Here is a 53,357-nt window from a genome sequence, read left to right as displayed (position 1 = left end):
TTCGTGCCGGGTAGGACGGTCAGACGTTGTCGGCGCCCGCGGGTAGATTCGAAACGGAGTGCGGGCCTGTCGCCCGCCTTCGCCCTGTCCGTCCATAGCCTTTCTCCGGGCGGGGCCCGTCCGACTGGGAGCAGTGATTCGTTTGCTGGACCGCGTCACCCTGCGGGGTCTGCGTGCCCGGGGCCACCACGGCGTCTTCGAGCGTGAGCGCGTCGAGGGCCAGACCTTCGTGGTCGACCTCGTGCTGTACCTGGACACCCGCCCCGCCGCGTCCGGCGACGACCTCACCCGCACGGCGCACTACGGGATCGTGGCCGAGGAGGTCACCGCGATCATCGCCGGGGAACCGGTCGACCTGATCGAGACCCTGGCCCAGCGCATCGCCGACCAGTGCCTGAAGCACGACGCGGTCGAGGAGGTCGAGGTCACCGTGCACAAGCCGGACGCCCCGATCACCGTGCCGTTCGACGACGTGACCGTGACCATCCACCGGGGGCGCGCATGACCGCTGGCGCGTACCCGGTTTCCGATGTAGAGGACTTGCGATGAGCACCAGCGACCCGACCGCCTCGCCGACCACGTTCGACCTGGAGAGCCGGGTGGACTCCGCCGACACCACACTGCACTCCCAGCGCTGCGCGGTGATCGCTCTCGGCAGCAACCTGGGCAACCGCCTGGACACCCTGCAGGGTGCCGTGGACGCCCTCGCCGACACCCCGGGGCTGAGGATCAAGGCCGTCTCCGCGGTCTACGAGACCGAGGCCGTCGGCGGGCCGGACGAGCAGCCGAACTACTACAACGCGGTCGTGGTGCTGCGCACCTCGCTGCCTCCGCGCGACCTGCTGGAGCGCGGAAACGCGATCGAGGACGCCTTCGGCCGGGTCAGGACCGTGCACTGGGGCCCGCGCACCCTGGACGTCGACATCCTGGCGTACGAGGGCGTCCTCAGCGACGACCCGCAGCTGCTGCTGCCGCACCCGCGCTCGCACGAGCGGGCCTTCGTGCTCGCGCCGTGGCTGGACGCCCAGCCGGAGGCCGAGGTGCCGGGCCACGGGCAGGTCGCGGACCTGCTGGAGAAGCTCGGCGGCCCGGACGCGCAGGGCGTCCGGCGGCGGGACGACATCCGGCTGACGCTGCCGGAGTAGGCGGCTCCGGGCCGCCGGCCGGCCCGTGGCCGGGGAACTCGGGTGGGGGCCCGGCCGTACGAGTAGGTGTCCGCCGTCCGCGCGCCGTCCGCCCGGCCGGGCCCGGTACGGTGGCCTGGCGCCGCCGCACCCGGCCCCGGGCGGGCGGCCGTCTCTGGTACCCCGGGAAGGACCTCGTCCGAGTGAAGCTGCTTCGCCTCCGCCTGCTGGTCGGCATCACCGCCGCTACGACGGCGCTGTCGTGGGCCGGCGCCAAGCTGTGGGCCTCCCTGGACACGCTGCCGGCGGTGCCGGGTGCGGCGCCGGTGGTGCTGGCCGCGGTGGCGGTGATCCTGCTGGCGACCACGATCTCGCTGCGGGCCCGGCTGAAGGCGGTGCGCGAGCGGCAGCCCGGTGCGAAGGGGGTCGACCCGCTGCTCGCGGCCCGGGCGGTCGTGCTGGGGCAGGCGAGCGCGCTGGTCTCGGCGGTGGTCACCGGCATCTACGCGGGGGCGGGGATCTACCTGCTCGGCGAACTCGACGTGTCGGCCCGCAAGGACCAGGCGGTGACGGCCGGCCTCGCCGTGCTGGCGGGGGCCGCGGTGATCGCGGCGGCGCTCTGGCTCCAGCACGTGTGCAAGCTGCCGGAGAATCACGACGATCCGGGCGGCCCGGCGGCATCACACCGCTGAACAGCGGAATCGGCCGTGATCCCGGGTGAAGTGCGGGGCGCGTGCCGAAGTACGCGCGCACTGTCAAGGGCCAAAGCGCACCCTGGGCTGACACGGCCCCAATTCGCACGCTAGTTTCTTGGCATGTCTCGCGGACGCCACCGTCATTCCTCCGTCCTCGGCCGGGTCGTTCCCCCCACCGCCGCCGGCGTGCTGCTCGTCGCCGCTCTGGCCGCTCTGCTTTTCAGTCAGGACACCATCCTGGTCCGTTCGGTGGGCGTCGCGGCGGTGTTCGCGACGCTCGGCTTCGCGGTCCTGCTGAAGCAGCGCGACAAGGCGGCCCGGGCGGCGGCCGAGATGTTCGCCGCGCAGCGGATGCGGGCCGATGAGCGCTTCGAGGAGCAGCTCGCCGAGGCCGAGTACGCGGCGGAGGTCGCCGAGGAGCGGGCCACCCGGTTCGGGCGGCGGCTGACGGCCGAGAAGTCGCGCCTGGCGAAGGCCGAGACGGAGATCGCCCGGCTGCTGCGCGAGCGCGCCGTGATGGTCGCCGAGCAGGCGCTCAAGGAGGCCGAGGCGGCCCAGCGGGCGCTGGCCGCGAGCCGTCCCAAGTACCCGGCCAGCCCGGCCGCGTTCGTCCGGGCCGGGGCCGTGCTGCGGCTGCTGGCGCGGCGGGCGGCGGAGCAGGAGGCGCAGCGCGAGCGGACGGCGGGCGCGGAGGTCGCGCTGCGGGCGCGGACGGTGCCGGTCGCGCAGGCTCCGGTGGCGCCCTCGGTGCCGGCTCCGGTGGCCCCGGCGGTGCCCACCCCGGCGCAGGCCCCGGCGGTCCAGGCTCCCGCGCAGGCCCCGGCTCCGACTCCGGTGAAGGCCGCGCCGGTACGGCCGATGCTGACCGCCACGGTCGGGCAGCTGGGCGGCGCGTCGTCCGTGCCCGCGGTGCCGGCCGAGCGGCAGCGCCCGCGCCCGGCACAGTCCGGGCAGGCGCGTGGGCAGGGCTTCAGTTTCTTCGGCCGAAGCCCGGGTGCCGCGGTGCGGGCGGCGGCCCCGGCGCCGGCCGTCGGCAGCGTGGCCGAGCTGAACGAGCGGACGGACCTGGCGGACGTCGTGGGCGACGAGGCGGTGGCCGCGAAGGCGCTGGCCGACGCGCAGGCGGCCGAGGCGAGCGCGAAGGAGCCGAGGCCGGCCGTCGAGCCGGAGCAGGGCGAACCGACCGTGGTGGACCTGACGCCTGAGGACGAGACCGAGCAGATCCAGCTGCCGCGGCTGCGCGCCTCGCGCTGACGACCCGACAACACCGCGGCGCAGGACGTCGGACCGACCGACCTCCTGCGCCGCGGTGTCGTTCCCGGGCGGGCCCGGGAGGGCGTCAGAGCTGGACGCCGAAGTCCTGGGCGATGCCGGCCAGGCCGGAGGCGTAGCCCTGGCCGACGGCGCGGAACTTCCAGTCGGCGCCGTTGCGGTAGAGCTCACCGAAGATCATCGCCGTCTCGGTGGCGGCGTCCTCGGAGAGGTCGTAGCGGGCGATCTCGGCGCCGCCGGCGGCGTTCACCACGCGGATGTAGGCGTTGCGGACCTGGCCGAAGTTCTGCCCGCGGGCGACGCCGTCGTAGATGGTGACCGGGAAGACGATCTTGGCGGCCTCGGCGGGCAGGCCGGCCAGCTTGACGTTGATCGACTCGTCGTCGCCCGCGCCCTCGCCGGTGCGGTTGTCGCCGGTGTGCACGACGGTGCTGTCCGGCGTGCTGGTGTTGTTGAAGAACACGAAGTGCGCGTTGGACAGCACCTTGCCGTCCGCGTTCAGCACGATGGCGCTGGCGTCCAGGTCGAATTCGGCGCCGGTCGTGGTGCGGACGTCCCAGCCCAGGCCGACGGTGACCGCGGACAGGCCCGGGGCCTCCTTGGTCAGCGAGACGTTGCCACCCTTGGAGAGGCTCACTGGCATGGTGATTGCTGTCCCTTCGTTCGCTTTCCCGGGAGAACGCAGCGGTGCGGCGGGTTGGTTCCACCGGTGGCCGACCATTCTCCGCGGGCGCCAATTCCGGGCAAAGTCAGGGCAATGCCGGGGTCAGATCCGGCGGAACCGGCCCTGGAGCGACCAGATGTTCGGATTGTCGGCCAGGCCGGGGTGCATGTCGAAGAGATCGGCGAGGGTGTCCTGGAGGAAGTCCCGTGCCTCGCGCCGCAGTTCGCTGTGGCGGACGACGGCCGGCGGCTCGTCGGGCAGCCAGGTCGCGGTGATCTCGACCCAGTTGAAGCGGCGGGCGAACCGGAGCAGCTCGGTGTTCTGGGTGAAGTCGAGGTCGGCGGTCTGCACCCGAGCGGCGCGGCTGCCGTCCGGGTCGCGGTCCAGCTGCTCGGCGATGTCGCACAGCGCCCAGGCGAAGTCGAGCACCGGGACCCAGCCCCAGACGGTGGACAGCTCCGCGCCCTCGGCGTCGAGGTAGACGTCGCCGCAGAAGAGGTCGTACCGCAGGGCGTGCACCGAGGCGGTGCGGTAGTCGGTCTGCGGGGGGTCGGGGAAGCGGTTGGAGAGGGAGTAGCCGAGCTCGATCACACAGGCCATTGTCGGGGCTCCGGGCCCGGGCGGATAACCGGGTGACCCTACGGGCCCGGCGCGGCATGATGGGCGTATGCCCGAGCCCATCCGCGTACGGGGGTCGGTGGTCGTCCCCGACGCCGAGCTCGTCTGGCGCTTCTCGCGTTCCTCCGGCCCCGGCGGCCAGCACGTCAACACGTCCGACAGCAAGGTCGAGCTGCGCTACGACCTGGCGGCCTCGAAGGCGCTGCCCGAGGTCTGGCGCGAGCGTGCCGTGGAGCGGCTGGCCGGCCGGCTGGTGGACGGCCGCGTGCTGGTGATCCAGGCCTCGGAGTTCCGCTCGCAGTGGCGCAACCGGGAGGCGGCCGCGGCCCGGCTGTCCGCGGTGCTGACCGAGGCCTGCGCGCCCCCGCCGAAGGCGCGGCGGGCGACCCGGCCGAGCCGGGGCATGGTCGAGCGGCGGCTGTTCAACAAGCGGCACCGCTCCGAGCTGAAGCAGGGGCGGCGCGTGCCGCGTGGCGGGGAGTGACGCCCGCCGGTCAGCCGAGGGTGCGGTAGCCGCCACGGAAGTAGAGCAGCGGCCGGCCTCCGGGGTTCGGGACGACGGCCTCCAGGACGCGGCCAAGCAGCAGGGTGTGGTCGCCCGCGGGTATCCGCTGTTCGGTGCGGCACTCGACGGTCGCGAGCGCGCCCTCGATCAGCGGGGCGCCGGTGACCGGGCCGCGGTGGTGTGCGGTGTCGGCGAACAGCAGCCGGTCGCTGAGCCGGCCCTTCATGGCGAAGCGGGAGCCGAGCGCCTTCTGCCCCTCGGCGAGCAGCGAGACCGCCCACGTGTCGACCCGGGAGAGCACCTCGTCCATCCGGGAGTCCTCGCGGACCGAGATCAGCACCAGCGGCGGCTCCAGCGACACGGAGAGGAAGGACGTGGCGGTCATGCCGATGTCCTCGCCGTCCTCCGGGTCGTGGACGGTCACCAGGCTCACGCCGGCGGCGAGCTGGGAGAGTGCGGCCCGGAACTCGTCGGGCGTGGCGTGGGAGGCAGCTTCGGGCTGCGGGGACGGGTACACGTACCGCACGGTAGTCGGCGGTCGCGGGTTGCGACATCGGGCCGAGGTCGTAGGACCAGCGGTGCAGCGGCGAGAGCACGGCCCGCGCCGGACTCACTCCCAGGAGTGAAGCAAAGGGCCTGCCGGGCGGCAGTCGGCTTCAGTGCGCGGCCAATGCGGTCGACCACGAGAAATGTTCCGATAACGCCTTATGTCCCGCTCTGGAACGGATGAGCTGATTAAGGGCGCATTAGTGTCGTGTGATTTAAGTCACAAGTGGCGGCCTATTGCTGACCGAGCGTGCCGAACGCTGTGCTCCCTGTGATTCAGTTCTTCTGGCAATCGGACGATACCAATCAAGAACTATCCGAAGCAGCCGGGGAGCCCCCGCATGGAAGCCGAGTCGGAGCCGTACGTCCGTCTCGCGACCCTCCGCACCTTGCACCGGGTCGTGGCGGACCTCAACGCTGCCCGCAGCCTGGCGGGCACGCTCCAGGCTGTCGTCGAGGGCGCGGTGCACGGGCTCGGCTTCGACGCCGCCGCGGTCAGCCTCGTCCGGCCGGACGGCGACCTCGTGGTGGCGGCCGTCTGGGAGCTGGAGGAGAGCGCCATGGGCGGCCCGTCCGTCCTGCTCGGCCAGGTCGGCTCCCGGGAGTCCTGGGACCGGCTGCTCGGCGTCAGCGACCACTGGGGCACCCTGCGCTTCCTCCCGTACGACCGCGGCTGGGCCGTCGCCAGCGACATACCGCGCTGGATCGGGGACGGCCCGATGCCCGTCTACGCCAACGACTGGCACCCAGCCGACGGCCTGCTCGCCCCGATGTACAGCGCCGGCGGGGACCTGCTCGGCGTCCTGTCGGTGGACCGGCCGCGCAGCGGCAAACGGCCCGGGGCCTGGACCCGCGAGGCGCTGGAGATGTTCTCGCTCCAGGCCTCCATCGCGATCGGCAACGCCCGGCTGCGGGCCGAGATGCAGCGCGCGCTGGCCCGCCTGGAGAAGGAGCAGCAGGCGCTGCGGGCCAGCGAGGAGAGCTTCCGGCAGGCCTTCGAGTACGCGCCCAGCGGCATGGCCATCACCGAACTGCACGGCGCCGGGCGCGGCCAGCTGACCAGAGTCAACGACGCGCTCTGCCGCCTGCTCGGCCGCCCCCGCGCGGTGCTCCGCCAGCAGAGCTTCGCCGACCTCGTCCACCCCGAGGACCGGGCCCTGCTGGAGCGCACCAGCGCCGAGAGCGGCCGGGCCGAACTGCGGCTGTCCCGGCGGGACGGCGGCTACCAGTGGGTCTGCCTGCGCAACTCGATCGTGGCGGACGCCGCCGAGGGCCCGAGCTTCCTGCTCACCCACGTCGAGGACATCGAGGACCGCAAGCGCCACGAACTCCAGCTCGCCCACCGGGCCAGCCACGACGCGCTCACCGGCCTGCCCAACAGCGCCGAGCTGAAGGCCCGGCTGGCCCGCCGGCTCTGTTCCGAGCCGCAGACCGTCGGCACGGTCGCCGGGCCCGGCGAGGCGGGCTACCCGCAGCCGTACGGCGGCTACCCGGCCGACTCCTACAGCGCGCACACCGCGTACGACGGCCTGGAGGGGGCGGACCCGTACGCCGGGACGGTGCACGGCTACGGCCTGCCGGAGGGCGACCCGCCGCCCGGCATCGGCCAGGTCTACGGCGAGCACGTGCACGCCGTGGTGCCGCCGGACCACGACGCGGGCGACGACGTGTGGTCCGGCCCGTTCCGCTCGGGCGCCGCGGTGCCGGTGGACAAGGGCCTCGCGGTGCTCTTCTGCGACCTGGACGGCTTCAAGTCGATCAACGACCGGTTCGGCCACAATGCGGGCGACGCGGTGCTCGTCGAGGTCGCACGGCGGCTGAGCCAGGCCGTCCGGGACGGCGACACGGTGGCCCGGCTCGGCGGGGACGAGTTCGTGGTGCTGGCCGACGGCATCGGCCGCGAGGAGGCCAAGGACCTCGCCCACCGGCTGCGCAACGCGATCATCCCGCCGATGCGGATCGACGGCCGCGCGATGCGCGTGGGCGTGAGCCTCGGGATCGGCTGGGCGGGCTGCGGGATGAGCACGGAGGAGGTGCTGCACACCGCGGACGAGCGGATGTACGACGAGAAGCGGGCCCGGGGCGGCGCCGTGCGCGGGGCCCGGGGGGAGCGCTCGCACCGCCGGGCGGGCTGAGCGGCGGCGGCTCAGGTTACCGGCGGGTTGTCAAGGCCTCGTTCCGGGCCGTCGGGCGGTACAGGTAGGGTTCGCGGGTAACGAGAGCGTCCATGATCTGCGCCGGCGGCCGCCAGCCCGGCGGCGCGAACGCGATGGGGGAAGTGACCACCGTGACGACCGCCGGCAACAACGGAGTGCCCGAGGGCTCGGGGGGCGGTGCCCCACAGGACGACGATCCCTTCGGTTACCTCTACCGCCCGGCCGACGGCAGCTCCGCGCAGCCGGCCCAGCCGCAGCAGGGCGTGCCCCGCACGCCGTACAGCCGCCCTATGGAGGTCGGCCGCGCCCAGTACGGGCAACAGCGCGCCCAGCAGCCGTACCAGGGCCAGCCGTACCAGCAGCCGGGGCACACCCAGCCCTACCAGCAGCAACCCGAGTACGGCGCGGCGCCCACGCAGCAGACCCGCTACGCCGAGCACTCCCGCCCGCAGCCGGGGGAGAACCGCCCGAGCAGCAGCGGCCGGAGCAAGGGCGCGGTGATCGGCGCGGTGGCGGTGGTCGCGGCCGTGGCGATCGGTGCGGGGATAGCGCTCTCCACCGGCGACCCGGACGGCGAGAAGAACGCCAAGGGCGGCCAGGAGACCACTGCTCCGGCGAAGCCCTCCACAACCGCCCCCGGCAGCCCGTCCGGGACGGCCCCGCCCTCCGCGAGCGCCTCCGCCACGGCCGGCCAGGGGACCGTGGACGCGAGCCAGCTCCAGGGCCAGAACGCGCCCTCGGGGAACACCGTCAAGGGCGCCAAGTCGGCGGACGGCAGCTACCTGACGCTCCAGCCGGGCGGCACGGTGAGCTGGACCGGCCAGGTCGCCGCGGCCGGCACCTACAAGCTGACCGTGCACTTCAACAACGCCGCCGGGGACGTGAAGGGCTCGGCGTCGGTGAACGGCAAGGACTGGCCGAGCGGTCTGACGTTCAAGAACTTCGCGCCGGGCAAGGACCCGGCGTCCTCCTGGTACACCACGTGGATACTCCCGCAGCTCCAGGCCGGGCCGAACACCATCACCATGTCCGTCCCGTCCGGCGGGCCGATCCTGATCGACCAGGTCACCGTCGAGCCGAACGGCTGACCCGGGCCTGCGGACACGCAACGGCCGCCCGTCCCCGTCGTGGGGGTGGGCGGCCGTGGGCGTTCGGTCGGGCTACGGCCGGTCGGGCTTCGGTCAGTCGGGCTTCACGGTGGTGAACCGGTCGCCGCCGAGGACCCACCGGCCGCGGCGCATGACGGCGACCAGGTCGTAGCTCCCGGAGTCCAGGACGACCAGGTCGGCGTTCTTGCCGGTCTCCAGCGAGCCGATCGAGTCGGCGAGGCCGAGCAGACGGGCGGGCGTGGCGGACAGCGACTCGACGGCCTGGCCGAGGGTGAGGCCGTTGACGGTGACCGAGCGCTTGAACGCGACGTCCAGGGTGAGCGTGGAGCCGGCGATCGCGCCGCCCTCGACGAGCCGGGCCACGCCGTCGCTGACCTCGACCTGGAGCGGGCCGAGCGGGTAGAAGCCGTCGCCCATGCCGGCCGCGCCCATGGCGTCGGTGATCAGGGCGACCCGGTCGGCGCCGGCGGTGCGGTAGGCAAGGTCGAGGACGGACGGGTGCAGGTGCACGCCGTCGTTGATCAGCTCGACGGTGACCCGCTCGTCCTCCAGCAGGGCCACGATCGGGCCGGGGGCGCGGTGGGCGATGCCGGGCATGGCGTTGAAGAGGTGGGTGGCGACGGTGGCACCGGCCTCGACGGCGTCCAGGGTGGTGGCGTAGTCGGAGTCGGTGTGGCCGACGGCGGCGATCACGCCGAGGTCGGCGAGCATCCGGACGGAGTCCAGGCCGCCGGGCAGTTCAGGGGCCAGGGTGACCATCCTGGCGTGGCCGCGCGCGGCGTCGACCAGCTTGCGGACCAGGGCGGGGTCCGGGTCGCGGAGCAGGTCGGGCCGGTGGGCGCCGCAGCGGTTGCGCGAGATGAACGGGCCCTCGAAGTGGATGCCGGCGAGCACGCCGTCCTCGACGAGTTCGGAGAGGACGCCGGCCTGGCGGGCGACGTTGTCGATCTCGCCGGTGACGGTGGAGGCGACCGTGGTGGTGGTGCCGTGGTCGAGGTGGGTGCGGGCCGCCCTGAACGCCTCCTCGGCGACGCCGGAGGCGTAGGAGGCGCCGCCGCCGCCGTGGACGTGCAGGTCGACGAAGCCCGGGACGACGGTGTGGCCGGCCAGGTCGAGGTCGCCCGGCTCGGTCCCGCCGCCCGCCGCACTCGTGACGGCCGCGATCCGGGAGCCCTCGGTCACGAGGCGGCCGCCGTCGACGACGCCGCCGGGCAGGACCAGCCGGGCACCGGCCAGGGCGATACGGTCACGGTCCGCGGTGGTCACGCGGTCACCTCCGAGGAGAGCAGATCCCAGGCGAGCAGGCCCGCGCCGAGGCACGCGGCGGTGTCTTTGAGCATGGCGGGCACGACTTCCGGGGGCATCTGGAAGGTCAGGCGCTCGGTGACCGCCGCCCGCAGCGGCGTGAAGAGCGTGTCGCCGGCCTCGGCCAGCCCGCCGCCGATGATCACCCTGGACGGGTCGAGCAGGCTCTGGCCGAGGACGATGCCGTCGGCCAGCGCGTCGACGGCGCGCCGCCAGATCGCGATCGCGCGGTCGTCCCCGGCCTCCACCGCGGCGGCGCAGGATGCCGCGTCGGCGTCGGGGCCGCCGCCGGCCTCGGCCCAGGCCCGGGAGACGGCGGAGGCGGAGGCCAGCCTCTCCAGGCAGCCGCGGGCGCCGCAGCCGCACAGCGGGCCGCCCGGGCGGACCACGACGTGGCCGATCTCGCCGCCGTAGCCGTGGGCGCCGGCCTCGATCCGGCCGCCGATGCCGATGGCGCCGGCGATGCCGGTGCCCAGCGCGATGAACAGGAAGCGGCCGACGCCCCGGCCGGCGCCGAGCCGGCCCTCGGCCAGGCCGCCCGAGCGCACGTCGTGGCCGAGCGCGACCGGCAACGCGGCGCCGGCGCCGGCGGCCAGGCGCTCGCCCAGCAGCCTGCGCAGCGGGAGGTCGCGCCAGCCGAGGTTGGCGGAGTAGACCGCGACGCCGCTCTGCTCGTCGATCGTGCCCGGCACGGCGACGCCGGCCGCGAGCGGGGTGGCGCCGAAGCGGCTGCGGCCCTCGTCCGCCAGGTCGGCGGCGAAGTCGAGAATGGCGGCGACGACGGCGTCCGTGCCGTGTTCCCGTCCGGTCGGTCGGCGTGCCTCGAACAGCACGGAGCCGTCCTGGGCGAGCAGCGCGGCCTTCATGCCGGTGCCGCCCACATCGAGTGCGATGACGTGCTTCACGGGGACAGTTTCCCTGGCAGGGTCGAAGAGGTCTAGTCCAGTCACCGGATTGGTCTGGTCCATGTGGGGTGAGTTGCGTCGCAGAACCCGTTGCGCATCGTGCAATGACATCGGCACTTCGATAACTGTTCGACGGGTACGGGTCAGAGGTATGGACCACTGTGCGGTCGATTTGGCAGTGTTGCACCTCTCTCTGCCGGATTCACCGGTCTGCTCGTATTTCCCCCTGAAGGCGGTATCCGCGTTGAACAGGCGCGCCCACGTTCCCACCCGTGTACTCGGCACTGCGCTGGCCGGAGCACTCGTGCTCACCACGGTCACCGCGTGCGGCGGGCAGGGCGGCGGGTCGGTCACCCTCAAGCTGGTGGCCGCGGACTACGGCGAGAGCGCGGACACCAGCTCCCAGCAGTACTGGGACGAGGTCGTGCGCGGCTTCGAGGACGCCAACCCCGGCATCAAGGTCGACGTCCAGGTGGTGAGCTGGACCGACATCGGCAAGCGGGTCGACGACCTGATCGCGGCCGGCAAGTCGCCCGACCTGCTGCAGACCGGTGGATTCGCCGACCAGGCCGCCGCGGACCGGCTGTACCCGGCCGCCGCCGTCCTCTCGATCGACACCCAGGCCAAGTTCATGGACTCCTTCGCGCACGCCGGCCAGGTGCTGGGCGCACAGTACGGAATCCCGTTCGTCTCCTCGTCGCGGGTCCTCTTCTACAACAAGGCGCTGTTCCGTCAGGCCGGCATCGCCCAGCCGCCAGCCACCTGGAACGAGCTGCGGCAGGACGCCGAGAAGATCAGGGCCAAGGTGCCGGGCGTAACCCCGTACGGGCTGCCGCTGGGCCCCGAGGAGGCACCCGCCGAGTCCATGCTGTGGACGCTGAGCGGCGGCGGCAGCATCTCCGACGACGTCGGCAACTACACCATCGACAGCACCCAGAACCAGGCCACCTTCGGCTGGCTGAAGAGCAACCTCGTCGACACCAGGCTGACCTATCCCGAGCCGGGCAAGATGAACCGCACCCCGGTGTTCCAGGACTTCGCGGCCGGGAAGGTCGCGATGCTGAACGGCCACCCGACGCTGCTGCGGATGGCCACCGCCGGGAAGATCGAGTTCGGCACGGCGCCGATCCCCAGGAAGGACGGGGTGGGCAGGACGGGGAGCCTCGGCGTCGCGGACTGGATGATGGCGCTCAAGGCCAACGGCCACAAGGAGCAGATCAAGAAGTTCCTGTCCTTCGTGTACCAGCGGGAGAACCAGCTCAAGTTCGACGAGCGGTACAACCTGCTGCCGGTCACCCAGGACGCGTTCGCGCAGATGAGCGCGGACCCGAAGCACGAGGACCTCAAGCAGTTCGCGACCGGGCTGACCAACGCCAGCTTCTACCCGTTCGGCGACCCGGCCTGGGTGAACGTCAGCAACCGGATCAAGGCGGGCATCGGGGAGGCCGTCACCGGGGACCCCAAGCAGGTGCTCACCGGGCTGCAGGACGCGGCGATGCAGGAGGCGGCCCGGATTCGGAAGTGAACCCGGGGCGGGCGCGAGAATGACATCTCGTGGTGTCGTGGTCGTCGTCGGTGGGAGGTGTTCCCGTGGGTGAGCTGAGTGAGCGGGACCGGGCGGTGCTGGAGCTCGAAGGGCGCCAGTGGCGGACGGCGGGGGCCAAGGAGCGGGCGATCCGGGAGGAGCTGGGGCTCTCCGGTACGCGGTACTACCAGCTGCTGAACGCTTTGCTGGATCGTCCGGAGGCGGTGGCGCATGCGCCGGTGCTGGTGAATCGGTTGCGGCGCGTGCGGGAGGCCCGGCGGGCGGCTCGCTGAGGGCGGGCTCTCGGGAGGGTGGATGAGGGGGCGGCTCTTGGGGTGGCCGCTCCCTCCGGCGGCGCGTCCCCCTCGCCTTGGTGGGGTGGTTGCCGCAGGGGATCTTTTTGGGGCCCGGCGGATCGGGTATGGGGACTGGCATGGGCTTTGACGAGAAGCGGATGCCGGTGACCGATGCCGGGCGGGACGGGTTGCGGCGGATTCTGGCGGCGCCCGGTGATGCGGTGGTCGCGCTGGACTTCGACGGGACGCTTGCGCCGATCGTGGCGGATCCCAGTCGGGCCCGGGCGCATCCGGGGGTTGCGGGGGCTCTGCGCGGGTTGGCGCCGTTCGTCCGGGCCGTGGTGGTGGTGACCGGGCGGCCTGCCGGGCTGGCGGTGGAGTACGGCGGGCTGGAGGGACTGCCCGGGGTCGTGGTGCTGGGGCACTACGGGGCCGAGCGGTGGGAGGACGGCGAGGTGACGGCGCCGCCGGTGCATCCGGGGGTGGCCGGGGCGCGTGCGGCGTTGCCGGGTGCGCTGGCGGCGGTCGGGGCGCCCGAGGGGACGTGGGTGGAGGACAAGGGGCGCTCGTTGGCGGTGCACACGCGGCGTACGGCGGCGCCGGAGGAGACGCTGGAGTCGTTGCGGGCGCCGGTGGACGCGCTGGCGGCGGAGCACGGGCTGGTGGTGGAGCCCGGGCGGCTGGTGTTGGAGCTCCGGCCTCCGGGGGTGGACAAGGGGGCGGCGTTGACCGGGTTCCTGCGTGAGCGCGGGGCCCGGTCGGTGCTCTACGCGGGGGACGACCTCGGGGATCTGGCGGCCTTCGCGGCGGTGGAGAAGCTGCGCGGCGAGGGCCTGGCGGGTCTGCTGGTGTGCAGCGGCGCGGTGGGGGACGCGCCGGTGCGGGAACTCGCCGACCGGGCGGACCTGGTGGTCGCGGGGCCCGCCGGCGTGGTGGAGCTGCTCGCCGAACTGGGAGAAGCCGTCAGAGCGCGTTGAGCTGGTCCAGGAACCACTGCTGCGGGGGGAGTGCGGTGGCCGCCGCCGCGAGGCGCTTGGTGCGCTCGGTGCGTTCCTCCGCGGGCATGGTGAGGCCCGCGTGCAGGGCGTCGGCGGTGGCGATGACGTCGTAGGGGTTGACGGTCAGCGCGTCGTCGGCGAGTTCGTCGTAGGCGCCGGCCTCGCGGGACAGCACCAGGGCGCAGCCGTGGTCGGAGACCACCGGGACCTCCTTGGCGACCAGGTTCATGCCGTCCCGGATGGGGTTGACCAGGGCCACGTCGGCGAGGCGGTAGGCGGCGAGGGAGCGCGGGAAGTCGTCGTCGACGTGCAGGATCAGGGGCCGCCAGGTGGGCGTGGCGAACTCGGCGTTGATGTCGTGCGCGAGCCGTTCCACCTCGGCGGTGTAGTCGCGGTACTCGGCGAGGTCGGTACGGGACGGGTAGGCGAAGGCGATGTGCACCACCCGGTCGTGCCACTCGGGGCGGGTGCGCAGCAGGTGCCGGTAGGCCTGGAGGCCGCGGACGATGTTCTTGCTCAGCTCGGTGCGGTCTACCCGGACGATGGTGCGCCGGTCGCCGACGGCCGCGCGGAGGGCGGCGAGGCGTTCGTCGACGTCGGGGCGGTGGGCGCGCTCGCGCAGGAAGTCGCCGTCGGCGCCGAGGGCGTGGACGCCCAGGTGGGTGGTGCGGCCGGCGTACCTGACGGTCAGGGCCGAGTGGTCGACGGTGGCGCCCAGGAGGTCCGTGCAGCAGGCCGCGAACGCCCTGGCCCAGCGTTCGGTGAGGAAGCCGGCCCGGTCGGCGCCCAGGATGCCGGTGAGGACGGCCTCGGCGACGTCGTCGGGCAGCAGCCGGAAGTACTCGGGCGGGGCCCAGGGGGTGTGCGAGAAGTAGCCGATCCGCAGGTCGGGGCGGGCGGCCCGGAGCAGGGCCGGGGTCAGCGAGAGGTGGTAGTCCTGGACCAGGACGGCGGCCCCGGGGGCGGCCTCGGCGGCGAGGGCGTCGGCGAAGGCGGCGTTGTAGGCGCGGTAGGCGCTCCACTCGGCGCGGAACCCGGCGTCGAAGACGGGGGCGGTGGGCGTCGCGTAGAGCAGGTGGTGGACGAACCAGAGGGTCGAGTTGGCGACGCCGTTGTAGGCGCGGGCGAAGGTCTCCGGGTCTATGTCCAGCATCCGGACGGCCTGTCCGCCGACGTCGTGGCCGGCCAGGTCGAGGCGGCCGTAGGGGGCCTGCGTGGCGGCCCGGCGGTCGGCGTCGCCGAGGGCGGCGCAGACCCAGACGGCGTTCGGGTCGTCGATCGCGGAGAGGCCGGAGACCAGGCCGCCGCCGCCACGGCGGAGGGTCAGCGTGCCGTCGTCCGAGGTGCTGAACGACACCGGTCCCCGGTTGGAGGCCACCAGGACGGGGGCGGTGCCGGTCTGATTCGAACGTTCGGTCGTGAGATCGCCCATATTTGGGATGTTGCCGGGCCTCCGGCGTGGCAAACGTTTCAGTGTCGGGTCGCATACTCCGGGATGGTGTGGATCGGGGGGCGTTCCACGGCGGTCACCGGGTGGGTGTGGGCGGTGAACACGGGGGTCCCTCCCGCCGAAGGCCGGGGCAGGGTCTCCGGGGCGCGGGTGAACTGGGTGAGCAGGGGGCGGACGAGGTCGGCGGAGGCCTTGAGCCGGTGGGTGCGGTCGAGGCGTTCGAGGGCGGTGCGGTAGATGGTGGCGGCCATCCGGCCGAGGGCCTGGCTGTCCTGGTGGTGGTGGTGCCGGACGCCGACGTCCACCTGGGCCAGGGCGTCCAGCCCGGTCGCCTCCAACGCGTCGACCAGCAGGCCGAGTTCGACGCCGTAGCCGGTCGGGAAGGGCAGCCGTTCGAGGAGCGAGCGGCGGGCCGCGTACTCGCCGCCGAGGGGCTGGACGAAACCGGCGAGTTCCGGCCAGTGCAGGTTGAGCAGCGGGCGGGCGACCAGCTCGGTGACCCGGCCGCCGCCGGCCGGGACGACCGCGCCGTTCGTTTCGAGGGGGCGGTCGTACATGGCCTTCACCAGCTGGATGTCCGGTTCCGTGAGTAGCGGGCCGACGATGCCGGAGACGAAGACGGGGTCGAACTCGCGCAGGTCGGCATCGACGAAGCAGACGATGTCGCCGTGGGTGACCAGCAGCGACCGCCAGAGGACCTCGCCCTTGCCGGGCACGGCGGGCAGCCGGGGCAGGATGGCGTCGCGGTGCTCCACCCGGGCGCCGGCCTCGGCGGCGACGGCGGCGGTGGCGTCGGACGAGCCGGAGTCGACCACGACGAGTTCGTCGACCAGCGGGAGCCGCTCCATCAGCTCGCGGCGGACGGTCCGGACGATGTCGCCGACGGTGGCCTCCTCGTCGAGGGCGGGCAGGACCACGCTGACGGTGTGGCCGGTGCGGCGCTTGGCCTCCAGCAGGGTGTGCACCGGCCGGTCCGCGGCGCTCCACGAGCGGCGGCTCAGCCAGGACGCCGCCTGCGGGAGGAGTGCGGGGATCGGTTCGGCGGGCACGGGACTCTCCTCGGCGGGGTGGGTGGGACGCGCCATCTCGCGTGGCGGACGGTCCCTTTCGGGGTTGGCGCCTTCGGATACAGTCTTCGTACAGCGGCCGGACCTTCGCACGCCGGGGTCGCCGCTGAGCAGCACCACAACTTCACAAGCTCATCCAGAGGGACTGAGGGAACGGCCCGTTGACGTCCCGGCAACCTTCTCGCGCGGCTGTCTTCAGGCCCCGGCGGGACAGGTGCCAATTCCGGCCCGTGGCGCGACCGCGCCATGGGGAAGATGAGGAGAGAGGCCTCCGCCACATGGCTATCACTGCGACATCCCCATCTGGCGTCGTACCCGCACCCGTCGACCTCGGCCCCGCCGCGGCGCTGTCCTGTCGGGAGTGCGGCGCCCGCTTCCCGCTCGGTCCGAGCTTCGCCTGTCCGGAGTGCTTCGGCCCGCTGGAGATCGCGTACGACTTCGGCAGCGAGGGCGCCGAGGAACTGCGCAAGCGGATCGAGTCCGGTCCGGCCTCGATCTGGCGCTACGCACCGCTGCTGCCCGTTCCGGCCGACGTCGCCTCCAAGCCGAACCTGAATCCCGGCTGGACTCCGCTGGTCACGGCGGACAACCTCGGCCGCGAACTCGGCTTCACCGCCCGGCTGCACGTCAAGGACGACTCGGGCAACCCGACGCACTCGTTCAAGGACCGCGTGGTGGCCTGCGCCATCGAGGCGGCGCGGGCGTTCGGCTACACGACGCTGTCCTGCTCGTCGACCGGCAACCTGGCCGGTGCGGTGGGCGCGGCGGCGGCGCGGGCCGGGTTCCGCTCGTGCGTCTTCATCCCGCACGACCTGGAGCAGGGCAAGGTCGTGATGGCCGGTGTCTACGGCGGCGAGCTGGTCGGCATCGAGGGCAACTACGACGACGTGAACCGCTTCTGCTCCGAGCTGATCGGCGACCCGGCCGGCGAGGGCTGGGGCTTCGTCAACGTCAACCTGCGCCCGTACTACGGCGAGGGCTCCAAGACGCTGGCGTACGAGATCTGCGAGCAGCTCGGCTGGCGGCTGCCGGAGCAGATCGTCATCCCGATCGCCTCGGGCTCGCAGCTGACGAAGATCGACAAGGGCCTGCAGGAGCTGATCGGGCTCGGGCTGGTCGAGGACCGGCCGTACCGGATCTTCGGTGCCCAGGCCGAGGGCTGCTCCCCGGTGTCGGCCGCGTTCAAGGCCGGCCGGGACGTGATCAAGCCGGTCAAGCCGGACACCATCGCCAAGTCGCTGGCGATCGGCAACCCGGCGGACGGCCCGTACGTGCTGGACATCGCGCGGCGCACCGGCGGCGCGGTCGAGGACGTCACCGACGCCGAGGTGGTGGCCGCGATCGGGCTGCTGGCCCGCACTGAGGGCATCTTCGCCGAGACCGCGGGCGGGGTGACCATCGGCGTGCTGAAGAAGCTGGTCGAGACCGGACAACTGGATCCGGCCAAGGAGACCGTCGCGATCAACACCGGCGACGGCCTGAAGACCCTGGACGCCGTCTCCGACGCCGGCATGACCGCCGTCATCCGCCCGACGCTGGAGTCCTTCCGCGACGCCGGCCTCGTGTCCGCCTGACCCCCCCACCCCCGCCGAGGAGAGCCACCGCCATGAGTGCCAACGTCCGCATCCCCACCATCCTCCGCACCTACACCGGCGGCGCCGCCGAGGTGGCCGCCGAGGGCGCCACCCTGGGCGACGTCATCGCCGACCTGGACCGCAACCACGCCGGCATCGCCGCCCGCATCCTGGACGACACCGGCCGGCTGCGCCGCTTCGTCAACGTGTACGTGAACGACGACGACGTGCGCTTCGCGGAGGGTCTGGCGACGGAGATCAAGGACGGCGCCAGCGTCTCGATCATTCCGGCGGTGGCCGGCGGCTGCTGAGCCGCACGCCGTCCATTCGGCCGTCCACGCATGCGGAATTCCGCATTCCGTACGCGTGGGCGGCTGCTCGTATTTCGGCGGGAATATTTCTCGGTCGAGTGGGAGTAGAGTGTCGCTCGGCCGGGAACAGGGGTCCCCCTCCCTCCCGCGGCGAACCGCCGGATCGCCTTCCGGCGCTTGGGCCAGGCCCGGTCCGGCGCCGGGAATCCTGTCAGGCGGATGTCAGAATTTCCGGGGGGATTTGGGTAATTCGTCCGCTATGCCCGGCGTGAAATGCCGAGATTCTTCCGATTCGACCCGTCCTGTCTCTTGACGTGGCCCCGGAATTCCGTGCGGCTGACCCTGTTGCAGAGGGCGTCGATCCGGATACATTCAGCCGCGGTCGACGCAGTCACCCGCTCACCGGACCCCGTCCGGTGGCCCGGCGGAGGACTGCGGCGTGCATGGCTGCGCTCAGGGGGGGTTCCCCGAGCCGGCCTTCAAACCAACCCGCTCCCGCGACCTGCGGGCGCGTGAAGGGCCAGCACAGCACTAGGGGAGTTCGGAATGGCTCAGGGCACCGTCAAGTGGTTCAACGCGGAGAAGGGCTACGGCTTCATCGCGGTCGACGGTGGTGCGGACGTCTTCGTCCACTACAGCGCGATCCAGATGGACGGCTACCGCACCCTCGAGGAGGGCCAGCGGGTCGAGTTCGAGATCTCCCAGGGACAGAAGGGCCCGCAGGCGGACATGGTCCGCGCGGTCTGACCCCCTTCGGCTTCCAGGAGCTCGGCGCGGCCCACGGCTGGTGACCACTCGCTTCTCGACGGGCCCGTACGACATGCGTCGTACGGGCTCGTCGGCGTTCACGAGGGGTGCGCGAGGGGGTCGCGCGGGGCTCGGAGTGCGGCTCGCGGGTTGGCGATTGGGCTTGCACTCGACCACCCGGAGTGCTAATCATTGGCGTTAGCACTCACAGCTTGAGAGTGATAAAGCGGACCGGGTCGGTGAGGCCCCAGGGAGCGGTAGGGGAATGGACCCCCGCACACCAGGGCCGTCCGTCGCGGGCACCCCTTGGTCCGAGCAGTCGACCGTGTCCCGGAGGACCACTTCTGATGGCCAAGATCATCGCCTTTGATGAGGAAGCTCGCCGCGGCCTTGAGCGTGGCATGAACCAGCTCGCCGACGCAGTGAAGGTCACGCTCGGCCCCAAGGGCCGCAACGTCGTGCTGGAGAAGAAGTGGGGCGCCCCCACGATCACCAACGACGGCGTCTCCATCGCCAAGGAGATCGAGCTCGAGGACCCGTACGAGAAGATCGGTGCGGAGCTCGTCAAGGAGGTCGCCAAGAAGACGGACGACGTCGCCGGTGACGGCACCACCACCGCCACCGTCCTCGCCCAGGCCCTGGTTCGCGAGGGTCTGCGCAACGTCGCCGCCGGCGCCAACCCGATGGCCCTGAAGCGCGGTATCGAGAAGGCCGTCGCCGCCGTCTCGGACCAGCTGCTGGCCCAGGCCACCGACGTGGAGACCAAGGAGCAGATCGCCTCCACCGCCTCCATCTCGGCCGCCGACACCCAGATCGGCGAGCTGATCGCCGAGGCCATGGACAAGGTCGGCAAGGAAGGCGTCATCACCGTCGAGGAGAGCAACACCTTCGGCCTGGAGCTCGAGCTCACCGAGGGCATGCGCTTCGACAAGGGTTACATCTCCGCCTACTTCGCGACCGACCTGGAGCGTATGGAGGCGACCTTCGAGGACCCGTACATCCTCATCGCCAACTCCAAGATCGGCTCGATCAAGGACCTGCTCCCGCTGCTGGAGAAGGTCATGCAGAGCGGCAAGCCGCTCGTCATCATCGCCGAGGACGTCGAGGGCGAGGCCCTGTCGACCCTGATCGTCAACAAGATCAAGGGCGTCTTCAAGTCCGTCGCCGTCAAGGCCCCGGGCTTCGGCGACCGCCGCAAGGCCATGCTCCAGGACATCGCCGTCCTCACCGGCGGCACCGTGGTGTCCGAGGAGGTCGGCCTGAAGCTGGAGAACGCCGGTCTGGACCTGCTGGGCGGCGCCCGCAAGGTGGTCATCACCAAGGACGAGACCACCATCATCGACGGTGCCGGTGACGGCGAGCTGGTCGCCGGCCGCGTGAACCAGATCCGCGCCGAGATCGAGATCAGCGACTCGGACTACGACCGCGAGAAGCTCCAGGAGCGCCTCGCCAAGCTGGCCGGCGGCGTGGCCGTCATCAAGGCCGGCGCGGCCACCGAGGTGGAGCTCAAGGAGCGCAAGCACCGCATCGAGGACGCCGTCCGCAACGCCAAGGCCGCCGTCGAGGAGGGCATCGTCGCCGGTGGTGGCGTGGCCCTGCTGCAGGCCGCCGTCGCCTTCGACAAGCTGGAGCTGGAGGGCGACGAGGCCACCGGTGCCAACATCGTCAAGGTCGCGCTGGAGGCCCCGATCAAGCAGATCGCGACCAACGCCGGCCTGGAAGGTGGCGTCGTGGTGGAGAAGGTGCGCAACCTCCCCGCCGGTCACGGCCTGAACGCCGCCACCAACGAGTACGTCGACCTGATCGCCGAGGGCATCATCGACCCGGCCAAGGTCACCCGCTCCGCGCTGCAGAACGCCGCCTCCATCGCGGCGCTGTTCCTCACCACCGAGGCCGTCATCGCCGACAAGCCGGAGAAGGCCGCCGCGCCGGCCGGCGGCATGCCGGGCGGTGACATGGACTTCTGATCCTGATCTCCGATCGGATCGGTTGATTCCCGATCGCGTGGGCGGTCCCCTTCGGGGGGCCGCCCACGCGGCGTTCTGAGAGAAGATGGACGGATGGCTGCCGACGACATCGAGACCGCCCTGCACAACGCCCGGGCGCTGATCCTGGCCGACCTCACCGCGCGGGACGTGGCGGACGCCGCCGTCGTGTCGCTGGTGGAGGAGGCCGTCACGCACCGCCGGTGGTGGCTGGAGCAGTGGCCCGACGGCACCGAGTACGTGCTCGGGCTGGTCGCCCAGGACGTCCAGGACGCCCTGCTGGAGGCGTACGGGCGCTGGCCGCTGTGCACCGCCTGCGCGGCCGACGGGGACCTGCACGCGCTCAGCGTGGAACCGGAGCTCGGGCCCGAGCCGCACTGGGTGTGCGGCAAGGAGGGCGCCGTCGTCGCGCCGGTGGGGAAGCTCTCCTAGAGCGTGTCGAGTTCGGCCGTCAGGTTGGCGCGGGCGGCTTCCGTGAAGCGCTCGCGGGCGGCGGGGGTGCGGTAGAGGGCGGGCAGCGCGAGGAGTTGGCGCAGGACGGCGGCCCGGCCCACCCGGAAGTCCGGCTCGGGGACGAAGGCGTACTCCTCGCGGACGGCGGCGGTGTAGGCCGCGTACGCCTCGGGGGTGCCGCCGAGCACGGCGAGGTCGGCGTCGCACAGCACCTCGCCGTCGCGGTCGCCCGGCGCGGGGTCGTGGGTGACGGTGAGCAGCACCAGCCGCTCGACCTCGGCCACCCGCTCGGCGGGCAGGCCGGCCGCGGTGAGCGCCCGGACGGCCAGGGCGGCGCTGCGCTGCTCGTTCTCGGAGCGGTCGGGCCGGTAGACGGCGTCGTGGAACCAGGCGGCCAGCCGGACGGCGTCCGGGTCGGCGGCATGCCCGGCGAGGGCGTCGACGTGCCGCAGGACCGCGTGCAGGTGGTCGGTGGTGTGGTAGCGGCGCTGCGGTTCGGCCCAGCGGTGCAGCAGCTCCCGCCCGTACGGCTCGGGGTCGGCGGTGGTGCCGCAGCGGTGCAGCAGGGCGGTCCAGTCGGCGAGCAGGTCCTCGGTGATCGGCATGCGGGCCATTCTCGCGGGCGCGTCACCCACTGGACCTATAAGTAGGTTAACGATATATGTAGTCGTATGACAGAACGCTCCATGCAGGAGCCCACGCTGCTGCTGCTCACCGCACTGGCCGACGCGCCCAGACACGGGTACGCGCTGATACAGGAGGTCTCCGCGATCTCCGGCGGCCGGGTCAAGATCCGCACCGGCACGCTCTACGGCGCGCTCGACCGGCTGCTGGGCCAGGGTCTGATCGAGGTCGCCTCCGAGGAGATCGTGGACGGCCGCGCCCGGCGCACCTACGCGCTGACCGACGCCGGTCGGGGCGCGCTGACCACCGAGGCCGAGCGGCTCCGGGCCGTGGCCGCCGAGGCCGAGCGCCGGCTCTCCATTTCTGTTGTCCGTCCGAGGGTCAGGGGGGCCTTCGCATGAACCAGTTGACCCTGCGCGCTGCTCTGGCGCTCTACCCGGGCCGCTACCGCCGCGAGCGCGGCGAGGAACTGGCCGCCGTCTTCGCCGACACCACGGCGGACGCGGGCCGGCTGGCCACCGCCCGGGAACTGCTCGACCTGGGCGCGTACGGGCTGCGCCTGCGGACCGGGCTGACGTCCACCTCGGCGGGTGGACGACTCGCGGCGCTGACCTCGCCGCTCGCGGCCGGGGCGGTGGCGGGGCTGGCGGCGGTGGCCATGGTCGCGGACTACAGCGCGTACCAGGCTCCGCATTCCGCGCGGGTGCTGCTGATCCTCCTGGCCTTCTGGGTGTTGAACGGGTCGGCGGTGCTCTCGGCCGGTGCCGTGCTGCTCGGGCGGTGGACGGCGGCACGGCTGCTCGCCGGGATGACGGCCCTCGCGGTGGTGGCGGACCTCCTGCTGCAGGTGACGACTCCGACCTGGCAGTTCCTCGGCGGCGGCCTCTGGGAGCTCCTCTACGACTTCCAGTGGGACGGGCCGTTCCTGCTCTGGGCCTTGGTGCTGGTGGCCGCGCCGCGCGACGCGCTGCCGACGCCGACCTGGTGGCAGCGGGGCATGGTGGTGGCGTCGGCTGCCCTGAGTCCCTTCCTGGTGCTCGAGACCTCCTTCTACCGCAGCTGGCACCACCTGGACCTGCCGTGGCGGGCCGCGATGGTCTGCATCCCGCTGCTGATGGCGCTGACCGCCCTGCGCGGGTGGTACGTGGTGGCCGTGCCGGGGCTCGCCGCGCTGGCGTGGACGCTGAGCATCAACCTCAACGCCATCTGGCAGCAGACGGGCGGGATGTGGCGGCTGCTGCCGATGGCCGCGCTGACGGTCACCGCGATGGTCGGGCTGGTCATGCTGCGCCGGCCGTCCGGTTCGGCCGGGGCGGGGGGCGGCGACGGGCGGCTGACGGCCTGAGGCGCGGCCGCGCGGGGTGGTCTCGTCGGAGGCCGGCGGATGTGGCAGGCTGTCCGACATGTCTAGACCAATCTTCGAAGTCATCGCACTGACGCCCCAGGACGCCCGGGCCGCCGAGTCCGGCGGCGCCGACCGGCTCGAACTGGTCACCGACATGGCCGCCGACGGGCTCACCCCGCCGGTCGAGGAATTCGCCGGGATCCGCGCCGCCGTGGACCTGCCGCTGCGCGTCATGCTCCGCGGCCAGGCCGGCTTCGCGCCCGGCGACCTGGACGGGCTGCGCGCCCGGGCCGCCGCGCTCCGCGCCGAGGGCGCCGAGGAGTTCGTCCTCGGCTTCCTCGACGCGGACGGCGGCGTCGACCTGGCCGCCACCGCTGCCGTCGCCGACGCGGTGGCCGGCTGCCGCTGGACCTTCCACCGGGCGATCGACCACAGCGCCGACCGGGCCGCCGTGCGGGCCGCCGTCGGCGCGCTGCCCGGGCTGGACACCTTCCTCACCTCCGGCTCGCCCGGCGGCGTGGACTCCGGGCGCGAGGTGCTGGTCGAGGAGCTGGCGAGGAAGGGCGAACCCGGCTACGGGCAGCGGATCCTGATCGGCGGCGGCCTACGGGCCGAGCACGTGCCGGGCCTGCGGGCCGCCGGGTTCGACGCCTTCCACGTCGGCGGCGCGGTGCGCGTCGACGGCTGGCGCACGCCGGTGGACGCGGCCGAGGTCGCGCGGTGGCGGGCGCTGATCGACGCCTGAGTGCTTCCGTCGAAGGGCCGGTCCCGGCGGGCCGGCCCTTCCGCGTCAGCGGAGTTGCTCGGGCAGCGGCTCCGCGTGCAGCACCGTCAGCCCGGAGACGGCCCGGGTCAGCGCCACGTACAGCCGGCGCAGGCCGGTCCGCTCGTCCGGCTCGCCGGCGATCACCGCGGCCGGCTCGTCCAGCACCACGTAGTCGTACTCCAGACCCTTGGCGAGCGACGCTGGGACGAGGGTCAGCCGGGCCTCGGCGCTGGTCTCGGTGCCGGGGGAGAGGTGCGGCAGACCGGCCGCGGTCAGCGCCTCGGCGAGCAGCGGGATGCGGGCGTCGGCGGCGATCAGGCCGGTCGAGCCCTCGTTCTCCAGGGCCCGGAGGCAGGCCTCGATCACGGCCTCGGACGCTTCCCCGTCAGTGATATGACGGATCGTCAGCGAGCCAGGGGCCTCGCGGACCGACGTCGCCGGGGCCAGGCCCGGCGCGATGGCGGGCAGCAGCCGGGAGGCGTAGGCGATGACCTCCTCCGGCACCCGGAAGCCCTTGGTCAGCTCCTCGACGTGGGCGCCCGGCTTGCCCAGGTGGTGCAGGGCGTCCGGCCAACTCGCCGTCGCCCACGGGGTGGTGCCCTGGGCGAGGTCGCCGAGGACGGTCGCCGAGCCGGTGGTGCAGCGGCGGCCGACCGCGCGGTACTGCATCGGGGAGAGGTCCTGCGCCTCGTCCAGCACCACGTGCCCGAGCGAGGGCGTGCGCTGGACCAGGTCCGCGGCCTCGTCGACCAGGACGGCGTCGGAGGCCGTCCAGCGGGCGGTCTTCACCGAGCGGCCGGGCTTGGGCCAGAGCACCGCCCGCTGCTCCTCGGCGGTGAGCACACCCTCCGCGCAGGAGGCCAGGAACTCCGGCTCGGAGAGCAGTCGCAGCATCAGCTTGGCCGGGTCGACCGGTGGCCAGCACTGCTTGACCACCGCCTTGACCGCGCTGTTGCGGGCCACCGCGTCCTGTACCCGGTCGTCGGGAGCCTCGCCGGACTGCTCCATCTTCAGCAGCACGGCGTGCGCGATGCGCTGCGGCAGGGCCTCGCCGGCGGCGCCGTAGCGGATGTCGCGGTCCTTCAACTCCTCGATGATCTCGGCGAGTTCGTACACCGGGACGCGCCATCGCCGGGAGCCGCGGACCACCACGCAGGGCTCGGTGGGCAGCGTGATGCCCGAGCGCACCGCGCGGCGCAGCACCTCGGCCATCCGGGCGTCGCCCTTCAGCCGGGCCGCCTCGGCGGTGTCCTCGCCCTTCACCTCGACGTGCCCGACCAGCTGCTGCACGGTGGCCTGGGCCACGTCCAACTCGCCGAGGGCGGGGAGGACCTGCTCGATGTAGGAGAGGAACGCGTTGTTCGGGCCGATCACCAGGGTGCCGGTCCGGGCCAGGCGCTCGCGGTGCGCGTACAGCAGGTACGCGACGCGGTGCAGGCCGACGGCGGTCTTCCCGGTGCCGGGCGCCCCCTGGACGCAGATGGTGCCCGTGACGTCGGAGCGGACGATCTCGTCCTGCTCGGGCTGGATGGTGGCCACGATGTCGCGCATGGGGCCGACGCGCGGCTTCTCGATCTCGGCCGCGAGCAGGGCGGAGGTGGTGGAGCCCCCGGCGGAGCCGGTAAACGTCTCTGTGGCCGGGTCGGTCAGGTGCTCGTCCTCGTACGCGGTGAGCTCGCCGCCGGTGTAGCCGAAGCGGCGGCGGCGCTCGACGTCCAGCGGCTCGGTGCGGCTGGCCCGGTAGAACGGTTGGGAGACCGGCGCGCGCCAGTCGATCACCATAGGGTCGCCGTCGGCGTCGTGGACGTGCCGGCGGCCGATGTAGAAGCTCTCTCCTCCGCCGCCCTCGGACATTTCCTCGCTGATCGCGTGCAGGTAGTCGAGGCGGCCGAAGAACAGCGGGGTGTCGGCGAGGTCGGCCAGGGCGGCGATCCGGGACTCGATCTGGTTCTGGAGGACGGCGGCGGACACCCAGGTGCCGGTCACGTCGCGCAGGTCCAGCGACTGGACGTCCTCGCGCATCGCTCGCAGCGCGGCCCGGGACGCGGCCAGGTGGTCGCGTTCGCGCTGGAGGGGGTCGGTGGTGGGGTTGGCGGGCACAGCGAACCTTCCCGGCTGCCCCGGTGGCGGGCGCAGCGGATCGATGGAGCTCACGGTGGGGTACAGCCGGCCGGTTGCCGTGCGGTCGGCACCTCCCCCGGCTGCCTGCGGGCTTCAGCAGGTACCACGGTTCGGGAGGGGGCAGACGGACGATCTTAGACCCGTCCGTCTCAGGGTTCCAGCCCCGCAGGGTCTCGGGGCTTGCCAGGGGTGCAGTACACCTGGAGGACGAGCGCCGGCTCGGCGGATACGGCCTTTGGAGTGATGCCGGTGGCGAGCGTGCTGCCTACCGTTGAATACATGAGCACTCACCAGTCCACCCGTACCGCCCCGGTCGGCGCCACCGCCGTGCCCGGCCGCCACCGCAACCCGCTGAGCACCGCCGTCCGCAACGTCGGCATCGCCCTGGACACCGCCGCGCGCGTGATCTTCCTCGGGCGCGACGGTGTCCGTTACTGATCCGGCCTACGGCACGTGATCGTGCTCACGGCACGTGATGCCGCTTACAGCACGTCGTCGGCGTCGATGATGCGGTAGGCGTAGCCCTGCTCGGCCAGGAAGCGCTGCCGGTGGGCGGCGAAGTCCTGGTCCACGGTGTCCCGGGCGACCACCGAGTAGAAGTGCGCCGCGTGCCCGTCCGCCTTGGGGCGCAGGACGCGGCCGAGGCGCTGGGCCTCCTCCTGGCGGGAGCCGAAGGTCCCGGAGACCTGGATGGCGACGGTGGCCTCGGGCAGGTCGATCGAGAAGTTCGCGACCTTGGACACCACCAGGACGCCGATCTCCTTGTTGCGGAACGCGTCGAAGAGCTTCTCGCGCTGCGCGTTGCTGGTCTCGCCCTTGATCACCGGCGCGTCGAGCGCCTCACCGAGTTCGTCCAGCTGGTCGATGTACTGACCGATGATCAGCGTCTGGTCCTTCTCGTGCTTCCTGACCAGCGCCTCCACCACCCGCCGCTTGGTCGCCGTCGTGGCGCAGAAGCGGTAGCGCTCCTCCGGCTCGGCGGTCGCGTAGGCCAGGCGCTCGGAGTCGGTCAGGGTGACCCGCACCTCGCAGCAGTCGGCCGGCGCGATGTAGCCCTGCGCCTCGATCTCCTTCCACGGCGCGTCGAAGCGCTTGGGACCGATGAGGCTGAACACGTCGCCCTCGCGGCCGTCCTCGCGGACCAGCGTGGCGGTCAGGCCGAGGCGGCGGCGGGCCTGGAGGTCGGCGGTGAACTTGAACACCGGCGCGGGCAGCAGGTGCACCTCGTCGTAGACGACCAGGCCCCAGTTGCGGGCGTCGAACAGCTCCAGGTGCGCGTACACGCCCTTCCGCTTGGTCGTCATCACCTGGTAGGTGGCGATGGTGACCGGGCGGATCTCCTTCTTCGTGCCGCTGTACTCGCCGATCTCGTCCTCGGTGAGCGAGGTGCGCCGGACCAGCTCGTGCTTCCACTGCCGGGCCGACACGGTGTTGGTGACCAGGATCAGCGTGGTCGACTTGGCGTGCGCCATGGCGGCGGCGCCGACCAGCGTCTTGCCGGCGCCGCACGGCAGCACGACGACGCCGGAGCCGCCGTGCCAGAAGCCCTCCACGGCCTGCGCCTGGTAGGGGCGCAGCTGCCAGCCGTTCTCCTCCAGGTCGATGGGGTGCGCCTCGCCGTCCACGTAGCCGGCGAAGTCCTCGGCGGGCCAACCGAGTTTGAGCAGCACCTGCTTGATCTGGCCGCGCTCGGACGGGTGCACCACGACGGTGTCGGGGTCGACCCGGGCGCCGACCAGCGGAACGATCTTCTTGGACCGCAGCACCTCCTCCAGAACCGGCCGGTCGGTGGTGGTGAGCACCAGGCCGTGGGTCGGGTGCTTGAAGAGCCGCAGTCGCCCGTAGCGGGCCATGGTGTCGGCCACGTCCACCAGCAGTGCGTGCGGCACCGGGTAGCGCGAGTACGTCACCAGGGCGTCGACCACCTGCTCGGCGTCGTGCCCGGCGGCCCGCGCGTTCCACAGCCCGAGCGGCGTCACCCGGTACGTGTGCACGTGCTCGGGTGCGCGCTCGAGCTCGGCGAACGGCGCGATGGCGCGGCGGCAGTCGGCGGCCTTGGGGTGGTCGATCTCCAGGAGAAGAGTTTTGTCGCTCTGGACGATGAGCGGTCCGTCGTTCACGCGGGGGTGCCCTCCACTGGCTGACAGGCTGGATTGACGCAGATCTTCCAGTGTCGCGCATTCCGCGGGGAACGTGGGCGGGCTACTTCCATTCGTAGAGCTTGCCGGTGGACTTGCCGCCGGCGTCGGTGTCGAACTCGAAGATGCCGACGGTGCCGTTGAGGCGTTCGAGCTGCGGGGAGGTGGTGGAGAAGAAGAGCGCACCGCGGAAGCTGGTGCCGCCGTTCTCGGTCATGTGGCCGACGCCGCTGCCGTGCCAGGTGACGGTCTGGCCGTCGGCGGTCATGTCGACGCCCTGGCCCTCGCCGTAGAGGGTGCCATCGGCGCGCATTTCGGCCTCATACGTGCCGAAGCCGTTGACCTGGGTGCCGTAGTAGCTGCCGGTGCCCTGGAACGAGACCTCGACCGTCACGTGGCCGTCGCCGGCGGCGAGGACGCGGCGGCCGGTGTCCTGGCTCTGTGTGTCGCCTATGAGTTCGCCGAGCATGATGCCTCCTCGTGTTGACCCCCTTCCTCCGGGTTACGCCGGGCTCGTACGGGTCGCAACCGCACGCTCGTGACCAGCGGTTGAGCCGGACGCGAACGGGCCGGAGGCGCCGGGTCCTACTCGTCCAGCTCCGCGACGCCCGTGATGCGGTGCAGGGCGAAGGTGCGGAGCTCGTCGGCGTGGTGGTCGAAGGCGGTGACGAAGCCGCCCTCCACCTTGACCGGGTCGATGATCCGCTGGCTGGCGATGCCCTCGGCGTTGAGGTAGCCGATCCACATCCGCTCGCCGAGCAGGACGGCCGTCTGGAGGGCGGCCAGGGTCTCCGCGGCGGCCGTGCGGGGCAGTTGGCGCGGGTCCGCGGTGGGCTCGCGGCGGGCCGCGGTGGCGGCGCGGTCGCCCGCCCGGATGGCCTTGATGGCGGCGGCGAGCAGGACGTCGTCCGGGGCGGGCGGGCCGTCCGGGACGGGGACGGGCGCGGTGCGCGGCGGGGTGCGGTGACTGTCCGGACGGGTGATCACCACGTCGCCCTCGGCGGACTCGGCGGCCGGGGCGTAGCCCATCGCGCGCAGGGCGGCGAGCAGCACGTCCGGGGCGGCCTGGGAGGCGAGGACGGTGGGGGCGAGCAGCCGCAGCCGCAGGTCGGCGGAGCGGCGGTCGGCGAGGACCTCGCCGAGCAGCGACGGGTCGTCGCAGCGCAGGTACGAGGAGGCGGCGCCGACCCGCAGGATGCCGTGCCGGCGGGCGACGTCGTCGATCAGGTAGCTGAGCGGCTGCGGGACGGGCGTGCGGGAGTGCTGCTCCAGGAAGGCCCGCAGGTCGGCGGCGGTGCGCCCGGCGTCGAGGGCGCGGCGGACGGACACCGGGGTGAACCGGTAGACGGTGGCGCCGCCCTTGGACTCGATGTCGGCGCAGAGCGCGAGCGCGTGGGCGAGCGGGGTGAGCAGCGGGCCGGGGGCGATCGCGGTGAGGTCGGGCTGCAGGATCACGTGGTCCAGCGGCCGCGGCAGCAGCGGGGCGAGCACCTGGGCGGGGTCGGCCTCGGCGGTGAGCAGCGCGCGGGCGGGGGCGGCGAGGGCGCCGCGGCCGGTGATGCCGAGGAGTTCGGCCTCGGTGAGGGTCCAGGCGGTGAGGTCGTCGCGCAGCTCGTGGCCGTCCGGGCCGGTCGGGCCGCCGCGCAGCGGGCGCTGCCAGCGCAGGGTGGGCAGCAGTTCGGCGGCGGTGGCCGGGGTGCCGGGCGGGAGTTCGGCGAGCAGGGCGAGGGCGGCGCGGCGCACGGACGGGGCGAGGGTGCGGTCGAGTTCGGGGCCGAGGGCGGCGCGCGGCCTGCCCTTGCCGTCGGGGGTGCCGGTGAGGGCGGGGACGCGGGTGGCGGCGAGCCAGGCGGTGGCGAGGACGGTCCAGCGGTCGGCGGTGTCCTGCTGGCGCCAGGTGTCGTAGGCGGGGGTCGGGGCCCAGCACTCGTCGACTTCGCCGTCGGGGGCCAGCAGGCCTGCGGTGTAGGCGAGTTCGAGCCAGAAGGCGGCCTGCTGCTCGGTGGTCTCCAGGGCCTGGGCGGCGCGCTTGAGGTCGCGGACGCCGAGGCCGCCGGCGCGCAGGGTGGGGGGCGGGGTGAGGCCCCAGAGGTCGAGCAGTTCCTCGACGGTCCTGACGGCGGTGTGGGCCTGGCCCGCGGCGACTCCGTCCACAGCCTGTGGATCGCGCGGGGCGGTGGCGGGCGCGGGTTCGGGCTGGTGCGGTTCGACGGTGCGGTGGGTGCGCCCACCGCGCAGGTGCAGGGCGAGTTCGCGGGGCAGCACCACGCTGCCCGGGCTGGTGGGCAGCAGCAGGCCCCGGGCCAGCAGCCATTCGACGGGGCTCTGCGCGTCCTCGGCGGTGACCGGGCGGGTGGCGTCCGGGACGGTGCCGGTGGGCGGGCCCCAGACCAGCTTCTCCAGCAGCCGCAGGGCGGGCTCGGGCGCGGTGGCGAGCAGGGCGTCGCAGCGGGCGCGGTCGGTGAGCAGCGCGGTGAGCGCGGCGACGGCGGTGACCGGGTCGGGGGTGGCGGGCTGCCCGGCGGAGGCGAGCAGTTGCTGGAGCCGGGCCGGGGACATCCCGGCGGTGGCGTCGGCAAGGGTCGGGCCGAGGCCGGTGCGGCCGGGGTTGGCGGCGGTGGGGGCCAGCGCCTCGCGGACGGCGATGACGAGGCGGAGCGCGTTGTCGGGGCCCCAGAGCAGGGCGCGGTCGCGCAGGGTGGCGATCGCCCGGGGCAGCGCGGCGGCGACGGCGGACCGCTCGGCCGGGGTGAGCGGGGTGGCGCCGGGGTGCGGCTTGACCTTGGCCGGGCCGGTCAGCAGCGTGCGGACGGCGGTGAGCGTGGTGCCGTCCGGGGCGGTGGCCAGGGCCTCGGCGACCTGGAGGGTGAAGCGGTCGAGCCGTTCGAGGGCGCGCAGCGCGGAGGCGCGCGAGGAGAGCCGGGCGGCGAGCTGGGTGAGGTCGCCGGGCACCGGGTTCAGCAGGTCGGGGCGGGAGCGGAGCAGGGCGGCGAGACCGTCGTCCGGCCGGGCGCGCAGCTCCTCGGCCAGGGTGCGGGGGCCGGCGGTGGACCTGCCGGTGCGTTGGGGGCCCTGCTGTGTGGTCATTCGACCTAGGTTAGTCGGGTGCGGGGACGGTGGGGATGGGCCGCGGTCCCGGTGTCCGGACTCGCGTGGGCGTGGGCACGGTGGGTAGCGTCACGGCCGAGAGCTGTGCGGTGGGCTGGGCCGGGTACGGGCGAGGCGGGGTGTCGGGGATGACGGACGGCGAGTGGTGGCGCAGGAGCGGGCCGTGGAGTGCGGGGTCGGGGAGCTCCGCTTCCGGAGCCGCTTCCGGAGCCGCTTCCGGTGCTGCCCCGGGTGGCGATGACGCGGACAGCGTGTACGACGCGGCGACGGCGCCCGGCGTGCCCGGTATGGCGTCCGTCCCGCTGGACCCGCCGCGCGAGCCGTCCGGCACGCCCGACCCGGACGCCGTCCCGCCGCCGCAGGTGATCCACTCGGGCGCGGGCGGCTGGGACCTGGTGATGCTCAACTTCTCGGACGCCCCGGCGGCCCCGCCGAAGCCGATCCCCGAGCAGCGCCCGGCGGAGGGTGACACGCCGCTCGCCGAGCCGCAGGCGCCGAAGGCCGCGGTGAAGGCGAAGAAGGTGAAGACGCCGAAGGGCGCCTCGGATGCGTCGCCGAAGAAGGGCGTGCTCGCCGGGCGCCGCCCGTCCCCGCTGCTCCTGCTCGCCTCCGGCCTGCTCACGGGCGGGGCCGTCACCGGCTTCTTCCCGGCGATGCTGGCCGGCTGGGGTCTCGGCTACCTCTCCCGCCAACTCTCCGACTTCACCCGCAAGTTCGTGATCCTCGGCATTCCACTGATCACGATGAGCGTGAGCACCTTCTACCGGATGCAGCAGGCCAAGCAGGGCCAGGGCGGCCTCCAGCCCGGCTCGCAGCTGGGCCAGATGACGTGGGCGTCGGCCCCGGGCGTGCTGCGCCTGTCGGCGGCGCTGACGGCGGCGGTCCTGCTGCTGCTGACGTTGCGCCGCCGGCCGCCGCAGGAGGGTTGAGGCCTTCGGGCCCGGAGGCACCGCGGGCCGGAGGTCGTGCGGGTCACGCACCGGGTCCGCGGCGCGTACGACCTGGGGGTGCTGGTGGGTCTTCCGGGCAGCTGGCGGGATCCGGACTTCGAGACCAAGGCCGCCCATCTCGCCGCCACCTGGCGCGCCGCGACGGCGGTCACGGAGTAGGGCTACCGTTCAACGGAGTCAGTCGAGCACGGCCCTTCGGTCGAGCGCGGCGTGGAGGAAGCCGTTCCGAGCGTTTCAGTGGAAAGGGGTGCTGCCATGGCCACCACGGCGCACGAACCGGCGATCATCCGCGAGGCCGACCGCCCCGGCGACCTCGGCGCGGTCGCCGCCCTGCACGGCGTCCTCTACACGCGTGAGTACGGCATGGACGCCACCATGGAGGCCTATGTCGCCGCGGGCATGGCCGAGTTGGTGCTGGCCCGCGCCCGCGAGGGCGGCACGGCACCCGGGCGCCTGTGGGTCGCCGAGCTCGGCGGCCGGGTGGTCGGCGCGACCGGCCTCGTCCGGGCCGAGGAGCGCCCGGGCTGGGGTCAGCTGCGGTGGGTGATCCTCGACCCGGTCGCCCGAGGACGGGGCCTGGGCCGGCGGCTGCTGGAGACGGCCCTGGACGAGGCCCGCGCCCGTTCGTACGAGGGCGTGCTGCTCTGGACGATCGCCGGCCTCGACGCTGCTCACCACCTGTACGCGAAGGCGGGTTTCGAGCTCACTGTCTCCCGCCCGGTTCACAAGTTCGGCCTCGACACGGTCGAGCAGCGGATGGACCTGCGGTTCTGAGATCTCCTGGGCGCCAACGCGACTCCGGTGTACGCTTGTTGCGTTGATGCGGCCACACGCTCACGCACTCGGTCACCGGCGGTCCGGGGTGGGTAAAGGGCTCTTGAGAGTCGCCCGCAGTCGTGTCTTCCCGTTTGTTCGCAGGGCATCGACCTGTCTCTCCAGCCGTAGCCGGACGGCCCTTTGGGGGGGAAGGATTCGCATGTCCTCGTCGGACAACGTGGCACGCCTGGCCAGGCGCATTCAGAAGCTGACCGGCCTTCAGCTGTGGCGGGCGCGTGAACTCGCCAAGCAAGTGCGGGTCTTCGTCAAGGATCCGATTCCTGACGCGGCCAGCCCGGCTCAGCGACGCCTTGAGGCGATGGTGGTGCACACCCTGGCCAACACGTTCGGGGACCGCCAGTGCAACGGCTCGGTGCTGGGCGTTGTGCAGGCGACCTGCAGCGGAGACGATCTGACGCTCCACCTCGATCCGGAGATGGCCGACGAAGCGGTGGGCGAGCTGCTGCCGCGCTGGGATCTGGAGGATCGCACACTGCGGGGAGTCCCCGGCGCGCGATCGCGCCTGCTGGACGGGCAGTTCATCGCGCAGAGCGTGCTCTTCCCGGCCCGGATCATCCTGGCGCGGGCCGACGGCGTCTCGCTCCGGCGGCCGAATCCGCTTCCGCAGGAGGTCGTGCTGGAGGTGGACAACCCGGCCCTGAAGGTCGAGGCGGAGAAGTCCGCCAACTGGAGTCGGCCCGGCCCCTGGGACGGCCTGCCGGAGGTGCGCGACCTGCTGCTGAGCCGCATTCTGCGCCGTCCCGGCCTGGTGAATCGAGCGGCGGCCACGCACGGAGTCGCCAACTGCTACACGCACGGCGAATCCGACCTGGTGATCGAATGGTGCTGCGGTGACGGCCTTGAGGCGTTCTTCGCCGCACTGCTCGCGCACGGCGTGGCCGACGGTCTCCCCGTGGCCGAGGCGGCCACGTTCCACCGTTCCTCGAAGACCGCCATGATCGGCGGCCGAGCCGTCGTCCTCAGGCGGCGTGGCCTCTGCGCGTACGAGGACGACTTCGACGTCAGCACGGAATTCACTCTCCTGTCCCGCGCGGAGGCCGTTCGATGAACCCCACGCTCGCCCTGGCCGGTGTCCTGCTGTGCGGAGTGGTGAGCGGAGCGATCCGCGCCTGGCGGGACGTTCTGGTGCTGCGCCGTCTGGAGCGCCTCATGACCGGCTGCAGCGCGCGGCAGCGGGCCGAGGTGGCCAGGACGATCGCGACGTCGTTCCACCGGCCTGAGCGCCCCGCCCGTCCGTCGATCGGTCTTGCGGACGCCGCTCCTGACCCGGAGTCCGGGGAAGGGTTCGGTGTCCGACCTCGCGCCTAGGCTGGAGGCCAGGTCAGTGATCAAGGAGCAGGGATTTGCGGATCGAGCGTCACCAGGTGGGCGAGTCGTCGGTTTCGGCGGTGCGCGAGGACTTCGTGAGCAGGATCGGGCGGCACATCCGGGCCGCTTCGAACGGCACCCGGATGGATTCGCGCGAGTGGCAGTTCATCGCCGACGAGTTCCTGGAGTACCTCGGTGCGCTCTCCGTCGAGTCGCCCGAGCTCGACACCCCGGAGGCCAAGGCCGTCCTCGCGGACGCCACCGAGGCCGCGGCCGGGGCCGTCGCGTACGCGGTGTACCACGGGTGGGACCGCTTCCAGATCAGCCTGAGCTATGTGAACTTCGGGATGAGCTACGGGGCCGAGGAGAGGGACGAGGAGGAGGAGCGGTCCCGGATCACGTCGTGGGAGCTGATCGACGCGCTCTGTCTCGTGATCCTCTCGGACCAGGCCGACCGGCACGGGGAGGCCATCGGCTTCGCCCGTGACGAGCTCGGCAAGGACGCGGAGGGCGACCCCGCCGTCGAACTCGTCAACGGCCTCCTGGTCCACGTCCTCAACTACGTCGACGACGAGAGCTACCCGCCGAGCGCACAGCAGAAGCTCGCCGCCGTCGAGGCCGCGCTGGACCGGATCGGGGCCGAGCGTCTGGAGCACCGGTACACCGTGGCGCTTCGGACGTTGCGCGCGCTGATGGCCGAGGACCGGGAGGCGTTCGACGCCGGACTGACGGCCCTCCTGCTCGCGCACCGCGAGGCGTCCGGGAGCCGCCCGGACAGCCTCCTCCCGCTCCTGCCGCTCGCCCTGGCCGCGCTCGCGTACCGAGGCCTCGGCTGGGCGCCGGCCGTCGACACCGGCTACCTCCCGCGGGCGCTCGTCACCGGCTTCGAGACGGCCGGCCCGCGCGTCGGCGCCTTCGGCCGCGACTGCCGCCCGGACGCGGTGGCCGCCCTGGCCGCAGCTCCGCTGGTGATCGAACGGCTTGGTCCGCCGGCCGAGTTGACCCCGGAGCTCGAAGCGAGATTCGAGGAAGCCGCCGAGGAGGCGATCGCCAAGGGGCGGTTCAGGAGCGCCCTGCACTACCAGGAGATCCTCCTCAAGAAGCGCGCCGCACACACCGCGGACGCCACGGACGCCCAGCTCGCGAACGTGCGCCTGGGCTCCGGGATCGGGGCCGCGGCGTTCCGCCTGGCCGGCGCCGAGCCCGGCACCGAGGTCGGGCTGACGATCGACGGCCGCAACCGGAGCGAGCCGGCCGGCCTCCCGATGGGCGTCGGCCTCGTCGACTGGCACACCGCCCTCGACTTCGCCCTGATCACGGGCATCCGCGAGCACCTTGCCGCAGTGGTCCTGGCCGGCCCCGGCACGATCACGAGGGACGTTCCCGCCTACAGCCAGGCCCTCCACGACTACTTCCGCGGCGACGACCCGCGGCCGGCCACCGAGCGCGCCCTGCGCGAGTACGGCGACGCACCCGGAGTGGTGCTCTTCTCCCAGCTCATCGACGGCGACGAGGAATCCTTCAACCTGGCCCTCGCCGACGCCCTCGAAGCCCACCGCGCCCACTACGCGGTCGCCGACCGCGCCGACGAATCCGACGCCGCCCTCGACCTCGGCATCCTGGCCCTCACCTGCCACGCCCGCCGCCGAGGCTGGACGATCCGCGTCGAGTCCCCCTACCTCCCGCCCCGCCTCCTCCAGGCGGCGGAGCCCTTCTAGCCTGCCCCTGCGCAGGAAGTCGGCCCGTCCGACTTCCTGCGCGCGGAGGTTCTGCCGAGACCGGGTGGTGGCGCGGGTTGAGGCGGCCTTGGCGTGTCAGCCGAGGTAAGGGTAGGTGCCGGCCAGGTAGTCGCCGATCTGCTGGCGCATGCTTGGGTGGATGTCGTACTGATCGAGGTAGGCCGGCTGGACGTAGCGGACGCCGTCGGCCTCGTCGTTGATCGTCGGCCGTCCGCTGATGGGACGGCCGATGTAGGTGTTCTCGTACTGCTGGCGGATCTCGCCGTCGGTGTAGGCGACGATGTGGTTGGGGTTGGTGTAGACACCAAGGAATCCGGTGATCTCGGCGACGATGCCGGTCTCTTCCAGGCATTCGCGTACGGCACACTCGGCGGCGGTCTCGCCGATGTCCTGAGCGCCGCCGGGTAGGGCCCACTGGCCGGTGTCGCGACGGCGCTGGAGCAGGATCGCGCCGTTGTCGTCGACGACCAGCAGGTTGCTGGCGGGGATGAGGGTGTTGGCCTTGGGGGCGTTGGGGTCGTTGTAGTACTCGGTCCTGCCCATGCGCGGAGGGTTCCCTCCCGGACTGGCGTCCAGGGCCGTGCGCGGGCCCAGACGGCTTCGAGGCTCTGAGCGTAGTTGTCGAACCAGCCGGTGCCGTGCACTGCCGAGTACTTCTAGACCGCGGCCTGTCTCTCGCTCCATGCGCAGGAAGTCGGGCCAGCCGACTTCCTGCGCAATGGGTGCCTTCGGTAGCGGTCCGCTGGTTTGGCTGGAAAGGAGCCGTACCGCGCTGCTGCGTGGCAAGTAGTGCGGAGAATCGACGCGGCGGGCGTCAGACATCCGGTATCTGGACCGCGCGACCGCCGACAGCCTGTGCTTGCCGGATCGAGACTTCTGGCTCCTCGACTCCCCCACTCTTGCCGTACTGCACTTCACCGAGGCCGGAGAGCTGTTGGGCGCCGAGATCATCACCGACTCGGCTATCGTCGTCGAGCACGCCCGTTGGCTGGGACGCTGCGTTCCACCACGCCCAGCCATACCGGGAGTTCGTCCAGGAGCATCCACCGCGCTGAGAACGGTTCCTTTCGTGCGCACGAAGTCGGCCCGTCCGACTTCCTGCGCTGTCGGGGCCTCTCGCACCACGTGCAAGTTTCCGCAAGTTGATAGGGCAAGTGGGCGCCTGGGCTAAAACTTGGGCACAGCATTCGTCGTCCGAAGCGAGAGAGGTTGCCGCTATGGCACTGCACATGCTCGGAAAGGATCCCGAGAGCCCCGAGGGTAAGTCCCCGACCGTCTACTACGACGACGCGACGGGCAACTATCTTCTGCAGGGCTGGAAGGTGCTCGACTCCGAGCGGCTGGCCCAGATGGACATCCCCGAGCACGAGACCGTGATCGAGTTCCCGCGTCGCATGATGCAGTTCTTCCCGGAGGTGACTGGTGGCAGCTGAGCCGACGCTTGAGGACCTGCTGCGTTCCTGCCGTCGATCCGCTGTCCATCTGGAGTTGAGGGACGGGTACATGCGGGACGATCCGCTGTATCTGCGCTGGCAGGCGGGCCATCGCGACGACCGGTCCGATCGCGCGTCCTGGTGGAGCCCGTGGCTTCAGCTCGTCGCCGACGCGACCGCGCGGGGCGTGGAGGTGCGCCGTGCCCGGGTTGTGTCCGAGCCTGTCAGTGAGTACGTCAGGTTCGAGCACGAGATCACGTTCAGGAACGTTGCTTCCGGGGAGGCGGTCCGATGGCTGCCGCGACGCCGCACGACGGACCTGCCGCTGCCGGGCAACGACTTCTGGCTGATCGATGACCGAGTCGCCGTGATCCATCACTTCAGCGGCGACGGGGACTTCGTGGACGACGAGACCACCGATGACCCGGAAGTCGTGAAGCTCTGCGCGTCGGCGTTCGCCGCGGTATGGGAGCGGGCTGTCCCGCACCAGGACTACGTGCTCGCCTGATCGCTCCGGTTGCGTTCGTGTCCCCGACCCCGTCGTCCTCCAGCGTTCAACAGGCCAAGCACGCCCTCGGTCAGCGTCTGCGCGAGATCCGGAAGGATGCCGGCATCACCGCACGGGCGCTGGCCGCGTTGGCGGGCTGGCACGAGTCGAAGTGTTCACGGATCGAACACGGCAGAACCCCTCCTTCCGATGCGGACATCCGTGTCTGGACCCTGCACTGTGGTGTTCCCGAGCAGGCGCCCGACCTGATTGCCACCGCTCGTGGCATCGACGGCATGTACGTCGAGTGGCGTCGTACCGAGCGCTCAGGGCTCAGGCGGGCCCAGGAGGCGGTGCGACCGCTCTTCGAGAGGACGAGGCGCTTCCGTGTCTACCAGTCCTGGGTGGTGCCCGGGCTTCTCCAGACCGAGGCTTACACCACCGCCGTGTTGAACACGATCGTGTCCCTGCGTGACGTTCCCGACGACGTGGCCGCAGCGGTGGCCGTCCGCATGGAGAGGCAGCGCTTCCTTCACACGGGAGGCCACACTTTTGCCGTCCTGGTCGAGGAATGGGTCCTGCGGACGGTGATCGGCGGCCCGGAGGTCATGGCGGGCCAGCTCGGGCACCTGATCGTGGCGGCATCCCTGCCCTCGGTGAGCCTGGGGGTGATTCCCCTCGGTGCCTCGCGTGGTGCCGGTTGGCCGGTCGAGTCGTTCACGATGTACGACGAGGCGCAGGTCAACGTAGAGTTGGTGTCCGCGCATCTGACGGTGACGCAGCCGCGGGAGATCGAGGAGTACGGCCGGGCGTTCGCCGAGTTGTCGGCCATCGCGGTCCATGGCGCTGCCGCTCGGAAGCTGATCACTTCGGCCATCGACGCACTCGGTTGAGCGAACCGGCGCAAGTTCGTAGAAGCTCCTGGAGACAGACCTCGGCCGATTCGTAGCGTCGTTCGCGCAGGCGCACCTGCCGTGACATCCACAGGAGGATTCGAACGATGCGCGACGTCAACCTGTACGAGATCGAGATGCCCGACGGACTGCGCGCCTACAAGGCGTGCGGGGGCAACCAGCAGTCGGCCACGAGACCTGCGCGACCCTGACCGAGGTGCCCGGTGTCGCGGGCGGCCTGTGGGTCATGGGCGACACGAAGCGTCCTGGCGCGGAACTCCGCTTCACGACGGCCGAGCTGGAGAGGGCCGGTATCGACCCGGCGCGGTTCGACACCGCCGTCTGATCAGCCCCTGGTAGCCCTGGCCGTCCGCCACGTGGGTGTGGTGGACGGCCAGGGCCGCCGCCGACACGCCGTTCAGGGGGAGCAGGGAGGCGCACGATGCAACGGCACATCCACGGATACGGATGGTTCGGGCGAGGGGTGGACTTGGCTGACGAGGAAGGGCGGAGGCCTGAGCCCCAGGACTTCGATCCGGCCCACCCGAGCATCGCCGACCGGAAACGGCCGGTGGTGTTGTTCAGGCGCGATGACCGGCCACCGATGATGGTCCACCACTGGCTGTTGAAGCCGGCTCGTGCTTTCAGGACGTTCGCGCACCCGACGGACGCGGTGGATTGGCTGGTGGAGGAGTGGCGTACCTCGGGCGCGCATGCGGTCGATCGTGTATCGGTGGCCACCCGGCGGGAGTCGGCCCGGGGACAGTTGGAGCAGGGGAACGACGTGGTGTGGTCCGCCTGGTTGGCGTCCGGGATGTTCGTCCACCGGGCGCTGGTGCCGTGTCCGCCTCGTGGGATTCACGGCCCTGTGGTCCCGTGCCCGACCGATGGATGAGGGATCCGGGTGTTGTGGCGCCTCCTCGCGCGGGAGAGCGAGGAGGCGCCTGGGGTGTGGCGAGTTCAACTGGGCTTCTGTGAAGCGGTGTTGAGGATGCGGTTGGTGACCAGCGTGGGCTGGTCGGCGGGGAGGGCGTGGCCGGCGTCGGGGACGATTTCCACCCGGGCAGAGGGGGCGAGGCGGCGGATGCGGTCGGCGACCTGGGCGGAGTCGTGCAGGGCACTGCGGGCGCCGAGCAGGAAGAGCGAGGGGACGTGCAGGCTGCGTAGTTCCTCGTCGGAGAAGGTGTAGGCCAGGGGGAGTGCGCGGCGGAATCCCATGGACGCGCGGACCAGGCCCATCAGTTCGGTCTCCAGGATCGCGCTGTTGCCGACCAGGCGGGCCAGGCGGGGCCGGAACGGACGCGGCGCGGCGGAGGCGAGGCCGCCGGCGATCAGCCAGGTGTAGAAGCGTCGGCCGACGTCGGCGAGGCCGGCGGGGTCGACCAGGGTGAGGGTGGCCATCCGGCCCGGGTGGTGGATCTGGTGGTTGATCGCCAGCCAGCCCCCGTACGAGCAGCCGACGACATGGGCGGCCGTCAGCTCCAGGGCGGTCAGGAGTTCGTCGAGCCAGGCGGCACCGTCGCGGCCGTCGGCGATGGGGCTGGTCTGGACGCTGGCGCCCGGTTCGCCGACGGTGTCGACGGCGATGACCGGGTGGTTCTCGGCGAGGTCGTCGATGTACCGGTGCCACATCAGCGCGTTTCCGCCGGAGCCGGGCAGCAGAACGATCGGGTCGCCGGTCTCCGGCCCGGTGCGGTAGACGCGGGTGACGCCGAAGGTGGTGGGGATGTCGAGCGTTGTCCGCGGGCCCGGCCACAGGGACGTCAGGGTCTGCTCGTAGGCGGTGCGGAACCGGTCTTCGGCCTTGGCGTTCCTGAACTCGCTGATTCGCATGATACATGTGTATCACAGGCATGATACGGGTGTATCAGGAGAGGGAGGTTCCGTCATGACAGCGAAGGTCGATCACGAGGAACGCAGGCGACAGATCGCCGAGGCGCTGTTGCGGATCGCCGACACCCAGGGCCTGCGGTCGGCCAGCATGCGGGCGGTCGCGACGGAGGCCGGTGTCTCCCTGCGGTTGGTGCAGTACTACTTCGGGACCAAGGAAGCGTTGCTTCTGGACGCGCTGGCCAGGCTCGGCACCCAGCTCCAGGCCCGCATGGAGCAGTGGATCGGTGCGGCGGGCTCCCCGCCCACACCGCGCGGGATCGTGACGGCCATCCTGTCCTGCATCCTGCCGACCGATCCGGAGAGCCGCCGGATCACGAGAACCTATGGGGCGTACTACGCGCTGGTGCTCACGGATCCGGAGATGGTGGAGAAGCCCGGGGCCCAGCCTGAACTGCTGGAGGGATTCCTCGCCAAGCAGATCCGCGCTGCGCAGGAGGCCGGCGAGATCGACGAGGGGAAGGATCCGGAGATGGCCGCCGCCGGGCTGCTGGCGATGGTCAACGGCCTCGGCTCAAGTGTGTTGGGAGGCCAGCGGACTGGCGATGCGGCGCTGGCGATCCTGGCTCACCACCTGGAGGAGTTGTTCCGGTCCTCGCGCGAATAGGCACGAGGACCGGAGGGCTGGTCAGGCGTGATGGTCGAACTCGCCAGCCTTGATGCTCTGGACGAGGGTGGCGAAGTTGGTGGAGGTGGTGCGGAGGATGATGTCGCCTTCTTCGGACTCGCGGAGTTCGATCATTCCGTCGACCGTGCGGACCTCGACGCAGGTGTCATTTGCCCCGGAGTAGCTGGACTTCCGCCAACCGGACTCAGGCATTGCAGGCCTCCACGGCTTGGGTGGTGGGGAGTTGCGGCCCCTCGCGCGGGTGAGCGCGAGGGGCCGTTGGGGGCTGCTAAACGTGGTGGTTGAATTCGCCGGCCTTGATGGCTTGGAGGAAGGCGGCGAAGGTGTTGGGGGGAGTGCGGAGAACGAGGTGGCCCTCGTCGGATTCGCGGAGTTCGACCATCCCGCTGACCGTCCGGACCTCGACACATGCATTGCTTGAGCCGGAGTAACTGGACTTCTGCCATGCGGAACTATCCATGCTTGCTGTCGATCTCCTTCTTGATGCGCCAGATGAAGTCTCGTGACTCCTCCTCCGAGAGCGCAACGGATGACATCCGCCTGAGCATCTCGCGATAACTCGCGAGCTGTGCGGGAGAGTCGAAGATCAGACTGCTGTGGCTGGTGTCTATCTGAAGCGTGTCCAGCTCGGCCACAGCTCCCTCCGCGTAGGTGAAGTTCTCGCTGGGACCCGGCAGGGACTCGATGTCGAACGGTACCGCGCGAATCGAGATCTCCCGGCGCTCGGCGTGGTTGATGAGTGCATCGAGCTGTTCGGAGAGGACCTTCGGGCCGCTGAACTGCATCCTGAGCGCAGCCTCGTGGATGAATGCGCGGATGGGTGTCGTGTTCGGGTGGACGATGCGTTGCCGCCTCATGCGGAAGTCCGTCCGCACGTCGACTTCGTGGCGGGGGAGGGGCGGAATGGCTCGTGCAAAGACCGAGGCGGCGTAGGCCTCGGTCTGCAATAGCCCATGAACGAACGTAATCGTGTAGGTGGTGAGTCCTTTCGCGGTGCCTTCGAGCTCTGCGATGTCGAGCAGGCTTGTGGAGACAGCTCCGCGATATTCCTCCCACCAGCCCTTCCCGCGTTCGGCAGCGATCTCCGCGAGGGAGTCGATCAAGGCCTGGTTGGTGCACATGCACACGGCGGCGATGGTCCGCAGCCGCTCGACGCTGATTCCGCTCTTCCCGCTCTCCATCTGTGTGACCTGGGCGGCGTGGATGCCGAGTTCGCGTGCCAGCTGGCTGCCGCCCAGTCCGGCCTGCTCCCGCATCCTCCGCAGCTCGGTCCCCACCCGCCGTTGGCGCAGGGTTGGGTTCGGTCGAAGGGCCATGGCGTCCTCTCTGCGGGTGATGAGATCAGTGTGCCGCAGGTCATGGGAGCGTCGGCAGCCACGTTAGAGGGAACGCTCAGCAAGAGTCTCAAATTGAAGACCACGGTGCGCTATGGTCGATGTCACATCGATCCGACGGATCGTCAGTAACGCTTCTCCGTCGCACCGCAGAGCAGCCATGCCCATCTGCCTGGCCTGGCTCACGGTGACGTATCCGTCAACAACCACCAACGCCACGGGAGTTCCCCATGCGTCACCTCAACACGCCCTCGCTCGCCATCGCCCGCCAGTCCCTCACCGACGCGATGACCCGCGTCGGTTGGCCGCCCTCCGCCATCTCCGACGCCGAACTCGCGCTCGTCGAGCTGATCGTCAACGCGTGGCGGCACGGCGGCACGGCTGCGCCCGTCGTCAACATCCTCGCCGTCAACCGCACCCTCCGCGTCTCCGTCGCCGACGAGAGCAGGGCCCTCCCCGAGCGGCGAGCGCTCTCCGAACTCGCCGAGTACGGCCGGGGCCTCCAGCTCGTCGAGGGCCTCACCCACCGCTGGGGCGTCGACCCCCAGAAGCGTGGCAAGTTGGTCTGGTTCGAGATGGACGCCGCCTGATGAAGAACCGCCGCCCCATGCTGCCGACCGACCCCCGGATCCGGCACTACACCGACGACCACATCCGCACGCTCCTCGCCGAAGTCCAGGAGCGAGGAAGGAAGTTCGGCCTTATCTGGCCCTCCGCCGGCACCGACGAGACCATCGACGGGCGCGTCCTCGTCCGCTTCAACACCGCCCCCGCCTCCACCCTCCTCAACCTCCTCTCCCTCCTCCTCGACGTCGAACGCGACCAGGACGGCCCGTGCGCGTCCTGATCGGCACGGCCTTGGCCGTCCTCCTCGCCCTCGCGATCGCCACCGTCGCCCTCGGCGTCGTCACCGCCCTCAGGGCGACCCCGCCCGAAGACGGCAACTGACCCGAGGCGGGCAGCCAAAACAGAAAGGGCCGTCACCGCCCCCGGCGATCACGGCCCTCCTGCCCCCCGTCAACCTCTGCTCAGCGGCTGAACCCCGCCAGCAGCTCACGCGGGTCGAACGTCACCCGGATCCGGGCGATCTTCCCGTTGTCCACGTGCATCCAGTTGGCCGTCGGCGCCGGCGGCGCGATGCTCGTGCACAGGTCGAACCAGGTGATCACGTCATCGCCCTCCGCGACCCGGACGCGCACCTCGATCTTCTCCAGCGCCTGCCCCAGGCCCTTGAGCCCGGCCAGCGCCTCGTCGATCCCCGACGCGGTGCCGAGCGCGCCCGCGAAGTCCACGTCGTCCGCCAGCAGCCCTCGCAGCGTCTCGAAGTCGCCCGCCTGCCAAGCGGCGAAGTAGGTCTCGGCAATCTCACGCGCAGTCATCGTCGTCGTCATGCCTCCATGTTCCCGGCCGTCCCGTCCATCCGTCCAACAGATAGATAAGATGCGAGCTATCATCCTCAATTATGGAGATGCATCAACTGCGCTACTTCGCCGCTGTCGTCGACGAGGGCTCCTTCACCGCCGCCGCCGCGCGCCTGCACGTGAGCCAGTCGGGTATCAGTACCCAAGTCGGCAAGCTGGAACGCGAGTTGGGCCAGCAACTTCTCGACCGCTCCGGCCGGGGCATCCGCCTCACCCCGGCCGGGGAGGCGATCCTGCCGCTCGCCAAGGACGCCCTGGCCACCTTCGAGGCCATCCAGCACGCCGCCGCCGAGTTCGCCGACGCCGTCCGCGGCCGGATCCGGCTCGGCATGATCATGGGCTGCTCGATCCCGCCCTTCCTCGACGTCGTCGCCGACCTCGGGCGCACCCACCCCGGCATCGTGCTGAGCCTGCACGAGGTGGGCGATTCCGACGTCCTCCAGGCCCAGGTCCTCTCCGGCTCCCTCGACCTGGCCCTGATCGGCTTCGCGGGCGAGACGGACCCCGGCCTGGACGCCGCGGTCTTCGTCGACGAGCCGATCGTCGCCGTCGTCCGGCCCGGGCACCCCCTCGACCGGGACGCGCTGACCATCGCCGACCTCCGCTCCTCGAAGGTCCTCTGCCTCTCCCCGGGCACCGGCATCCGCGCCGCCTACGACCGTTCCTGCCAACAGCTCGGCCTCGACCCGCGCGTGGACATCGACGCCAGCTCCCCCAGCACCCTGCTCCACCTCGCCGCACGCGGCGCTGGCGTGGCCGTCCTCACCCCCGCCGCCGTCGCCGGTGACGGCCTGCGCGTCATCCCCCTCGCCGATGCCGCCGTTCATGCCCGCCTCGGCCTCGTCGCCCGCCCCGACCAGCACTCGCCCGCCGTCCGCCTGCTCCGTGCCAAGCTCCGGGCGGCACTGCAGCGCGACCACTGAGCGGTCGGACGTGCCTCAGCGCGGATCGCGCCCCGAGGCGGCCAGCGCGCGGTCCAACGCCGGGGCGCTCTCCGGCACCGCCACCGGCTCGGCGAAGCCCTCGTACTGCCGGTACAACTCCGCGTTCTCCTCGACGATCTCCAGCACCAGCAGCGCGAGTTCCTCGTCGACCTCGATCCGCCCGCCGGTCGCCCGGGCGACGTCCCAGCCGTGCAGGACGAGCTCCGCGATCAGCATCCGGGCGATGCCCGCCGCGGGAACGGGGGATCCGCCGAGATCCACGTCCCCCTCCCAGGCGGCGGGATCGGACCAGGCCGCGACCGCGCGGTCCAGCTGCGCGGCGTAGGCGGAAGGCCAGCCGGCGTCGGCGGTGAAGTCGCGGTCGATCAGCTCCTCGGGCAGTTCGATGCGCCGCGCCCGGTGCTCCAGACCGTGCGAGGTGTAGAGCACCCAGTGGTTGACGAGCGCGCGGGTGTCGAAGTCCGTGCAGGGCGTCGGACCGTCCAGCGGCTGGCCAGCCGGGACGGCGGCGGCGACGCGCGCGGCGACCGTCGCGGCGCGGTTCAGGAAGGGGTACAGCGGGTGATCGTTCATGGGTCGATGCTGCTCCGGGCGGCGGCGCCGGGTCTTGAAGAAACGCGACAACCGGGCCCTAGCTCTGCCGCCCCTAGCCTTGGCGTATGGACTCTCCCGGCCTCGGACGCGGCGTGCTGCACCCCGCCCGCGCGGCGGAGGCGATCAGCGTGGACCGGCTCGCGCCCGACCCCGAGGTGGCGCGGTTCGTCGAGTTCTACTGGCTGGTCCGCTGGGACCGCCGCGGCCTGCCCCCGTACGAGCAGAAGGTGCTCGCCCACCCGAACGTCCATCTGGTGTTCGAGGCGCCTCGGGCCCGCGTCTACGGGGTCGACCGGTCGCTCTTCGTCCGCCGGCTGGAGGGGGCCGGGCATGTGCTGGGCGTGAAGTTCCGGCCCGGGGCCTTCCGGCCGCTCGCCGGCCGCCCGGTGGTCGCTCTCGCCGACCGGTCCGTCCCGGCGGCGGAGTTCTTCGGGCCCGAGACGGACCGGCTCAATGAGGAGATCCTCGGCGCGCCCGAGAACCCCGCCGCCCTGGCCGACGCGTTCCTCCGCCCCCGGCTGCCCGCGCCCGACCCGGTCGCGGAAGAGGTCGCCGCCGTGGTGGACCGCATCACCGGCTCGCCCGACCTGCGCCGGGTCGACGACCTGGCGCGGGAGTTCGGCGTCACCCTCCGCCGGCTCCAGCGCCTGTTCGCCGAGTACGTCGGCGCCTCCCCGAAGTGGGTGCTGCGCCGTGCCCGCCTCCACGAGGCCGCCGAACGCGCGGACGCGGGCTCCGAGGTGGACCTGGCCGCGCTCGCCGCCGATCTCGGCTACGCCGACCAGGCCCACTTCACCCGTGACTTCACGGCCGCCGTCGGCACCTCCCCGGCCCGCTACGCGGGCGGCGCGTGCAGGGCAGCGCCGGGTGTCGTGCCCCGAGGAGGCGCCTCAGCCGGTTCGGAATGACCCGAACCGCTCGGTCAGACCGCTGCGGCGGCGGTCGCGGCCTCGGCTTCGGCAGCAGCGACGGCCGCGGCCCGGCCGCGGGCGCTGGCCCGCTTGGCGTAGGCGATCGTCCAGTAGACCAGGCCGCCGATCACCGCGTACGGAAGGATGTTGTTGACCGTCACCACCGTGCCGTGCGAGAGGGTGTAGACCAGCACGATCCGCAGCACGGCCTCCAGGACGAACACCCCACCCCACACGATGGTCAGGTTGCGCTGGACCTGGCGGAAGCCCGGGTACTGCCACATCGAGTTCCACCAGGCGATCATCTCCGGCGTGCCGTCCGTGGCGAACTTGCGCCCGAAGAAGAACATGATCGGCCGCGGCGCGGCCAGGGACGCCAGGTAGAGCACGCCGAGCAGGCCCGAGACGAAGGAGTCCTTGGCCAGCAGCATCCTCGGGTCCTGCGGCCCGATCAGCGCGACGACCAGGGACAGGCCGACGAAGACCAGCGAGACCACGGCGAACTCGTCGATCCGGCGGTGCCAGGCGAGGTAGATGACGCTGTCGACCACCGGGCCGAGGCCCGACAGCAGGATGGCGGTGGACTCGTTGTAGCCGTGGTCGTGCAGCTGGTTGTAGATCAGGATCGGTGCGACGACGTTGAACGCGATGCTGATGATCCAGCCGAGAGCGGCCGCCTTCCCCTTGCGGGCAGGGGCTGGCGGGGCTATGGGAGTTGACACTGTGTTTCCCCCGGGACGATGTGTACGTTTGCGGGGCTCATTGTGGCGGAATCGCAGGTCAGCCGCCTAGCGCGCTGGCTGAATCGTGATCAGTCCTCTTGCCTCATGCGCTGAGGAGGCGCTGCAGGTCGTCCAACATGAAGTTGGCGCCGGTGTACCCGATCCCCTGGAACCACAACTGGTCGTCCACCGGGAACGCCCGGTGCGCCCGCACCGCCCCCAGGCCCTGCCAACCCGCGCTCGCCAGAACGGCGTTGGTGCCCGCCAGATCCGGATTGCCGTACGTCGCGTACAGCAGCAGGTCGCCGTCCGCCTTCCCGATCTGGTCGAGCGGGATCTCGAAGTCGGACTGGTCGACGTTCTGCGCGTCCGGCCGTCCGACCCCCGCATCGGCCAGCACCGAGCCCGGGAAACTCTGCCGTCCGAACAGCCGGACTCCCCCGCCCTCCACGAACCGCAGCAGGCTCACCCGCTGCCCCGACACCTTCGCCGCCGACAGCGCCTGCTGCACCTGCGCCACGTGCCGCTGATACGAACCGACGAACGCCGCCGCGGCCGCCTCCCGGCCCAACGCCTGGGCGTGCACCTGGAAGTCGGCCTTCCACGGCGCTCCGGTGGTCTGCGTCAGCACCGTCGGCGCGAGCTCCCGCAGCAGGCCGTAGCGGTCGCCGTCCCGCATCTGGTTGGAGAGGATCAGGTCCGGCCGCAGCGCCCGGATCGCGGCCAGGTCCGGGGCGCCCGCCGGGCCGACGTACGCGATCGCCGCGACCCGGGACGCCGGCCAGTAGTCGGGGAAGTGGCCGTCCGCGGCCGGGCGGGCGGCGCCGATCGGGGTGATGCCGAGCGTCAGCGCCGAGTCGAGGACATCCGTGTCCAGCGTGACGACGCGCACCGGCTCGCCCGGCACCACCACCGGCCCGACGGCCGTGTTCACCGTGACCGGCGGCACCGGGGTGGCGGAGACGCTCGGGCCGGCGCCGTCCGTCGTCGGCACGGCCGGCCGCGGCGCGGTACACGCCGCCAGGGCGGCACCGCCGAGCCCGGCGAGCAACGTGCGACGGGTGATCCGGTGCATCGGCGGGTCCTCGGGCGGTGAGGCGTCGGAGACGGGCTCGTCGATTATGTCCGAATTGGTGCCCGATGGCCCGGCTTGTGACTCCTCGATTTCACGGTGGACGCCGTTGGGCTTCCGCCGAGGCCTACGTGGGGAACTCGCCGCACCAGTCGCGCTCGAGGAGGGCGATGGGCAGGTACTCGGACTGGACCTCGATGGGGGTGCCGGTGTCATGGGCGAGACAGGCCATGGCGAGCGGAGCGAGAGCGACGAGGCCAGAGGCCCGGACGTCCCGGCCCTCCTGGCTCCAGTACCGCTTGTGCCATTCGAGGGCGTCGATGAGGGCCCGGTTGAAGCCGGTGTGGTCCCTCCGGATGAAACGGTGGAACAGTTCCATCTGCGGGTAGACCAGGTGACCCACCGTCTCGGGATCGGCGACGGTCTCCGGCTCGGTGGCGTCGATGGCGACCCTCAGCTTGGAGCCGAGGTCGGAGCCCTGGAGCCAGTAGGTCTGGAGCGCATCGATCCAGGCGTAGTCGTACTCGGCGAAGCGCGAACCGGACTCCCGCAGCAGGGAGATCGGCACCTGGCACAGCGCCGCGATCCTCTTCTTCTCCCGGCACACCACTGCCAGGTAGAGGGCGGTGAGCCAGGACTCCGGGTTCACGTAGGGGCGCATTCCGGTGGCTCGGAGGGTGCGGTCCTGGTCCGCGATGCGGCACTGCACGTGCTCGTCGGCCGTGGTCGCGGCGGCGAACACGGCCGAGCCGACCTGCATCGCGTTCACCCAGGACTCCCACGTGGGCAGACGCGACCCTTCCGGATCCAGCAGGCAGTGCGTCGTGGCCAGGGTGACGGTCAGGCGCAGCGCATCACCCAGATCGGTGGAGCCGTCCTCCAGCCCGTCGATCAGCCGGAGCGCATTCTTCTGGAGTGCGGCGAGGCCCTCTTCCGCCTTCCCCGTGAGGAAGGGATGACGGGAGACGGTCGTGGCCAAGGCGGTTCTCCTGAGGGGGTGTGCGGCGCGGTGCTGCCCGAAGGCCTACGTGGGGAACTCGCCGACGTCTGTTGCGGCGCGGAGCCGTCGTTCTGCGTCAGCACCTGCGCCCCCCATGTCGACCTTCACACTGTTCCCCGCCTACTCAACTAACAGTAAGTATGTCCAGCAGTCAGGTTCGGTTCCCTGGCCCTATGCCTCCGGTCAAGGAAGCCGCGCTGACCAACGGTCGGTTCCACAGTCGCCGCCGCAGCCACCGAGGGTCGCGGCAAATCGCCTCGTCCGCCGTACCGGGCGTTGGATAGCCTGCTGGCATGCCCGCGACTCCCGCCATCCCCCTCACCGTCGGCTTCGACCTCGACATGACGCTGCTGGACACCCGGCCGGGTATCCGCGCCACGTACGCCGCGCTCTCGGCCGAGACCGGCACCTACATCGACGCCGATCTGGTGGTCACCCGGCTGGGCCCGCCGCTGCTGAACGAGATCCGCAACTGGTTCCCGGCCGACGAGGTCGAGCACGCCGCCGCCCGCTACCGCGAGCTGTACCGGGAGCACGCCTTCGCCCCGACCGTCGCGCTGCCCGGCGCGCACGCCGCGGTGGAGGCGGTCCGCGCGCACGGCGGCCGGGTCGCGGTGATCACCGGCAAGTACGAGCCGAACGCCCGGCTCCACCTGGAGCACGCCGGACTGCACGCGGACACGCTGGTCGGCGACCTGTGGGCGGAGACCAAGGGCGAGGCGCTGCGCGAGCACGGCGCGACGGTGTACGTCGGCGACCACCTCGGCGACATCGTGGGCGCCAGGCACGCGGACGCCGTCGCCGTGGGCGTGGCCACCGGCCCGTACAGCGCGGACGAACTGCGGGCGGCGGGCGCGGACGTGGTGCTGGCGGACCTCACCGGGTTCCCGGCCTGGCTCGCCGGGCACCTGGCCGGCGTCTAGAACTTCACGGACTCCACGGACTAGGATCCCGCGGACTCCACCCGGCGGCGCTGGTCGCGCGCGTTCAGGAACAGCCCGGTCAGCGCGGACAGGAAGCCCGCCGGCATCAGCATGCTCAGCCAGTACGCGGCCGTCGGCAGCGGCGTGAGGTGCAGGAACAGCGGGACGAAGGTGACCAGGGTGGCGAGCGCGCCCACACCGAAGACGATGGCTCCGGCCCGGACGTAGGCGTCGCCGCGGTCGGCGCTCTGGCTGCTCACTTCTGCTCGCTCCTCGGTGGGGGTCGGGGGCCTCCAGTCTGGCAGAGGCCGCCGCGCGGCGACCGCCGCGGCCGTTTCGCAGACGAGCGGTTCGGTCACGTTGCGCAGTTTCCCGGAAGCTGGGAGTTTTGATCCCTGTTGGGCGGGGGTATGCAGGTGGTGCCGAGGGGCGCGACAGGCGCGCCCCGACTCCTCAGACCCGGGGGTGTGAGCCAGTGGACAGCGCCGAGCCGCGTCGCGGCCGCATCAGTACCGGGTCGCCCGCGACCGCGAGAACTCCGCAGGAGTCCGTGTCGGAACCGCCGGACCGTGGCACCGTCGCGGAACGCGGATGAGGCAGTGACGGACCGTTAGTCTGCTCCTGACAGTGTGCTGACCACGAGCGCCCGCGGGCGCCGAGCCCAGGTCGGCCCGCCCTTCCATCACCCAGTGATCCCCGGCCAGGCCCGGGATCCCACACACCCATTCGAGGACTGTTCGAGATGCCCACCGGCCAGGTCAAGTGGTTCAACGAGACGAAGGGCTTCGGCTTCCTGTCGCGCGACGACGGCGGCGACGTCTTCGTCCACACCAAGGCGCTGCCCGCCGGTGTCACCGCGCTGAAGCCGGGGCAGCGGGTCGAGTTCGGCGTGGTGGCGGGCCACCGCGGCGACCAGGCGATGGCGGTGCAGCTGCTGGACGCGCTGCCGTCGGTGGCCGCCGCGCAGCGCCGGAGCGCCGACGACATGGCGCCGATCGTCCAGGACCTGATCACCACGCTGGACGCGGTGCTGCCGGGCCTCCAGCACGGCCGCTACCCGGCGAAGCCGACCGGTCAGAAGCTGGCCGGCCTGCTGCGCGCGGTGGCCGACCAGTTCGACATCTGACCGGGGCCAGGACGCCTGACCGGGGACGTCTGACCAGCGTCAGAACGCGAGCGCACCCGGGTCGAGCGGGGGCACCAGCCCCTCCGCGGCGGCCCGGGTGAGCAGCGCGCGCACGGCCGCGTAGCCCTCCTCGCCGAGGTCCTCGGTGAACTCGGTCACGTACAGGCCGATGTGCTGCTTCGCGACGTCCAGGTCCATCTCCTGGGCGTGCGCGAGCACGTACTCCCGGCTGGCCGAAGGGTCGGCCCAGGCCTGCCGGACGGAGGCGCGGATCGTCTCGGTGAGGGCGCGCAGGCGCTCGGCGCCGAGCGAGCGCCGGGCGACGATCGCGCCGAGCGGGATCGGCAGGCCGGTCTCCCGCTCCCAGGCCTCGCCCATGTCGGCGAGGCTGTGCAGCCCGTACTGCCGGTAGGTGAAGCGGGCCTCGTGGATCACCAGACCGGCGTCCACCCGGCCGTCCCGGACGGCGGGCATGATCTCGTGGAACGGCAGGACGACGATCTCGCCGAAGCCGCCGGGCACGGCCTTCGCCGCCCAGAGCCGGAACAGCAGGTAGGCGGTGGACCGCTCGGAGGGCACCGCGACGGTCCTGCCGGTGAGGTCCTCCGGGGTGCCGGTGCCCGGGCGGGTCAGCACCAGCGGGCCGCAGCCACGGCCGAGCGCGCCGCCGCAGGGCAGCAGGGTGTACTCGTCCAGGACCCAGGGGAGCGCGCCGTAGCTGATCTTCAGGACGTCGAGTTCGCCGCGCTCGGCCAGCCCGTTGGTGACGTCGATGTCGGCGAAGGTCACCTCGGGGGCGTCCGCGCCGGGCACCAGACCGTGCGCCCAGGCGTGGAAGACGAAGGTGTCGTTCGGGCAGGGCGAGTACGCGATGCTCAGCCGTTCAGCCACGGCCGGCCTCCTCGATGAGTGCGGGGACGGGCAGGGCGGCGAAGGCCCGCTCCAGGGCCGCCAGGGCCTCGCCGATCCGCCAGGCGGCCCGGTCGCGGGGGCCCACGGGGTTGGAGACCGTCCGCAGTTCGAACACCGGCACGCCGTGCCGGGCGGCGGCCTCGGCCACGCCGAAGCCCTCCATCGCCTCCGCAGCGGCGCCGGGGTGGCGGGTGGCGAGGGCGGCGGCCCGCTCGGCGCTGCCGGTGACGGTGGAGACGGTCAGGACGGGGCCGGTGACGGCGCCCAGGCCGGCCAGTGCCCGCGCGGCGAGCGCGACGGCGGCCGGGGGAGGGGTGTGCCGGACGGTGCCGAAGCCCAGCTCGGTGACGTCGGCGAAGCCCTCGGGGGTCTCGGCGCCGAGGTCGGCGGCCACGATCGCGTCCGCCACCACGGTGGCGCCGACCGGGGCGCCGGGGGCGAAGCCGCCGCCGATGCCCGCCGAGACGACCAGGCCGTAGCGGTGCGCGGCCAGCGCGGCGGAGGCGGCGGCCGCGGCGGCGGCCGGGCCGACCCCGCCCGCCAGGACGTCCACGGGTGAGCCTTCCACGCGGTGCAGCTCGCCGCCGGGCAGCGGGAGCACCCGCGCCCCGCCGGGCAGGCCGCGCAGGACCGCCTCGGCCTCGACGGGCACCGCGACGACGACGAGCAGTCGGGCCCGCTCGGGGCCCGACTGCTCGTTCCGCTCGTCGGCGACGGCGCGCGCGGTCATCGCAGGACCGTCAGCTGTCCTGGGTGTTCAGCTGGAAGTACCAGACGGCGACCGGGTTCTCCAGGTTCTTGTCGCCCTCGACGACGGTGACCAGCG

At 72.0% G+C, this 53,357-nt stretch carries 63 protein-coding genes and 1 riboswitch (1 of these 64 running past the window's edge); of the genes, 37 read left to right on the top strand and 26 right to left on the bottom strand.

Annotated elements, in window-relative coordinates; genetic code table 11:
- Window positions 1-145: 145 nt before the first annotated feature.
- The 4 genes from folB (at window position 146) to F7Q99_RS11320 (ending at window position 3,073) form a co-directional block, all read left to right on the top strand.
- Complete coding sequence (gene folB / locus F7Q99_RS11335; protein ID WP_030288941.1) at window positions 146-505, top strand: dihydroneopterin aldolase; 360 nt, start codon at window positions 146-148, stop codon at window positions 503-505.
- A 40-nt stretch (window positions 506-545) separates the two neighbouring features.
- A complete protein-coding gene (gene folK, locus F7Q99_RS11330; protein WP_153461126.1) occupies window positions 546-1,145 on the top strand; it encodes a 2-amino-4-hydroxy-6-hydroxymethyldihydropteridine diphosphokinase in 600 nt (199 codons plus the stop codon).
- 182 nt (window positions 1,146-1,327) lie between these two features.
- Window positions 1,328-1,816: a DUF3180 domain-containing protein gene (locus F7Q99_RS11325; RefSeq protein ID WP_326846541.1), complete on the top strand. Its 489-nt coding sequence runs from the start codon at window positions 1,328-1,330 to the stop codon at window positions 1,814-1,816.
- A gap of 123 nt (window positions 1,817-1,939) precedes the next feature.
- The gene (locus F7Q99_RS11320; RefSeq protein WP_153461125.1) at window positions 1,940-3,073 is read left to right on the top strand and encodes a hypothetical protein; all 1,134 of its coding nucleotides are present in this window, start codon (window positions 1,940-1,942) and stop codon (window positions 3,071-3,073) included.
- Window positions 3,074-3,158: 85 nt separating this feature from the next.
- On the opposite strand, the gene F7Q99_RS11315 is transcribed toward F7Q99_RS11320, so the two are convergent.
- Window positions 3,159-3,734 (bottom strand): TerD family protein, encoded by a 576-nt coding sequence (locus F7Q99_RS11315; protein WP_153461124.1) that lies wholly within the window; start codon window positions 3,732-3,734, stop codon window positions 3,159-3,161.
- A gap of 123 nt (window positions 3,735-3,857) precedes the next feature.
- Window positions 3,858-4,355 carry a hypothetical protein gene (locus F7Q99_RS11310; protein ID WP_153461123.1) on the bottom strand — a complete coding sequence of 166 codons (498 nt, stop codon included), beginning with the start codon at window positions 4,353-4,355 and terminating at the stop codon, window positions 3,858-3,860.
- 67 nt (window positions 4,356-4,422) lie between these two features.
- On the opposite strand from F7Q99_RS11310, the gene arfB reads away from it, so the two are divergent.
- A complete protein-coding gene (gene arfB, locus F7Q99_RS11305) occupies window positions 4,423-4,857 on the top strand; it encodes an alternative ribosome rescue aminoacyl-tRNA hydrolase ArfB (protein WP_153461122.1) in 435 nt (144 codons plus the stop codon).
- A gap of 10 nt (window positions 4,858-4,867) precedes the next feature.
- On the opposite strand, the gene F7Q99_RS11300 is transcribed toward arfB, so the two are convergent.
- Complete coding sequence (locus tag F7Q99_RS11300) at window positions 4,868-5,404, bottom strand: flavin reductase family protein (protein WP_407697768.1); 537 nt, start codon at window positions 5,402-5,404, stop codon at window positions 4,868-4,870.
- Window positions 5,405-5,765: 361 nt separating this feature from the next.
- Between F7Q99_RS11300 and F7Q99_RS11295 the strand changes: the two genes are divergently transcribed.
- Both F7Q99_RS11295 and F7Q99_RS11290 read left to right on the top strand, forming a co-directional pair.
- Entirely contained in the window at window positions 5,766-7,559 is a 1,794-nt protein-coding gene (locus F7Q99_RS11295) for a GGDEF domain-containing protein (protein WP_153461121.1), read from the top strand.
- A 92-nt stretch (window positions 7,560-7,651) separates the two neighbouring features.
- A complete protein-coding gene (locus F7Q99_RS11290) occupies window positions 7,652-8,668 on the top strand; it encodes a carbohydrate-binding protein (protein ID WP_153461120.1) in 1,017 nt (338 codons plus the stop codon).
- Window positions 8,669-8,761: 93 nt separating this feature from the next.
- Here the strand turns inward: F7Q99_RS11290 and nagA are convergent, their stop codons facing one another.
- Complete coding sequence (nagA, locus tag F7Q99_RS11285) at window positions 8,762-9,955, bottom strand: N-acetylglucosamine-6-phosphate deacetylase (protein ID WP_326846538.1); 1,194 nt, start codon at window positions 9,953-9,955, stop codon at window positions 8,762-8,764.
- On the bottom strand, window positions 9,952-10,899 hold the full coding sequence (locus tag F7Q99_RS11280; protein WP_326846537.1) for an ROK family protein: 948 nt from the start codon (window positions 10,897-10,899) through the stop codon (window positions 9,952-9,954). Before F7Q99_RS11280 ends, nagA begins: the two co-directional genes overlap by 4 nt.
- Window positions 10,900-11,203: 304 nt before the next feature.
- Here F7Q99_RS11280 and F7Q99_RS11275 point away from each other — a divergent pair, with 304 nt between their 5' ends.
- The 3 genes from F7Q99_RS11275 (at window position 11,204) to otsB (ending at window position 13,697) form a co-directional block, all read left to right on the top strand.
- Window positions 11,204-12,424, top strand: a complete 1,221-nt coding sequence (locus F7Q99_RS11275; protein ID WP_326846536.1) for an extracellular solute-binding protein — start codon at window positions 11,204-11,206, stop codon at window positions 12,422-12,424.
- A gap of 65 nt (window positions 12,425-12,489) precedes the next feature.
- The gene (locus F7Q99_RS11270; protein WP_326846535.1) at window positions 12,490-12,717 is read left to right on the top strand and encodes a DUF3263 domain-containing protein; all 228 of its coding nucleotides are present in this window, start codon (window positions 12,490-12,492) and stop codon (window positions 12,715-12,717) included.
- Window positions 12,718-12,857: 140 nt separating this feature from the next.
- On the top strand, window positions 12,858-13,697 hold the full coding sequence (gene otsB / locus F7Q99_RS11265; RefSeq protein WP_326846534.1) for a trehalose-phosphatase: 840 nt from the start codon (window positions 12,858-12,860) through the stop codon (window positions 13,695-13,697).
- Here otsB and F7Q99_RS11260 read toward each other — a convergent pair.
- Window positions 13,684-15,150 (bottom strand): alpha,alpha-trehalose-phosphate synthase (UDP-forming), encoded by a 1,467-nt coding sequence (locus F7Q99_RS11260; protein ID WP_153461116.1) that lies wholly within the window; start codon window positions 15,148-15,150, stop codon window positions 13,684-13,686. The genes otsB and F7Q99_RS11260 overlap by 14 nt on opposite strands.
- A gap of 38 nt (window positions 15,151-15,188) precedes the next feature.
- Window positions 15,189-16,217 carry a glucosyl-3-phosphoglycerate synthase gene (locus F7Q99_RS11255; RefSeq protein ID WP_326846533.1) on the bottom strand — a complete coding sequence of 343 codons (1,029 nt, stop codon included), beginning with the start codon at window positions 16,215-16,217 and terminating at the stop codon, window positions 15,189-15,191.
- Between the two features lie 147 nt (window positions 16,218-16,364).
- A riboswitch (SAM riboswitch) is annotated at window positions 16,365-16,497 on the top strand.
- 16 nt (window positions 16,498-16,513) lie between these two features.
- Between F7Q99_RS11255 and thrC the strand changes: the two genes are divergently transcribed.
- The 5 genes from thrC to F7Q99_RS11230 all read left to right on the top strand — a co-directional run bounded on the left by thrC (window position 16,514) and on the right by F7Q99_RS11230 (window position 21,284).
- Entirely contained in the window at window positions 16,514-17,809 is a 1,296-nt protein-coding gene (gene thrC, locus F7Q99_RS11250) for a threonine synthase (RefSeq protein WP_153461114.1), read from the top strand.
- A 32-nt stretch (window positions 17,810-17,841) separates the two neighbouring features.
- Complete coding sequence (locus F7Q99_RS11245; RefSeq protein ID WP_153461113.1) at window positions 17,842-18,120, top strand: MoaD/ThiS family protein; 279 nt, start codon at window positions 17,842-17,844, stop codon at window positions 18,118-18,120.
- A 546-nt stretch (window positions 18,121-18,666) separates the two neighbouring features.
- On the top strand, window positions 18,667-18,867 hold the full coding sequence (locus tag F7Q99_RS11240; protein WP_153461112.1) for a cold-shock protein: 201 nt from the start codon (window positions 18,667-18,669) through the stop codon (window positions 18,865-18,867).
- Between the two features lie 347 nt (window positions 18,868-19,214).
- Window positions 19,215-20,834: a chaperonin GroEL gene (groL, locus tag F7Q99_RS11235; RefSeq protein WP_153461111.1), complete on the top strand. Its 1,620-nt coding sequence runs from the start codon at window positions 19,215-19,217 to the stop codon at window positions 20,832-20,834.
- A gap of 93 nt (window positions 20,835-20,927) precedes the next feature.
- Window positions 20,928-21,284, top strand: a complete 357-nt coding sequence (locus F7Q99_RS11230; protein WP_153461110.1) for a hypothetical protein — start codon at window positions 20,928-20,930, stop codon at window positions 21,282-21,284.
- Here F7Q99_RS11230 and F7Q99_RS11225 read toward each other — a convergent pair.
- On the bottom strand, window positions 21,281-21,910 hold the full coding sequence (locus F7Q99_RS11225; RefSeq protein ID WP_153461109.1) for an HD domain-containing protein: 630 nt from the start codon (window positions 21,908-21,910) through the stop codon (window positions 21,281-21,283). The two genes, F7Q99_RS11230 and F7Q99_RS11225, sit on opposite strands and share 4 nt — an antisense overlap.
- Window positions 21,911-21,976: 66 nt before the next feature.
- Between F7Q99_RS11225 and F7Q99_RS11220 the strand changes: the two genes are divergently transcribed.
- From F7Q99_RS11220 to F7Q99_RS11210, 3 genes are read left to right on the top strand one after another with little or no spacing between them, the layout of a single operon-like run.
- Window positions 21,977-22,330: a PadR family transcriptional regulator gene (locus tag F7Q99_RS11220; protein WP_153461108.1), complete on the top strand. Its 354-nt coding sequence runs from the start codon at window positions 21,977-21,979 to the stop codon at window positions 22,328-22,330.
- Window positions 22,327-23,274, top strand: coding sequence for a hypothetical protein (locus F7Q99_RS11215; RefSeq protein ID WP_153461107.1), 948 nt, complete (start codon window positions 22,327-22,329; stop codon window positions 23,272-23,274). Before F7Q99_RS11220 ends, F7Q99_RS11215 begins: the two co-directional genes overlap by 4 nt.
- Before the next feature lie 58 nt (window positions 23,275-23,332).
- Window positions 23,333-24,019 (top strand): copper homeostasis protein CutC, encoded by a 687-nt coding sequence (locus F7Q99_RS11210; protein WP_153461106.1) that lies wholly within the window; start codon window positions 23,333-23,335, stop codon window positions 24,017-24,019.
- A gap of 45 nt (window positions 24,020-24,064) precedes the next feature.
- Here the strand turns inward: F7Q99_RS11210 and F7Q99_RS11205 are convergent, their stop codons facing one another.
- Window positions 24,065-26,140: a HelD family protein gene (locus F7Q99_RS11205; RefSeq protein WP_326846532.1), complete on the bottom strand. Its 2,076-nt coding sequence runs from the start codon at window positions 26,138-26,140 to the stop codon at window positions 24,065-24,067.
- A gap of 300 nt (window positions 26,141-26,440) precedes the next feature.
- On the opposite strand from F7Q99_RS11205, the gene F7Q99_RS11200 reads away from it, so the two are divergent.
- A complete protein-coding gene (locus tag F7Q99_RS11200) occupies window positions 26,441-26,599 on the top strand; it encodes a hypothetical protein (protein WP_153461105.1) in 159 nt (52 codons plus the stop codon).
- 44 nt (window positions 26,600-26,643) lie between these two features.
- Here F7Q99_RS11200 and F7Q99_RS11195 read toward each other — a convergent pair whose 3' ends face one another.
- From F7Q99_RS11195 to F7Q99_RS11185, 3 genes are all read right to left on the bottom strand, one after another.
- Window positions 26,644-28,281, bottom strand: coding sequence for a DNA repair helicase XPB (locus F7Q99_RS11195; protein ID WP_326846531.1), 1,638 nt, complete (start codon window positions 28,279-28,281; stop codon window positions 26,644-26,646).
- A gap of 82 nt (window positions 28,282-28,363) precedes the next feature.
- Window positions 28,364-28,768, bottom strand: a complete 405-nt coding sequence (locus F7Q99_RS11190) for a hypothetical protein (protein ID WP_153461104.1) — start codon at window positions 28,766-28,768, stop codon at window positions 28,364-28,366.
- 116 nt (window positions 28,769-28,884) lie between these two features.
- Window positions 28,885-31,386, bottom strand: a complete 2,502-nt coding sequence (locus F7Q99_RS11185; protein WP_153461103.1) for a helicase C-terminal domain-containing protein — start codon at window positions 31,384-31,386, stop codon at window positions 28,885-28,887.
- A gap of 272 nt (window positions 31,387-31,658) precedes the next feature.
- Here F7Q99_RS11185 and F7Q99_RS11180 point away from each other — a divergent pair, with 272 nt between their 5' ends.
- The 6 genes from F7Q99_RS11180 to F7Q99_RS11155 all read left to right on the top strand — a co-directional run bounded on the left by F7Q99_RS11180 (window position 31,659) and on the right by F7Q99_RS11155 (window position 36,220).
- A complete protein-coding gene (locus tag F7Q99_RS11180; RefSeq protein WP_153461102.1) occupies window positions 31,659-32,336 on the top strand; it encodes a hypothetical protein in 678 nt (225 codons plus the stop codon).
- A 36-nt stretch (window positions 32,337-32,372) separates the two neighbouring features.
- Entirely contained in the window at window positions 32,373-32,516 is a 144-nt protein-coding gene (locus tag F7Q99_RS11175; protein WP_153461101.1) for a hypothetical protein, read from the top strand.
- Between the two features lie 96 nt (window positions 32,517-32,612).
- Window positions 32,613-33,131, top strand: a complete 519-nt coding sequence (locus F7Q99_RS11170; protein WP_153461100.1) for a GNAT family N-acetyltransferase — start codon at window positions 32,613-32,615, stop codon at window positions 33,129-33,131.
- Window positions 33,132-33,333: 202 nt separating this feature from the next.
- A complete protein-coding gene (locus tag F7Q99_RS11165; RefSeq protein ID WP_153461099.1) occupies window positions 33,334-34,242 on the top strand; it encodes a hypothetical protein in 909 nt (302 codons plus the stop codon).
- Window positions 34,239-34,502: a hypothetical protein gene (locus tag F7Q99_RS11160; RefSeq protein WP_153461098.1), complete on the top strand. Its 264-nt coding sequence runs from the start codon at window positions 34,239-34,241 to the stop codon at window positions 34,500-34,502. Before F7Q99_RS11165 ends, F7Q99_RS11160 begins: the two co-directional genes overlap by 4 nt.
- A gap of 35 nt (window positions 34,503-34,537) precedes the next feature.
- Window positions 34,538-36,220 carry an immunity 49 family protein gene (locus F7Q99_RS11155; RefSeq protein WP_195911038.1) on the top strand — a complete coding sequence of 561 codons (1,683 nt, stop codon included), beginning with the start codon at window positions 34,538-34,540 and terminating at the stop codon, window positions 36,218-36,220.
- 96 nt (window positions 36,221-36,316) lie between these two features.
- Here the strand turns inward: F7Q99_RS11155 and F7Q99_RS11150 are convergent, their stop codons facing one another.
- On the bottom strand, window positions 36,317-36,784 hold the full coding sequence (locus F7Q99_RS11150; protein ID WP_153461097.1) for an NUDIX hydrolase: 468 nt from the start codon (window positions 36,782-36,784) through the stop codon (window positions 36,317-36,319).
- A gap of 316 nt (window positions 36,785-37,100) precedes the next feature.
- Here F7Q99_RS11150 and F7Q99_RS43615 point away from each other — a divergent pair, with 316 nt between their 5' ends.
- From F7Q99_RS43615 to F7Q99_RS43610, 5 genes are all read left to right on the top strand, one after another.
- Window positions 37,101-37,412: a DUF6879 family protein gene (locus tag F7Q99_RS43615; protein ID WP_407697767.1), complete on the top strand. Its 312-nt coding sequence runs from the start codon at window positions 37,101-37,103 to the stop codon at window positions 37,410-37,412.
- A gap of 46 nt (window positions 37,413-37,458) precedes the next feature.
- A complete protein-coding gene (locus F7Q99_RS11140; protein ID WP_153461095.1) occupies window positions 37,459-37,674 on the top strand; it encodes a hypothetical protein in 216 nt (71 codons plus the stop codon).
- A complete protein-coding gene (locus tag F7Q99_RS11135) occupies window positions 37,664-38,182 on the top strand; it encodes a DUF6879 family protein (protein WP_326846530.1) in 519 nt (172 codons plus the stop codon). The genes F7Q99_RS11140 and F7Q99_RS11135 overlap by 11 nt, the downstream gene beginning before the upstream one ends.
- A gap of 17 nt (window positions 38,183-38,199) precedes the next feature.
- Window positions 38,200-39,054 carry a helix-turn-helix domain-containing protein gene (locus tag F7Q99_RS11130; RefSeq protein WP_326846529.1) on the top strand — a complete coding sequence of 285 codons (855 nt, stop codon included), beginning with the start codon at window positions 38,200-38,202 and terminating at the stop codon, window positions 39,052-39,054.
- Window positions 39,055-39,271: 217 nt separating this feature from the next.
- A complete protein-coding gene (locus F7Q99_RS43610; protein WP_407697766.1) occupies window positions 39,272-39,400 on the top strand; it encodes a hypothetical protein in 129 nt (42 codons plus the stop codon).
- Between the two features lie 614 nt (window positions 39,401-40,014).
- On the opposite strand, the gene F7Q99_RS11120 is transcribed toward F7Q99_RS43610, so the two are convergent.
- Window positions 40,015-40,887 carry an alpha/beta fold hydrolase gene (locus F7Q99_RS11120; protein ID WP_153461092.1) on the bottom strand — a complete coding sequence of 291 codons (873 nt, stop codon included), beginning with the start codon at window positions 40,885-40,887 and terminating at the stop codon, window positions 40,015-40,017.
- Window positions 40,888-40,942: 55 nt separating this feature from the next.
- Between F7Q99_RS11120 and F7Q99_RS11115 the strand changes: the two genes are divergently transcribed.
- Window positions 40,943-41,551 (top strand): TetR/AcrR family transcriptional regulator, encoded by a 609-nt coding sequence (locus F7Q99_RS11115; RefSeq protein WP_153461091.1) that lies wholly within the window; start codon window positions 40,943-40,945, stop codon window positions 41,549-41,551.
- Between the two features lie 21 nt (window positions 41,552-41,572).
- On the opposite strand, the gene F7Q99_RS11110 is transcribed toward F7Q99_RS11115, so the two are convergent.
- The 3 genes from F7Q99_RS11110 to F7Q99_RS11100 form a co-directional block, all read right to left on the bottom strand.
- Window positions 41,573-41,764: a DUF397 domain-containing protein gene (locus tag F7Q99_RS11110; protein ID WP_153461090.1), complete on the bottom strand. Its 192-nt coding sequence runs from the start codon at window positions 41,762-41,764 to the stop codon at window positions 41,573-41,575.
- 76 nt (window positions 41,765-41,840) lie between these two features.
- Window positions 41,841-42,032, bottom strand: a complete 192-nt coding sequence (locus tag F7Q99_RS11105) for a DUF397 domain-containing protein (RefSeq protein WP_153461089.1) — start codon at window positions 42,030-42,032, stop codon at window positions 41,841-41,843.
- On the bottom strand, window positions 42,025-42,849 hold the full coding sequence (locus F7Q99_RS11100) for a helix-turn-helix domain-containing protein (protein ID WP_195911037.1): 825 nt from the start codon (window positions 42,847-42,849) through the stop codon (window positions 42,025-42,027). The genes F7Q99_RS11105 and F7Q99_RS11100 overlap by 8 nt, the downstream gene beginning before the upstream one ends.
- A gap of 287 nt (window positions 42,850-43,136) precedes the next feature.
- Between F7Q99_RS11100 and F7Q99_RS11095 the strand changes: the two genes are divergently transcribed.
- Together F7Q99_RS11095 and F7Q99_RS11090 are read left to right on the top strand one after the other, a co-directional pair.
- Entirely contained in the window at window positions 43,137-43,496 is a 360-nt protein-coding gene (locus F7Q99_RS11095; protein WP_153461087.1) for an ATP-binding protein, read from the top strand.
- Complete coding sequence (locus F7Q99_RS11090; RefSeq protein ID WP_153461086.1) at window positions 43,496-43,753, top strand: hypothetical protein; 258 nt, start codon at window positions 43,496-43,498, stop codon at window positions 43,751-43,753. Before F7Q99_RS11095 ends, F7Q99_RS11090 begins: the two co-directional genes overlap by 1 nt.
- Before the next feature lie 181 nt (window positions 43,754-43,934).
- On the opposite strand, the gene F7Q99_RS11085 is transcribed toward F7Q99_RS11090, so the two are convergent.
- Window positions 43,935-44,297, bottom strand: coding sequence for a nuclear transport factor 2 family protein (locus F7Q99_RS11085; RefSeq protein WP_153461085.1), 363 nt, complete (start codon window positions 44,295-44,297; stop codon window positions 43,935-43,937).
- A gap of 71 nt (window positions 44,298-44,368) precedes the next feature.
- On the opposite strand from F7Q99_RS11085, the gene F7Q99_RS11080 reads away from it, so the two are divergent.
- A complete protein-coding gene (locus F7Q99_RS11080; RefSeq protein ID WP_153461084.1) occupies window positions 44,369-45,250 on the top strand; it encodes a LysR family transcriptional regulator in 882 nt (293 codons plus the stop codon).
- A gap of 15 nt (window positions 45,251-45,265) precedes the next feature.
- Here F7Q99_RS11080 and F7Q99_RS11075 read toward each other — a convergent pair whose 3' ends face one another.
- A complete protein-coding gene (locus F7Q99_RS11075) occupies window positions 45,266-45,844 on the bottom strand; it encodes a TIGR03086 family metal-binding protein (RefSeq protein ID WP_153461083.1) in 579 nt (192 codons plus the stop codon).
- Window positions 45,845-45,930: 86 nt separating this feature from the next.
- On the opposite strand from F7Q99_RS11075, the gene F7Q99_RS11070 reads away from it, so the two are divergent.
- Complete coding sequence (locus F7Q99_RS11070; RefSeq protein ID WP_153461082.1) at window positions 45,931-46,773, top strand: AraC family transcriptional regulator; 843 nt, start codon at window positions 45,931-45,933, stop codon at window positions 46,771-46,773.
- A 14-nt stretch (window positions 46,774-46,787) separates the two neighbouring features.
- On the opposite strand, the gene F7Q99_RS11065 is transcribed toward F7Q99_RS11070, so the two are convergent.
- The 3 genes from F7Q99_RS11065 to F7Q99_RS11055 all read right to left on the bottom strand — a co-directional run bounded on the left by F7Q99_RS11065 (window position 46,788) and on the right by F7Q99_RS11055 (window position 49,549).
- On the bottom strand, window positions 46,788-47,498 hold the full coding sequence (locus F7Q99_RS11065) for a VC0807 family protein (protein ID WP_195911036.1): 711 nt from the start codon (window positions 47,496-47,498) through the stop codon (window positions 46,788-46,790).
- A gap of 103 nt (window positions 47,499-47,601) precedes the next feature.
- Window positions 47,602-48,573 carry an ABC transporter substrate-binding protein gene (locus F7Q99_RS11060; protein ID WP_195911035.1) on the bottom strand — a complete coding sequence of 324 codons (972 nt, stop codon included), beginning with the start codon at window positions 48,571-48,573 and terminating at the stop codon, window positions 47,602-47,604.
- A 124-nt stretch (window positions 48,574-48,697) separates the two neighbouring features.
- Window positions 48,698-49,549: an immunity 49 family protein gene (locus F7Q99_RS11055; RefSeq protein WP_153461080.1), complete on the bottom strand. Its 852-nt coding sequence runs from the start codon at window positions 49,547-49,549 to the stop codon at window positions 48,698-48,700.
- A 314-nt stretch (window positions 49,550-49,863) separates the two neighbouring features.
- Between F7Q99_RS11055 and F7Q99_RS11050 the strand changes: the two genes are divergently transcribed.
- Entirely contained in the window at window positions 49,864-50,493 is a 630-nt protein-coding gene (locus F7Q99_RS11050; RefSeq protein WP_153461079.1) for an HAD family hydrolase, read from the top strand.
- A 20-nt stretch (window positions 50,494-50,513) separates the two neighbouring features.
- Here the strand turns inward: F7Q99_RS11050 and F7Q99_RS11045 are convergent, their stop codons facing one another.
- Entirely contained in the window at window positions 50,514-50,753 is a 240-nt protein-coding gene (locus F7Q99_RS11045; RefSeq protein ID WP_326846528.1) for a hypothetical protein, read from the bottom strand.
- Window positions 50,754-51,235: 482 nt separating this feature from the next.
- On the opposite strand from F7Q99_RS11045, the gene F7Q99_RS43115 reads away from it, so the two are divergent.
- Window positions 51,236-51,619 (top strand): cold-shock protein, encoded by a 384-nt coding sequence (locus tag F7Q99_RS43115; protein WP_153461078.1) that lies wholly within the window; start codon window positions 51,236-51,238, stop codon window positions 51,617-51,619.
- Between the two features lie 39 nt (window positions 51,620-51,658).
- On the opposite strand, the gene F7Q99_RS11035 is transcribed toward F7Q99_RS43115, so the two are convergent.
- The 3 genes in view from F7Q99_RS11035 to F7Q99_RS11025 are tightly spaced (at most 10 nt apart) and all read right to left on the bottom strand, a layout consistent with a single transcriptional unit that may run on beyond the window.
- Entirely contained in the window at window positions 51,659-52,510 is an 852-nt protein-coding gene (locus F7Q99_RS11035; RefSeq protein ID WP_326846527.1) for a 1,4-dihydroxy-6-naphthoate synthase, read from the bottom strand.
- Complete coding sequence (locus tag F7Q99_RS11030) at window positions 52,503-53,261, bottom strand: futalosine hydrolase (RefSeq protein ID WP_153461077.1); 759 nt, start codon at window positions 53,259-53,261, stop codon at window positions 52,503-52,505. Before F7Q99_RS11030 ends, F7Q99_RS11035 begins: the two co-directional genes overlap by 8 nt.
- A 10-nt stretch (window positions 53,262-53,271) precedes the next feature.
- Window positions 53,272-53,357, bottom strand: partial view of a hypothetical protein gene (locus tag F7Q99_RS11025; protein ID WP_153461076.1) — the 3' end only. It continues 445 nt past the right edge of the window; 86 of the gene's 531 nt are visible here — the last part of the coding sequence; its start codon lies beyond the right edge, outside the window; its stop codon occupies window positions 53,272-53,274.

The sequence above is a fragment of the Streptomyces kaniharaensis genome, from assembly GCF_009569385.1.
In the GTDB taxonomy this organism is placed as follows: Bacteria; Actinomycetota; Actinomycetes; order Streptomycetales; family Streptomycetaceae; genus Kitasatospora; species Kitasatospora kaniharaensis.
Note: the sequence above shows the minus strand (reverse complement) of the source record. Positions and strands in the feature narration are given on the sequence as shown.

Coding starts and splice junctions, on each gene's coding strand:
- folK (WP_153461126.1), top strand. CDS start 546: ATGAGCACCAGCGACCCGACCGCCTCGCCGACCACGTTCGACCTGGAG.
- otsB (WP_326846534.1), top strand. CDS start 12,858: ATGGGCTTTGACGAGAAGCGGATGCCGGTGACCGATGCCGGGCGGGAC.
- F7Q99_RS11075 (WP_153461083.1), bottom strand. CDS start 45,844: ATGAACGATCACCCGCTGTACCCCTTCCTGAACCGCGCCGCGACGGTC.
- F7Q99_RS11030 (WP_153461077.1), bottom strand. CDS start 53,261: ATGACCGCGCGCGCCGTCGCCGACGAGCGGAACGAGCAGTCGGGCCCC.
- F7Q99_RS11245 (WP_153461113.1), top strand. CDS start 17,842: ATGAGTGCCAACGTCCGCATCCCCACCATCCTCCGCACCTACACCGGC.
- F7Q99_RS11050 (WP_153461079.1), top strand. CDS start 49,864: ATGCCCGCGACTCCCGCCATCCCCCTCACCGTCGGCTTCGACCTCGAC.
- F7Q99_RS11090 (WP_153461086.1), top strand. CDS start 43,496: ATGAAGAACCGCCGCCCCATGCTGCCGACCGACCCCCGGATCCGGCAC.
- F7Q99_RS11160 (WP_153461098.1), top strand. CDS start 34,239: ATGAACCCCACGCTCGCCCTGGCCGGTGTCCTGCTGTGCGGAGTGGTG.
- F7Q99_RS11215 (WP_153461107.1), top strand. CDS start 22,327: ATGAACCAGTTGACCCTGCGCGCTGCTCTGGCGCTCTACCCGGGCCGC.
- F7Q99_RS11115 (WP_153461091.1), top strand. CDS start 40,943: ATGACAGCGAAGGTCGATCACGAGGAACGCAGGCGACAGATCGCCGAG.
- F7Q99_RS11230 (WP_153461110.1), top strand. CDS start 20,928: ATGGCTGCCGACGACATCGAGACCGCCCTGCACAACGCCCGGGCGCTG.
- F7Q99_RS11210 (WP_153461106.1), top strand. CDS start 23,333: ATGTCTAGACCAATCTTCGAAGTCATCGCACTGACGCCCCAGGACGCC.
- F7Q99_RS11295 (WP_153461121.1), top strand. CDS start 5,766: ATGGAAGCCGAGTCGGAGCCGTACGTCCGTCTCGCGACCCTCCGCACC.
- F7Q99_RS11225 (WP_153461109.1), bottom strand. CDS start 21,910: ATGCCGATCACCGAGGACCTGCTCGCCGACTGGACCGCCCTGCTGCAC.
- F7Q99_RS11290 (WP_153461120.1), top strand. CDS start 7,652: ATGATCTGCGCCGGCGGCCGCCAGCCCGGCGGCGCGAACGCGATGGGG.
- F7Q99_RS11310 (WP_153461123.1), bottom strand. CDS start 4,355: ATGGCCTGTGTGATCGAGCTCGGCTACTCCCTCTCCAACCGCTTCCCC.
- F7Q99_RS11150 (WP_153461097.1), bottom strand. CDS start 36,784: ATGGGCAGGACCGAGTACTACAACGACCCCAACGCCCCCAAGGCCAAC.
- F7Q99_RS11170 (WP_153461100.1), top strand. CDS start 32,613: ATGGCCACCACGGCGCACGAACCGGCGATCATCCGCGAGGCCGACCGC.
- F7Q99_RS11140 (WP_153461095.1), top strand. CDS start 37,459: ATGGCACTGCACATGCTCGGAAAGGATCCCGAGAGCCCCGAGGGTAAG.
- F7Q99_RS11190 (WP_153461104.1), bottom strand. CDS start 28,768: ATGCTCGGCGAACTCATAGGCGACACACAGAGCCAGGACACCGGCCGC.
- F7Q99_RS11070 (WP_153461082.1), top strand. CDS start 45,931: ATGGACTCTCCCGGCCTCGGACGCGGCGTGCTGCACCCCGCCCGCGCG.
- F7Q99_RS11260 (WP_153461116.1), bottom strand. CDS start 15,150: ATGGGCGATCTCACGACCGAACGTTCGAATCAGACCGGCACCGCCCCC.
- F7Q99_RS11185 (WP_153461103.1), bottom strand. CDS start 31,386: ATGACCACACAGCAGGGCCCCCAACGCACCGGCAGGTCCACCGCCGGC.
- F7Q99_RS11105 (WP_153461089.1), bottom strand. CDS start 42,032: ATGGATAGTTCCGCATGGCAGAAGTCCAGTTACTCCGGCTCAAGCAAT.
- F7Q99_RS11060 (WP_195911035.1), bottom strand. CDS start 48,573: ATGCACCGGATCACCCGTCGCACGTTGCTCGCCGGGCTCGGCGGTGCC.
- groL (WP_153461111.1), top strand. CDS start 19,215: ATGGCCAAGATCATCGCCTTTGATGAGGAAGCTCGCCGCGGCCTTGAG.
- F7Q99_RS11080 (WP_153461084.1), top strand. CDS start 44,369: ATGGAGATGCATCAACTGCGCTACTTCGCCGCTGTCGTCGACGAGGGC.
- F7Q99_RS11085 (WP_153461085.1), bottom strand. CDS start 44,297: ATGACGACGACGATGACTGCGCGTGAGATTGCCGAGACCTACTTCGCC.
- F7Q99_RS11165 (WP_153461099.1), top strand. CDS start 33,334: ATGTCCTCGTCGGACAACGTGGCACGCCTGGCCAGGCGCATTCAGAAG.
- F7Q99_RS43115 (WP_153461078.1), top strand. CDS start 51,236: ATGCCCACCGGCCAGGTCAAGTGGTTCAACGAGACGAAGGGCTTCGGC.
- F7Q99_RS11220 (WP_153461108.1), top strand. CDS start 21,977: ATGACAGAACGCTCCATGCAGGAGCCCACGCTGCTGCTGCTCACCGCA.
- F7Q99_RS11110 (WP_153461090.1), bottom strand. CDS start 41,764: ATGCCTGAGTCCGGTTGGCGGAAGTCCAGCTACTCCGGGGCAAATGAC.
- F7Q99_RS11095 (WP_153461087.1), top strand. CDS start 43,137: ATGCGTCACCTCAACACGCCCTCGCTCGCCATCGCCCGCCAGTCCCTC.
- thrC (WP_153461114.1), top strand. CDS start 16,514: ATGGCTATCACTGCGACATCCCCATCTGGCGTCGTACCCGCACCCGTC.
- F7Q99_RS11120 (WP_153461092.1), bottom strand. CDS start 40,887: ATGCGAATCAGCGAGTTCAGGAACGCCAAGGCCGAAGACCGGTTCCGC.
- F7Q99_RS11240 (WP_153461112.1), top strand. CDS start 18,667: ATGGCTCAGGGCACCGTCAAGTGGTTCAACGCGGAGAAGGGCTACGGC.
- F7Q99_RS11315 (WP_153461124.1), bottom strand. CDS start 3,734: ATGCCAGTGAGCCTCTCCAAGGGTGGCAACGTCTCGCTGACCAAGGAG.
- F7Q99_RS11320 (WP_153461125.1), top strand. CDS start 1,940: ATGTCTCGCGGACGCCACCGTCATTCCTCCGTCCTCGGCCGGGTCGTT.
- arfB (WP_153461122.1), top strand. CDS start 4,423: ATGCCCGAGCCCATCCGCGTACGGGGGTCGGTGGTCGTCCCCGACGCC.
- F7Q99_RS11200 (WP_153461105.1), top strand. CDS start 26,441: ATGAGCACTCACCAGTCCACCCGTACCGCCCCGGTCGGCGCCACCGCC.